This is a genomic window from Pseudomonas sp. DWP2-2 (assembly GCF_049897065.1).
Taxonomy (GTDB): Bacteria; Pseudomonadota; Gammaproteobacteria; order Pseudomonadales; family Pseudomonadaceae; genus Aquipseudomonas; species Aquipseudomonas paracarnis.
The window spans coordinates 56,075-113,745 of record NZ_JAFCVN010000008.1 but is presented as its reverse complement, the minus strand read 5'-3'; the positions used below and the strand labels follow the sequence as shown (position 1 = coordinate 113,745).

The 57,671-nt window shown below is 59.4% G+C and carries 47 protein-coding genes (2 of these 47 running past the window's edge); 24 read left to right on the top strand and 23 right to left on the bottom strand.

Annotated features, from left to right (window positions below):
- The 3 genes from ACP7CZ_RS18500 to kdgD all read right to left on the bottom strand — a co-directional run.
- Positions 1-377: the beginning of an MFS transporter gene (locus tag ACP7CZ_RS18500; RefSeq protein WP_003188541.1), read on the bottom strand. 988 nt of this gene lie to the left of the window's left edge; only the first 377 of its 1,365 coding nucleotides appear in the window; the start codon lies at positions 375-377; its stop codon lies off the left edge, out of view.
- Positions 378-560: 183 nt separating this feature from the next.
- Positions 561-2,006, bottom strand: a complete 1,446-nt coding sequence (locus ACP7CZ_RS18495) for an aldehyde dehydrogenase family protein (RefSeq protein WP_294161809.1) — start codon at positions 2,004-2,006, stop codon at positions 561-563.
- Positions 2,007-2,060: 54 nt separating this feature from the next.
- Positions 2,061-2,972, bottom strand: a complete 912-nt coding sequence (gene kdgD / locus ACP7CZ_RS18490; protein ID WP_003188537.1) for a 5-dehydro-4-deoxyglucarate dehydratase — start codon at positions 2,970-2,972, stop codon at positions 2,061-2,063.
- 233 nt (positions 2,973-3,205) lie between these two features.
- Between kdgD and ACP7CZ_RS18485 the strand changes: the two genes are divergently transcribed.
- Positions 3,206-4,363: a phospholipase gene (locus tag ACP7CZ_RS18485; protein ID WP_259038639.1), complete on the top strand. Its 1,158-nt coding sequence runs from the start codon at positions 3,206-3,208 to the stop codon at positions 4,361-4,363.
- Positions 4,364-4,504: 141 nt separating this feature from the next.
- Here ACP7CZ_RS18485 and ACP7CZ_RS18480 read toward each other — a convergent pair whose 3' ends face one another.
- From ACP7CZ_RS18480 to rplM, 8 genes are all read right to left on the bottom strand, one after another.
- Positions 4,505-5,254, bottom strand: a complete 750-nt coding sequence (locus ACP7CZ_RS18480) for a FadR/GntR family transcriptional regulator (RefSeq protein WP_054897029.1) — start codon at positions 5,252-5,254, stop codon at positions 4,505-4,507.
- 159 nt (positions 5,255-5,413) lie between these two features.
- The gene (locus ACP7CZ_RS18475) at positions 5,414-5,833 is read right to left on the bottom strand and encodes a ClpXP protease specificity-enhancing factor (protein WP_294161805.1); all 420 of its coding nucleotides are present in this window, start codon (positions 5,831-5,833) and stop codon (positions 5,414-5,416) included.
- 17 nt (positions 5,834-5,850) lie between these two features.
- Positions 5,851-6,468, bottom strand: coding sequence for a glutathione S-transferase N-terminal domain-containing protein (locus ACP7CZ_RS18470; RefSeq protein ID WP_003188529.1), 618 nt, complete (start codon positions 6,466-6,468; stop codon positions 5,851-5,853).
- Between the two features lie 148 nt (positions 6,469-6,616).
- A complete protein-coding gene (locus ACP7CZ_RS18465; RefSeq protein ID WP_014716911.1) occupies positions 6,617-7,396 on the bottom strand; it encodes a cytochrome c1 in 780 nt (259 codons plus the stop codon).
- Entirely contained in the window at positions 7,396-8,607 is a 1,212-nt protein-coding gene (locus ACP7CZ_RS18460) for a cytochrome b (RefSeq protein WP_003188526.1), read from the bottom strand. Before ACP7CZ_RS18460 ends, ACP7CZ_RS18465 begins: the two co-directional genes overlap by 1 nt.
- Positions 8,607-9,200 carry a ubiquinol-cytochrome c reductase iron-sulfur subunit gene (gene petA / locus ACP7CZ_RS18455; RefSeq protein ID WP_003188524.1) on the bottom strand — a complete coding sequence of 198 codons (594 nt, stop codon included), beginning with the start codon at positions 9,198-9,200 and terminating at the stop codon, positions 8,607-8,609. Before petA ends, ACP7CZ_RS18460 begins: the two co-directional genes overlap by 1 nt.
- A 265-nt stretch (positions 9,201-9,465) precedes the next feature.
- Positions 9,466-9,858, bottom strand: coding sequence for a 30S ribosomal protein S9 (rpsI, locus tag ACP7CZ_RS18450; RefSeq protein WP_002555064.1), 393 nt, complete (start codon positions 9,856-9,858; stop codon positions 9,466-9,468).
- Positions 9,859-9,872: 14 nt separating this feature from the next.
- Positions 9,873-10,301 (bottom strand): 50S ribosomal protein L13, encoded by a 429-nt coding sequence (gene rplM, locus ACP7CZ_RS18445; protein WP_003188508.1) that lies wholly within the window; start codon positions 10,299-10,301, stop codon positions 9,873-9,875.
- 250 nt (positions 10,302-10,551) lie between these two features.
- Between rplM and ACP7CZ_RS18440 the strand changes: the two genes are divergently transcribed.
- The gene (locus ACP7CZ_RS18440; RefSeq protein ID WP_072447065.1) at positions 10,552-11,592 is read left to right on the top strand and encodes an NADP(H)-dependent aldo-keto reductase; all 1,041 of its coding nucleotides are present in this window, start codon (positions 10,552-10,554) and stop codon (positions 11,590-11,592) included.
- A 144-nt stretch (positions 11,593-11,736) separates the two neighbouring features.
- Here ACP7CZ_RS18440 and ACP7CZ_RS18435 read toward each other — a convergent pair whose 3' ends face one another.
- Positions 11,737-12,873 carry an acyl-CoA dehydrogenase family protein gene (locus ACP7CZ_RS18435; protein ID WP_057976851.1) on the bottom strand — a complete coding sequence of 379 codons (1,137 nt, stop codon included), beginning with the start codon at positions 12,871-12,873 and terminating at the stop codon, positions 11,737-11,739.
- Between the two features lie 220 nt (positions 12,874-13,093).
- Here ACP7CZ_RS18435 and ACP7CZ_RS18430 point away from each other — a divergent pair, with 220 nt between their 5' ends.
- Complete coding sequence (locus ACP7CZ_RS18430; protein WP_169918830.1) at positions 13,094-14,014, top strand: GlxA family transcriptional regulator; 921 nt, start codon at positions 13,094-13,096, stop codon at positions 14,012-14,014.
- Positions 14,015-14,151: 137 nt separating this feature from the next.
- Here ACP7CZ_RS18430 and zapE read toward each other — a convergent pair whose 3' ends face one another.
- From zapE to ACP7CZ_RS18415, 3 genes are all read right to left on the bottom strand, one after another.
- A complete protein-coding gene (gene zapE / locus ACP7CZ_RS18425) occupies positions 14,152-15,246 on the bottom strand; it encodes a cell division protein ZapE (RefSeq protein WP_003188500.1) in 1,095 nt (364 codons plus the stop codon).
- 79 nt (positions 15,247-15,325) lie between these two features.
- Positions 15,326-16,681, bottom strand: coding sequence for a tryptophan--tRNA ligase (locus ACP7CZ_RS18420; RefSeq protein WP_294160928.1), 1,356 nt, complete (start codon positions 16,679-16,681; stop codon positions 15,326-15,328).
- A 16-nt stretch (positions 16,682-16,697) separates the two neighbouring features.
- The gene (locus ACP7CZ_RS18415) at positions 16,698-17,327 is read right to left on the bottom strand and encodes an alpha/beta hydrolase (RefSeq protein ID WP_054897033.1); all 630 of its coding nucleotides are present in this window, start codon (positions 17,325-17,327) and stop codon (positions 16,698-16,700) included.
- Positions 17,328-17,472: 145 nt separating this feature from the next.
- Here ACP7CZ_RS18415 and ACP7CZ_RS18410 point away from each other — a divergent pair, with 145 nt between their 5' ends.
- Positions 17,473-17,910, top strand: coding sequence for a YhcB family protein (locus tag ACP7CZ_RS18410; RefSeq protein WP_003171734.1), 438 nt, complete (start codon positions 17,473-17,475; stop codon positions 17,908-17,910).
- 195 nt (positions 17,911-18,105) lie between these two features.
- Here ACP7CZ_RS18410 and ACP7CZ_RS18405 read toward each other — a convergent pair whose 3' ends face one another.
- The 3 genes from ACP7CZ_RS18405 to ACP7CZ_RS18395 all read right to left on the bottom strand — a co-directional run bounded on the left by ACP7CZ_RS18405 (position 18,106) and on the right by ACP7CZ_RS18395 (position 21,745).
- Complete coding sequence (locus ACP7CZ_RS18405; RefSeq protein ID WP_054897034.1) at positions 18,106-19,830, bottom strand: ABC transporter ATP-binding protein/permease; 1,725 nt, start codon at positions 19,828-19,830, stop codon at positions 18,106-18,108.
- Positions 19,831-19,929: 99 nt separating this feature from the next.
- On the bottom strand, positions 19,930-20,490 hold the full coding sequence (locus ACP7CZ_RS18400; RefSeq protein ID WP_003171731.1) for a response regulator transcription factor: 561 nt from the start codon (positions 20,488-20,490) through the stop codon (positions 19,930-19,932).
- The gene (locus ACP7CZ_RS18395) at positions 20,483-21,745 is read right to left on the bottom strand and encodes an ATP-binding protein (RefSeq protein WP_003188495.1); all 1,263 of its coding nucleotides are present in this window, start codon (positions 21,743-21,745) and stop codon (positions 20,483-20,485) included. The genes ACP7CZ_RS18400 and ACP7CZ_RS18395 overlap by 8 nt, the downstream gene beginning before the upstream one ends.
- A gap of 214 nt (positions 21,746-21,959) precedes the next feature.
- Here ACP7CZ_RS18395 and ACP7CZ_RS18390 point away from each other — a divergent pair, with 214 nt between their 5' ends.
- The 13 genes from ACP7CZ_RS18390 to ACP7CZ_RS18330 all read left to right on the top strand — a co-directional run bounded on the left by ACP7CZ_RS18390 (position 21,960) and on the right by ACP7CZ_RS18330 (position 44,144).
- On the top strand, positions 21,960-24,407 hold the full coding sequence (locus ACP7CZ_RS18390) for a dermonecrotic toxin domain-containing protein (protein WP_294160836.1): 2,448 nt from the start codon (positions 21,960-21,962) through the stop codon (positions 24,405-24,407).
- A gap of 125 nt (positions 24,408-24,532) precedes the next feature.
- Entirely contained in the window at positions 24,533-25,246 is a 714-nt protein-coding gene (locus ACP7CZ_RS18385; RefSeq protein WP_034126285.1) for an SIMPL domain-containing protein, read from the top strand.
- 184 nt (positions 25,247-25,430) lie between these two features.
- Positions 25,431-28,775, top strand: a complete 3,345-nt coding sequence (locus tag ACP7CZ_RS18380; protein WP_294160833.1) for a dermonecrotic toxin domain-containing protein — start codon at positions 25,431-25,433, stop codon at positions 28,773-28,775.
- A 97-nt stretch (positions 28,776-28,872) separates the two neighbouring features.
- Entirely contained in the window at positions 28,873-30,474 is a 1,602-nt protein-coding gene (locus ACP7CZ_RS18375; RefSeq protein WP_054896908.1) for an ABC transporter substrate-binding protein, read from the top strand.
- Positions 30,475-30,732: 258 nt separating this feature from the next.
- A complete protein-coding gene (locus ACP7CZ_RS18370; RefSeq protein WP_034126282.1) occupies positions 30,733-32,361 on the top strand; it encodes an ABC transporter substrate-binding protein in 1,629 nt (542 codons plus the stop codon).
- Between the two features lie 356 nt (positions 32,362-32,717).
- On the top strand, positions 32,718-34,271 hold the full coding sequence (locus ACP7CZ_RS18365) for an ABC transporter substrate-binding protein (RefSeq protein ID WP_371920470.1): 1,554 nt from the start codon (positions 32,718-32,720) through the stop codon (positions 34,269-34,271).
- A 171-nt stretch (positions 34,272-34,442) separates the two neighbouring features.
- Positions 34,443-35,837 carry an OprD family outer membrane porin gene (locus ACP7CZ_RS18360; protein ID WP_089041380.1) on the top strand — a complete coding sequence of 465 codons (1,395 nt, stop codon included), beginning with the start codon at positions 34,443-34,445 and terminating at the stop codon, positions 35,835-35,837.
- 80 nt (positions 35,838-35,917) lie between these two features.
- Positions 35,918-37,516, top strand: a complete 1,599-nt coding sequence (locus ACP7CZ_RS18355) for an ABC transporter substrate-binding protein (protein WP_294160828.1) — start codon at positions 35,918-35,920, stop codon at positions 37,514-37,516.
- Between the two features lie 75 nt (positions 37,517-37,591).
- Entirely contained in the window at positions 37,592-38,602 is a 1,011-nt protein-coding gene (locus ACP7CZ_RS18350) for an ABC transporter permease subunit (RefSeq protein WP_003171721.1), read from the top strand.
- 10 nt (positions 38,603-38,612) lie between these two features.
- On the top strand, positions 38,613-39,524 hold the full coding sequence (locus ACP7CZ_RS18345) for an ABC transporter permease subunit (protein ID WP_070415410.1): 912 nt from the start codon (positions 38,613-38,615) through the stop codon (positions 39,522-39,524).
- Positions 39,525-39,534: 10 nt separating this feature from the next.
- On the top strand, positions 39,535-40,503 hold the full coding sequence (locus tag ACP7CZ_RS18340; protein ID WP_034126279.1) for an ABC transporter ATP-binding protein: 969 nt from the start codon (positions 39,535-39,537) through the stop codon (positions 40,501-40,503).
- Positions 40,503-41,474, top strand: coding sequence for a peptide ABC transporter ATP-binding protein (locus tag ACP7CZ_RS18335; RefSeq protein WP_003188483.1), 972 nt, complete (start codon positions 40,503-40,505; stop codon positions 41,472-41,474). The genes ACP7CZ_RS18340 and ACP7CZ_RS18335 overlap by 1 nt, the downstream gene beginning before the upstream one ends.
- 411 nt (positions 41,475-41,885) lie before the next feature.
- Positions 41,886-44,144, top strand: a complete 2,259-nt coding sequence (locus ACP7CZ_RS18330; RefSeq protein ID WP_294160800.1) for a TonB-dependent siderophore receptor — start codon at positions 41,886-41,888, stop codon at positions 44,142-44,144.
- A 79-nt stretch (positions 44,145-44,223) separates the two neighbouring features.
- Here the strand turns inward: ACP7CZ_RS18330 and ACP7CZ_RS18325 are convergent, their stop codons facing one another.
- The 3 genes from ACP7CZ_RS18325 to ACP7CZ_RS18315 all read right to left on the bottom strand — a co-directional run bounded on the left by ACP7CZ_RS18325 (position 44,224) and on the right by ACP7CZ_RS18315 (position 46,556).
- Positions 44,224-44,478, bottom strand: coding sequence for a hypothetical protein (locus ACP7CZ_RS18325; RefSeq protein WP_072447040.1), 255 nt, complete (start codon positions 44,476-44,478; stop codon positions 44,224-44,226).
- Positions 44,479-44,573: 95 nt separating this feature from the next.
- On the bottom strand, positions 44,574-44,819 hold the full coding sequence (locus ACP7CZ_RS18320; protein WP_034126276.1) for a hypothetical protein: 246 nt from the start codon (positions 44,817-44,819) through the stop codon (positions 44,574-44,576).
- 153 nt (positions 44,820-44,972) lie between these two features.
- Entirely contained in the window at positions 44,973-46,556 is a 1,584-nt protein-coding gene (locus ACP7CZ_RS18315; protein WP_034126275.1) for a peptide chain release factor 3, read from the bottom strand.
- 331 nt (positions 46,557-46,887) lie between these two features.
- Between ACP7CZ_RS18315 and ACP7CZ_RS18310 the strand changes: the two genes are divergently transcribed.
- From ACP7CZ_RS18310 to ACP7CZ_RS18290, 5 genes are all read left to right on the top strand, one after another.
- Positions 46,888-47,604 carry an ABC transporter permease gene (locus tag ACP7CZ_RS18310; RefSeq protein ID WP_003188475.1) on the top strand — a complete coding sequence of 239 codons (717 nt, stop codon included), beginning with the start codon at positions 46,888-46,890 and terminating at the stop codon, positions 47,602-47,604.
- 20 nt (positions 47,605-47,624) lie between these two features.
- Entirely contained in the window at positions 47,625-48,518 is an 894-nt protein-coding gene (locus ACP7CZ_RS18305) for a glycine betaine ABC transporter substrate-binding protein (RefSeq protein ID WP_034126274.1), read from the top strand.
- A 12-nt stretch (positions 48,519-48,530) separates the two neighbouring features.
- Positions 48,531-49,184, top strand: a complete 654-nt coding sequence (locus ACP7CZ_RS18300; protein WP_003188473.1) for an ABC transporter permease — start codon at positions 48,531-48,533, stop codon at positions 49,182-49,184.
- Complete coding sequence (locus ACP7CZ_RS18295; protein WP_014716891.1) at positions 49,181-50,338, top strand: betaine/proline/choline family ABC transporter ATP-binding protein; 1,158 nt, start codon at positions 49,181-49,183, stop codon at positions 50,336-50,338. The genes ACP7CZ_RS18300 and ACP7CZ_RS18295 overlap by 4 nt, the downstream gene beginning before the upstream one ends.
- A 444-nt stretch (positions 50,339-50,782) precedes the next feature.
- The gene (locus tag ACP7CZ_RS18290) at positions 50,783-51,946 is read left to right on the top strand and encodes a type III PLP-dependent enzyme (protein ID WP_014716890.1); all 1,164 of its coding nucleotides are present in this window, start codon (positions 50,783-50,785) and stop codon (positions 51,944-51,946) included.
- A gap of 121 nt (positions 51,947-52,067) precedes the next feature.
- Here ACP7CZ_RS18290 and ACP7CZ_RS18285 read toward each other — a convergent pair whose 3' ends face one another.
- Positions 52,068-52,811, bottom strand: a complete 744-nt coding sequence (locus tag ACP7CZ_RS18285) for a tetratricopeptide repeat protein (RefSeq protein WP_054919361.1) — start codon at positions 52,809-52,811, stop codon at positions 52,068-52,070.
- A 2-nt stretch (positions 52,812-52,813) separates the two neighbouring features.
- Positions 52,814-53,494: a Fe2+-dependent dioxygenase gene (locus tag ACP7CZ_RS18280; protein WP_294160782.1), complete on the bottom strand. Its 681-nt coding sequence runs from the start codon at positions 53,492-53,494 to the stop codon at positions 52,814-52,816.
- A 205-nt stretch (positions 53,495-53,699) separates the two neighbouring features.
- Between ACP7CZ_RS18280 and ACP7CZ_RS18275 the strand changes: the two genes are divergently transcribed.
- Complete coding sequence (locus ACP7CZ_RS18275; RefSeq protein ID WP_294160780.1) at positions 53,700-55,985, top strand: TonB-dependent receptor; 2,286 nt, start codon at positions 53,700-53,702, stop codon at positions 55,983-55,985.
- A 123-nt stretch (positions 55,986-56,108) separates the two neighbouring features.
- A protein-coding gene (locus ACP7CZ_RS18270; RefSeq protein WP_054919370.1) for a PepSY domain-containing protein crosses the window boundary here: on the top strand, positions 56,109-57,671 show its 5' portion. It continues 963 nt past the right edge of the window; only the first 1,563 of its 2,526 coding nucleotides appear in the window; the start codon lies at positions 56,109-56,111; the stop codon falls past the right edge of the window.

Below are 57,671 nucleotides of genomic sequence, written 5' to 3'. Positions count from 1 at the left end.
CCCGGAAACGAGGGCGCCTCGGCCAAGCCCACCATGAAGCGCAGCATGAACAGCGCGACCACCGCAGTGGAGACGCCAAACTCACCGACATAGCCTTGCAGCACGGTGAACAGCGACCAGGTGAAGATGCTCAGGGCATAGACTTTTTTCGAGCCGAAACGGTCGAGCAGCCAGCCACCGGGAATTTGCCCGGCCACGTAGGCCCAACCGAATGCAGAGAAGATATAACCGAGGGTGACCGCGTCGATACCGAGGTCTTTTTGCAGGCTGGAGCCGGCGATAGCGATGGTGGCCCGGTCGGCGTAGTTGATCGTGGTCACCAGGAACAGCATGAGCAGGATCAAATAGCGGACGTGGGTCGGCTTGGTCGCTTGCATGTAGAAGTACTCCCACTAATTATTTTTTTTGCGGGTAATGATTTTGTATTGCCTGGTTGCGCCTCCCCGTAGGAGCGAGCTTGCTCGCGAAGAACTTCAACGATCACGTGGGCATTCAGGATGCACGCGGTGAATTTGAGTTTTTCGCGAGCAAGCTCGCTCCTATAGAGAGGATGCTGCGTGTTACGAACCGATGTAGCTGGTTTTCACCACGGTGTAGAACTCTTGCGCATAGCGACCCTGCTCACGCGAACCATAGGAGGAGCCCTTACGGCCACCAAATGGAACGTGGTAATCCACCCCTGCCGTCGGCAGGTTGACCATCACCATCCCGGCCTGGGAGTGGCGCTTGAAGTGGTTGGCATATTTGAGCGAGGTGGTGGCAATACCGGCCGACAAGCCGAACTCGGTGTCATTGGCCATGGCCAGCGCCGCCTCGTAGTCCGCCACGCGCACCACGTTGGCCACCGGGCCGAAGATCTCTTCACGGCTGATGCGCATGCCCGCTTCACTGTCGGCAAACAGTGTGGGCGCCAGGTAATAGCCTTCGGTGTCGCAGGTCACCAGGCCGCCACCACTCACCAGCCGGGCACCTTCGCTCTGGCCGATGTCGATGTATTTCAGGTCCTGATCCAACTGGGCCTGGGACACCACCGGGCCAATATCGGTGCCGCTATTCAAAGCGTGGCCCACCTTGATCGACTTCATGCGCTCGGCCATGGCGGCGACAAACTGGTCGTGGATCCCCGCGGTGACAATCAAGCGGCTCGACGCGGTGCAACGCTGGCCGGTGGAGTAGAACGCACTCTGTACCGACAGCTCGACGGCCTGCTTGAGGTCGGCATCGTCGAGAATGATTTGCGGGTTCTTGCCACCCATCTCCAACTGCACCTTGGCCTGGCGCGATACACAACTGACCGCGATCTGACGCCCAACGCCCACCGACCCGGTGAAACTGATGCCATCGACTTTCGGGCTGTTGACCAACACGTCGCCGACCACACGGCCACTGCCCATCACCAGGTTGAACACACCGGCGGGGAAACCGGCGCGGGAGATGATTTCGGCCAAGGCCCAGGCGCAGCCCGGCACCAGCTCGGCAGGCTTGATCACCACGCAGTTGCCGTAGGCCAGGGCCGGGGCGATTTTCCACGCGGGGATGGCGATCGGGAAGTTCCACGGGGTGATCAGACCCACCACACCGAGGGCTTCGCGGGTCACTTCAACGTTGACGCCCGGGCGCACCGAAGGCAAGTAATCGCCCGAGAGGCGCAAGCACTCACCGGCGAAGAATTTGAAGATATTGCCGGCGCGGGTCACCTCGCCAATGGCTTCGGGCAGGGTCTTGCCCTCTTCGCGGGCCAGCAGGGTGCCGAGTTCTTCACGACGAGCGAGGATCTCGCTGCCGACTTTATCCAGCGCATCGTGACGCGCCTGGATACCGGAGGTGGACCACGCCGGGAACGCGGCGCGGGCAGCGTCGATGGCCGCGTTGACTTGGGCCACGTCGGCTTTGGCGTATTCGCCAATGGCGTCGGACACATCCGAGGGGTTGATGTTGGTGCAGTAGTCGGCGCCGGTTACCCATTCGCCATTGATGTAGTTCTCAAAACGCTTTGCCTGGGACACGAATCTTCTCCTGACGCAAAAGGCCGCTGATTGCTCAGCGGCCTTGTGGATAATTTATTGCGCGCCTTGCTTGTCGATCAGCGCGGCGAGGGCTTCGTACTCTTCCGGCAGCAGGTCGGTCAGTGGCGTGCGCACCGGGCCTGCGTCATAACCGACGATTTTCGCACCGGCCTTGACGATGCTCACCGCGTAACCGGCCTTGCGGTTACGGATATCCAGGTATGGCAGGAAGAAGTCGTCAATGATCTTGCCAACGGTGGCGTGATCTTCGCGGGCAATGGCGTGGTAGAAATCCATCGCAGTCTTGGGGATGAAGTTGAACACCGCCGAGGAGTACACCGGCACGCCTAGGGCCTTGTAGGCCGCGGCGTAAACCTCTGCGGTCGGCAAGCCACCGAGGTAGCTGAAACGGTCGCCCAGGCGACGGCGGATCGACACCATCAGCTCGATATCACCCAGGCCATCCTTGTAGCCGATCAGGTTCGGGCAACGCTCGGCCAGGCGCTCCAACAGCGGTGCGGTCAGGCGGCAGACGTTGCGGTTGTACACCACCACGCCGATCTTGACCGACTTGCACACGGCTTCAACGTGGGCGGCAACCCCGTCCTGGCTGGCTTCGGTGAGGTAGTGCGGCAGCAGCAACAGACCTTTGGCGCCGAGGCGTTCGGCCTCTTGGGCATACTCGATGGCCTGGCGGGTGGCACCGCCTACACCGGCCAGGATCGGCACGCTGGACGCACAGGTATCCACGGCGGTTTTCACCACCTGGGAATATTCGCTGGCCGCCAGGGAGAAAAACTCACCTGTGCCACCTGCGGCGAACAAGGCGCTGGCGCCATAAGGGGCCAGCCATTCCAGGCGCTTGATGTAACCCGCCTGGTGGAAATCACCCTGGGCGTTGAAATCGGTCACCGGGAAAGACAGCAGACCGTGGGAGAGGATGGACTTCAGTTCTTGTGGATTCATTATTCGAACACCCTGGGCGAAGACTTTCTAACGAAAGGTTGTTGTTGGTTTTGATGATGTCGTACGTCATCGTACAACTATAAATAGATTCGTCAACTGCAATTCATCCGGCGTAATCCCGCGAAGGCTTAAGACGCGGCTCTTGACGTAGGAAATTTCTCACCTATGATTCAGAAAGCTGTATGCATATACAGTTATCACGGAAGATTCCTACGACATAGCAAGGAGCTAACATGTCAGGTCTTGAACTCGCAGCACCCGAAAAAACACCACCTACCCTGCGCTTCGAAGGCGGTGAACACACCGCCATCGGCGATGACACCCTGCTTCGCTTCGTCAAGGACGCCCCGGCCATTCCTGCGCGCCAAGTCGAACTGCACCTGCCCAACGGGCTTGCGCTGACCTATGGCCAAGTGATCGCCCTGGGCGGCGACTTCTATGGCATCCCCGGCCAACCGATCAGCGAGGGCAATTCTCCGGCCGAGCGCGTGCAACGCTTCACCGCGGCCTTCAATTCTCTTGCCGTGTTGCCTGCTTCACGGGAAGAAGCGCAGAAGATCCTGGCGGTGATGCAAAAGGAGATCAACGCCGTCAACCAGGCGATCAAGGACGGCAAACAGCCTCATGAAGCCTATGACGCCTTGGGAGATACGTTGTCGGAGGAGTGGAACCGTATTACCGGTGGGGGCAGTGCTGTTTCGGCCCTCGTGCCGCTGGGCCGCTACCTGAAGCTGGCAGCGGACAACGCCGACCACTTCGGTGAATGGGCCCTGTCCGCCTACTTGGCCGGCCATACGGCAGCCTTGCAACAGGCAGTAGTGGCCCATCAGACCGGCACCGACCAGGCCCTGGAATTGGCCTACGCCATGAACAGCTTTGCCGATCATTTTTTGACCGACCTGTTTTCCGCCGGCCACCTGCGGGTACCGCGCAAACAACTGGCAGCGGTCGTGACGCCTGGAGAACTCGGCTCGCTGATCAGCCGCTTCATGCACGATGAAGACAGCAAATTCGGGCTCAAGGTGCGCAATGCCATGGGCGCTCAGTGGCATGCCTACGGCGACAAGCTCTACTTCGACAGCATCGACGCCGACAATCGCGTGCAGGTCAAACGGGCGGTACAGGCCTCGGCAGATGAAATCTTCGAAACCTTCATCAGCGGTATCGCGCCCTCCCCGGCTGAGTTCAAGGCACCGCTGTATGTGCCCGACCTGAACGCCGCGCAAAACCCGGCGAATAACTTCTCGCCGCTGTTCAAGATGGAGGGGGACAAGGTGCTGCGGCGCAAGGACGTCAACGATTTGAACGACAAGCACTGGACCAATGATTGGTGGGGGTGGAGTACGTACTTGCTGCTTAAAGACTACAAGCCAAACCAACCCGTCAACTAACGGCTGGCATGATCGTTCCCACGCTCTGCGTGGGAATACAGCCTATGACGCTCCGCGTCACCCTGCGAGGGCTTGAGAAATTCACGCGCATCGGGACGCGGAGCGTCCATAGAGGCGTTACCACGCAGAGCGTGGGAACGATCAGACCCGCTGCGCCTCTGCCTCTTCATGGGCATGGCGCAGTCGTTCGCGACTGTTGGTCAAATGCAAGCGCATCGCAGCCCGCGCCGCATCCGAATCCTGGCGGGCTATCGCCTCGTAGATCTCTTCGTGTTCGCGGCTCAAGCGGCTCATGTAGTGCTGTTGATCATCATGGGCCAGGCGCGCCGAATTCAGGCGGGTACGCGGAATGATGCTGGTGCCCAGGTGGGTCATGATGTCGGTGAAGTAGCGGTTGCCGGTAGACAGTGCAATTTCCAGGTGGAAGGCAAAGTCCGACGCCACCGCATCGCCGGCGTGGGCCGCACTTTCATTCAAGGCATCGAGGGCCGCACGCATGGCCGCCAGTTGCTCCTCGCTGCGACGCAGCGCCGCGAGGCCCGCAGACTCCACTTCCAGGCTGATACGCAGCTCCAGAATCGCCAGCACATCGCGCAAGGTCACCACGGTGGCCGGGTCTATGCGAAAACCGCTGGGGCTTGGCGTGTCCAGCACGAAGGTGCCGATACCGTGGCGAGTCTCGACCTGCCCCGCCGCTTGCAGGCGCGAGATGGCTTCACGGACCACCGTCCGGCTGACGCCATGGGCGTCCATGATCGCCGACTCGGTCGGCAGCTTGTCGCCGCGTTTGAGCTGGCCATCGCGGATCTGCTCGGACAACACCGTGACCAATTCCTGGGCAAGGCTGCGGCGCTTGCGGGGAAGACGTGGGGCGGCGTTGGCGTTTTCCATGATGAACCATCTTTCTCGACGAACTAAAGACCGCATCATAGCCCATGGTGGTTGTACGATCACCGTTCTGGCGCGACTTTCATCCATATCCTTCACGCAAAAAAAATGCCCCGACAGACGTCGGGGCATTTTTCAGATGGATCTGTAAGCGAAATCCGCCTACTTCACCACTTTCAAGCTTGGCCGACCGCTAGGGCGCGGCGGCTCGGTATCCGGTGGCGGTACATCATCACCGTCTTCGCCTTCGATCGTTTCGTCATCCTCTAAAGGCGACTCCAGATCGAACACCATGCCCTGGCCATTTTCCCGGGCGTAGATCCCGAGGATGGCACCGATGGGCACGAACAGCGTATGGGGCACACCGCCGAAACGCCCTTCGAAGCTCACCGCTTCGTTGTCCATGTGCAGGTGGCGCACGGCACTGGGCGATACGTTCAGCACAATTTGCCCGTCACTGGCAAAACCCTGGGGTACCTGAACCGCAGGAAATTCGGAATTGACCAGCATGTGCGGGGTGCAATCGCTGTCCACAATCCACTCATAGAGCGCGCGGACCAGGTAAGGTCGACTGGAGTTCATCAACGGCTCCTTAAGCCTTAGCGCATATCACGTTCGGCACCAGACAGACTTGCCTGGAAAGCCTCACGCGCAAACTGGCGCTCCATGTAATCAAGCAACGGCTTGGCCGGCCGTGGCAGTTCAATGCCCAGAATCGGCAAGCGCCAGAGTATGGGTAATAGGCAGCAATCCACCAAGCTTTGTTCCTCACTGAGGAAAAAAGGTTTATCGGCGAACAACGGCGAAACGCCGGTGAGACTCTCGCGCAATTCCTTGCGCGCCTGCACACGAGCGGCTTCTTTGGAACGCGAATCCAGGATCACATCCACCAACCCGCACCAGTCACGCTGGATCCGATGGATCAGCAGGCGGCTGTTGGCACGCGCCACCGGGTACACCGGCAGCAAAGGCGGATGAGGGTAACGCTCATCCAAGTATTCCATCACCACGGTCGACTCCCACAACGCCAGGTCACGATCGACCAGGGTGGGCAAGCTGCCGTAAGGGTTCACTTCGATCAGCTTCGGCGGCTGACGGCCCGCCTCCACACTGATGATCTCGGCGCTGACACCCTTCTCTGCGAGCACGATGCGTACTCGGTGGGAATAGTGGTCGGCGGGGTCGGAGTAACAGGCCAACCGGTTGGTCACGCCCATGGCGGTCCTCCTCGCTTGTTGAAATTATCGAAAGCTCAAAAACGAGCGCGCCCAGAAAGCATCCCTGTAACGTCCGGTTCAAACCGACGCTACGTGTTCAGAGATGCCGCTGGGCGCGCAAGATTAACAGCAATTGCTTACGGTTGGATCAATGCACATCCTTCCAGTATTCACGCTTGAGCAAATAAGCGAATACAAAGAAGAAAGCCAGGTACAGCAAGACGTAGGTACCGATGCGCTGATGCTGCAGTTTGACCGGGTTGGCCGAGTAGGCCAGGAAGGTCACCAGGTTCTTGACCTTCTCGTCGAACTGCTCTTCGTTCAGCGTACCGGTCTTGGGCACGATGGTCAGTTGATCGCACGCTTCATGGGTCAGCGGCGTGCCGGTCAACGGATCATATTGCTTCTTGCCGTCTTCAACGACCTGAACCTGTTTGCATCCTACCACCTGGCGCCCCTGCAGGCCGACCAGAACGTTCGGCATGCCGACGTTCGGGAAGACTTTGTTGTTCACGCCATAGGGGCGTGCAGGGTCTTCGTAGAAGGATTTGAGGTAACCGTAGAGCCAGTCGGTACCGCGTACACGAGCCACCAGGGTGAGGTCGGGGGGCGCGGCGCCGAACCAGGTCTTGGCGTCGGCCGGCTGCATGCCGATGTTCATGTGGTCGCCGATCTTGGCGCCTGTGAACACCGCATGGCTGAGCATCACCTCATGGGGAATTCCCAGGTCATCGGCAACGCGCTCGTACCGTTGGAACTTGGCGCTGTGGCACCCCATGCAGTAGTTGGTGAATGTACGCAGCCCATCCTGCATGGCGGCTTTGTCAGACACATCGATATCGACTTTTTCCAGCTGCGCACCATGTTCGGCAGCGAAGGACAGTAGCGGCAGCGCCGCAAGCACGAATGCAACGAGTAATTTTTTCATCAGCCAGTCACCCTTTCCGGAACCGGTTTGGTCTTCTCGAGCCGGGTATAGAACGGCATCAGAATAAAGTAGGCGAAGTACAGGAAGGTGCAGACCTGCGACAGCAAGGTCCGTTCAGGGGTGGGCGCCAATACACCCAACACACCCAGGATCACGAACGAAATGCAGAACACCCACAGCCAGATCTTGCTCAGCCAGCCTTTGTAGCGCATTGACTTGACCGGGCTACGGTCGAGCCACGGCAGCACGAACAGCACCGCGATGGCCGCGCCCATGGCGATCACGCCCATGAGTTTGTCGGGGATCGCACGCAAGATCGCGTAGAACGGCGTGAAGTACCAGACCGGGGCAATGTGCTCAGGTGTCTTGAAGGCGTTGGCCTGTTCGAAGTTAGGCTTCTCCAGGAAATAACCACCCATCTCCGGGAAAAAGAACACGATCGAGCAGAACACAAACAGGAACACGACCACGCCGACAATGTCTTTCACGGTGTAGTACGGGTGGAACGGAATGCCATCCAGCGGGATGCCGTTTTCGTCCTTGTGCTTCTTGATGTCCACGCCATCCGGGTTGTTGGAACCCACTTCGTGCAGCGCCAGGATATGCAATACCACCAGGCCCAGGATCACGATCGGCAAGGCCACCACGTGCAGGGCGAAGAAGCGGTTCAGGGTGATGCCGGAGATCAGGTAGTCACCACGAATCCACTGGGTCAGGTCGTTGCCGATCACCGGGATTGCGCCGAACAGCGAGATGATCACCTGGGCGCCCCAGTAAGACATCTGGCCCCAAGGTAGCAGGTAGCCCATGAAGGCTTCGGCCATCAGCGCCAGATAGATCAACATGCCGAAGACCCACACCAGCTCACGGGGCTTCTGGTACGAGCCGTAGAGCAGGCCGCGGAACATGTGCAGGTAGACGACGATAAAGAACGCCGACGCGCCGGTGGAGTGCAGCAGGCGCAGGATCGAGCCGTACTCGACATCACGCATGATGTATTCGACAGAGGCAAACGCCTCTTCCGCCGACGGCGTGTAGCTCATCGTCAACCACACGCCGGTGACGATCTGGTTGACCAGCACCAACAGGGCCAGGGAGCCGAAGAAGTAGAAGAAGTTGAAGTTTTTCGGCGCGTAATATTTGCTGAGATGGTCTTCCCACATTTTAGTGGCGGGGAAGCGCGCATCCACCCAATCCATGAACTTGCTCATCACGCGTTCTCCTTGTCGAGGCCAATGACAATGATGTCGTCAGATTCGTAATTGTGAGGAGGAACCGGCAGGTTCAGGGGGGCGGGCTGGGATTTGTAGACGCGGCCCGCAAGGTCATAGTGGGAACCGTGGCACGGGCAGAAATAACCGCCGACCCAGTCTTTGCCCAAATCGACAGGCGCCACTTCCGGGCGGAAGGTAGGTGAGCAACCCAGATGGGTACAAAGACCAACCAGCAGCAGAATCTCTGGCTTGATCGAACGTGCTTCGTTCTTGGCGTAGGCGGGCTGGTCGGACTTTTCGGATGTCGGGTCAGACAGCTGGCCTTCGATCTTCTTCAGATTCCCCAGGATTTCCTCGGTACGACGAACAATGAAAACCGGCTGGCCGCGCCACTCAGCAATCATCTGCTGGCCTGGCTCGATCTTGCTGACATTCACCTTCACCGGTGCACCTGCGGCTTTCGCCTTGGCACTGGGAAACCATGACCCCACGAACGGGACCGCAGCCCCCACCGCTCCTGCAGCACCCACCACGGATGTGGCTGCTACCAAGAAGCGACGCCGGCCTGCATTCACGCCGTCATTGCTCATTCAGTCCTCTCCCATCAGCTTTTTGGCCTGTTAAATCAGGCGTCTACTAAGTGTTGAATCTTTACTTATAAAAATTTTGACGGATGGTAATGAAAAGCCCCACGTATGACAAGGGAATTGCCCGGGGCTCCGTCTCCAGGCCTTGTAGTATAGGGGGTCTACGGATGTGGCAAGTTGTCACGGCAAAAAATGTGCATAAATCACAGGCAATAAAAAACGCCCAGCTCCGTGAGGAGCTGGGCGTTTTTGTGGAACGTAAAGCGAATTAACGCTTCGAGTACTGCGGACGCTTACGCGCTTTACGCAGACCGACTTTCTTACGTTCAACTTCACGAGCATCGCGAGTCACGAAGCCAGCTTTGCGCAGAGCGCCACGCAGGGTTTCGTCGTACTGCATCAGAGCGCGAGTGATACCGTGGCGGATTGCGCCAGCTTGACCACTTACACCGCCACCGATAACGGTGACGTAGATGTCGAACTTTTCAACGGTCTCGGTCAATTCCAGCGGCTGACGAACTACCATGCGGGCAGTTTCGCGGCCGAAGAAGTTGTCCAGGGAGCGGTTGTTGATCGAGATGTTACCAGTGCCCGGACGCAGAAAAACGCGTGCGGTTGCGGTTTTGCGACGGCCAGTGCCGTAATTTTGAGTCGCCGACATAATGAACTATTCCGTTAAAACTTCAGTTCTTGGGGCTGCTGAGCAGCATGAGGGTGTACAGCGCCCGCATAGACTTTCAGCTTGCGAAACATATCGCGACCCAGTGGGCCCTTAGGCAGCATGCCTTTGACCGCGATTTCGATCGGGGCTTCAGGCTTCTTGGCAATCAGGCCTTCGAAGTTGGAAGACTTGATACCGCCTGGGAAACCGGAGTGACGGTAGTACATTTTGTCGCTTGCTTTGTTGCCGGTTACACGAACCTGCTCAGCATTGATGATGACGATGTAGTCGCCGGTATCAACGTGCGGGGTGTATTCAGGCTTGTGCTTGCCACGCAGACGGCTGGCGACTTCAGTGGCCAGACGACCCAGGGTCTGACCAGCGGCGTCGACGACAAACCAGTCGCGCTGAACTGTTTCCGGTTTTGCAGTAAAAGTTGTCATTCTTTAATAGCCTCAGGGGCCGCCTGTAAATTTAGACGGCGGATCTTACTGAATAGTGCGTACTTTGACAAGGTCAAAGGCAGCCGGATACAGACGCTATCGGGGGCTCGGGTCGGCGCGTCCGTTCAACGGCAAGATTCTTCGGCAGGCGGCGCATCACTTCCACTGCAGAAAGAGGTGGGCAATTATGCAGATTGCGAAAAAAAATTCAACCTGCTTTTATGATTGTTTTCCCCCGAAGGAGTACCCGATGGATTACCGACAGCTGGGCCGCACCGATCTGAATGTCAGCGCGATCGCGTTGGGCACCATGACCTGGGGCGAGCAGAACAGCGAGGCAGAGGCCTTCGCGCAGATCGAACGGGCCAAGGCCGCGGGGATCAACTTCCTCGACACAGCAGAAATGTACCCGGTGCCGCCCAAGGCCGACACCTACGCCACCACCGAGCGCTACATCGGCAACTACTTCAAAAGCCGTGGTGACCGCGCCGACTGGATCCTTGCCAGCAAAATCGCCGGCCCCGGCAACACCATCGACTACATCCGCGATGGCCACCTGCGCCACAACCGCAAGCACATCGGCGCAGCCCTCGACGCCAGCCTCAAGCGCCTGCAGACCGACTGGATCGACCTCTACCAACTGCATTGGCCGGAGCGCAGCACCAACTTCTTCGGCCAGTTGAGCTACAAGCACAAGGACGAAGACGACCTCACGCCACTGGAGGAAACGCTCGAAGCCCTGGATGAACAGGTGAAGGCCGGCAAGATCCGCCACATTGGCCTGTCCAACGAAACGCCGTGGGGCACCATGAAGTTCCTCGCCCTGGCCGAAGCCCGCGGCTGGCCACGTGCAGTGTCGATCCAGAACCCCTACAACCTGCTCAACCGCAGCTTTGAAGTGGGCTTGGCAGAGGTTGCCATTCGTGAGCAGTGCGGCTTGCTGGCCTATTCGCCTTTGGCGTTCGGCATGCTCAGTGGCAAGTATGAAGACGGCGCACGTCCGGCCAAGGCGCGCCTGACCGAGTACAGCCGTTTCAGCCGCTACTTCAACCCGCAATCGGAAGCGGCGTGCAGCCGATATGTGGCGTTGGCGCGCAAGCATGGCCTGGACCCGGCGCAGATGGCGCTGGCGTTTGTGACACAGCAGCCGTTTGTGACCAGCAATATCATTGGGGCCACATCACTGGAACAACTGGACAGCAACATCGCCAGTGCCGAACTGAAATTGTCGAAAGAGGTGCTGGAAGGGATTGAGGCGATTCAGAAGGATCATCCGAATCCAGCACCTTGATTGATCCGCACTGATCGTTCCCACGCTCTGCGTGGGAATGCCGCCTTGGACGCTCTGCGTCCGCTTTCAGAGTCGTGACGCGGAGCGTCACATGAGGCGTTCCCACGCGGAGCGTGGGAACGATCAATCAAGAGCACCTAACAATCAAAGCGCCCGCGCAATGATCTCCTTCATGATCTCATTGGTCCCCGCATAAATGCGCTGCACCCGCGCATCCGCCCAGGCCCGGGCAATCGGATATTCCCACATGAAGCCGTAGCCGCCATGCAACTGCACGCACTCATCGAGCACCTTGCACTGCAGGTCGGTGGCCCAGTACTTGGCCATCGCCGCCGTGGGCACGTCCAGCTTGCCTTCCAGATGCAAGGCCATGCACTGATCGACAAACACGCGGCCAATCTGAATCTCGGTGGCCATCTCCGCCAGCTTGAACCGGGTGTTCTGGAAATCGGCAATCGCCTTGCCGAACGCCTTGCGCTCTCGCGTGTACTCAAGGGTCCATTGCAACGCCGCTTCGGCTGAAGACAGCGCGCCAATCGCCACGGTCAGGCGTTCTTGTGGCAGTTCCTGCATCAGGTAGGCAAAGCCCATGCCCGCCTGGCCCAGCAGATTTTCCTTGGGCACGCGCACATCCTGGAAGAACAGCTCCGAGGTGTCCTGCGCCTTCATGCCGACTTTCTCCAGGCGCTTGCCCTTGTCGAAGCCCGGCGTGTCGGCTTCCACCAGGAACAGACTGGTGCCCTTGGCGCCAGCCTTGGGGTCGGTCTTGGCGACGACAATCACCAGATCGGCCAGGTAGCCGTTGGTGATAAAGGTCTTGGAGCCGTTGATCACGTACTCATCACCCTCCAAAACCGCTGTGGTCTTGACGCCCTGCAGGTCGGAACCAGCGCCCGGCTCGGTCATGGCAATGGCCGTGACCATCTCCCCGGAGATCAACTTGGGCAGGTACTTGTGCTTCAGTGCTTCACTGCCGTAATGCAGGATGTAAGGCGCGACGATATCCGAGTGCAGGGAAAAGCCGATGCCGGTCAAACCCAGGCGGCTGACTTCTTCGATCACCACCGCGCTGTAGAGAAAATCCGCGCCCAGCCCGCCATATTCCTCCGGCAGGTGGGAACACAACATGCCCGCCTCCCCCGCCTGGTTCCACAGGTTACGTTCGATATAGCCCTGCTTTTCCCATTGCCCGTGGAAGGGCACGGCGTGCTTTTCGAGGAAGGTGCGCACGCTCTCACGGAAGAGTTCGTGCTCCGAGCTGAACAAGGTTCTGGGGATCATGGGTCACCTGCGTGGATTGTCGGACAAGGACGAGCCCACAGAGCCTATGCCCCGAAGGCGTCACGGGACACTGGACACATGCGACAAAAAATAAGACGATCCAGCCGTCTGGTGACCACTTTCCCCTATAAGAATAAATGAAATTATGTCTAACCAAATCTCCACGCCGTTGCGGCGCGTCAGCATTTTGGCCATTGATCGGGTATTCGCTTCAACCCTCATGCAAGCCAAGGATTTCTTCCATCTCGCCAGCCTGCGTCATGGCAAACAGCAAGGCCTGGGCCTGACCCCAGGGTTCGAAACGCGCCTGGTCAGCCCCGACGGCCAGTCCGTGCGCAGCTTCAGCGATGTGATCATGCCGGTGGACGGCGGCCTCGAAGACGCCGACATCATTGTGCTGCCAGCTTTCTGGGACGACTTCGATGCCCTGTGCTCGCGCTACCCGCAAGTGCTGCCGTGGCTGCGCGAACAGCACGCCCGCGGCGCCGTACTCTGCGGCGAGGCCACCGGGGTGTTCTGGCTGGCCGAAGCCGGGCTGCTCGATGGCAAGGAGGCGACCACCTACTGGCGCTTCTTCAATGCCTTCAGCGAGCGTTTCCCCAAGGTGCAGCTCAATCAGGACAAGCACCTCACGGATGCCGATAACCTGTATTGCGCCGGCGGCACCACGTCGGCCTGCGACCTTTATATCTACCTGATCGAACGCTTCTGCGGCGCCAACATCGCCCAGGCGGTGGCCCGCGACATTCTCTATGAGGTGCAGCGCAACTATTCACCGGGGCGGATCGGGTTTGGCGGGCAGAAGCTGCATCAGGACGTGATCATCCTGCAGATCCAGCATTGGCTTGAAGAGCACTTTGCCGACAAATTCCGCTTTGAAGACGTTGCCCGGGAACACGGCATGAGCATCCGCAACTTCATGCGCCGCTTCCAGACCGCGACCGGTGACAAGCCGCTGCACTACCTGCAGCGCCTACGCATCGAAACGGCCAAGGGCTTGCTCTCGGGCAGCCGCAAGAGCATCAAGACCATCAGCTACGAGGTGGGTTACGACGATGCGAGTTTCTTTGCGCGGCTGTTCAGGCAGCACACGGAGTTGTCGCCGAACCAGTACAGGCAGCAATTCCAGCAAGCCGCCTGACCTCAGACCAACACAAACCATTGTGGGAGCTGGCTTGCCTGCGATGACGGTGTATCAGCCAGCCTATAGTTGGCTGATACACCCCCATCGCGGGCAAGCCGGCTCCCACATTAGATCTCCATTGAGCCGGAGATTGATTAAGGCTTGTGCCCGCGCGACAGGAACTCGTGGGACTGCATCTCCAGCAAACGGCTCAGGGTGCGCTGGAATTCGAAATTCAAGCGGCCGCCGGTATAGAGGTCCTTGAGTTCGACTTCCGCCGAGATGATCAGCTTGACGTTACGGTCGTAGAACTCATCGACCATGTTGATGAACCGTCGGGCGATATCGTCGGTGGTCACGCCCATCTGTTCCACACCACTCAAGATCACGGCGTGGAAGATCTTGCCCAGCTCGATGTAATCGTTCTGGCTGCGTGGCCCATCGCACAGTTGGCGGAACTCGAACCAGGCCACGTCATCGCAGGTGCGCAGCGCGATGATTTCGCGGTTCTCGATCATCAGCTTGTCGTTTTCCACCGCTTGCGTGCATTCCGGCGTCAGCGCACGGAAGCTTTTCTTCAGGCTTTCGTGCGCCGCTTCGTTGAGCGGGAAGTGGAACAGCTCGGCTTGCTCCAGGTGACGCAAGCGGTAGTCGACGCCGCTGTCGACGTTGACGATATCGGTGTTCTGCTTGATCAGCGCAATGGCCGGCAGGAAGCGCGCACGTTGCAGGCCGTCCTTGTACAGGCCATCGGGCACGATGTTCGACGTGGCCACCAGGGTCACACCGTTCTTGAACAGTTCTTCCATCAGCGTGCCGAGGATCATGGCGTCGGTGATGTCAGAGACGAAGAATTCATCGAAGCAGATCACCCGGGCCTCTTGGGAGAAACGCTTGGCGATGATGGTCAGCGGGTTTTTCTCGCCCGGCAGGGTCTTCATCTCTTCGTGCACGCGCTTCATGAAGCGGTGGAAGTGCGTACGCACCTTTTCCTTGAACGGCAGCGCTTCAAAGAAGGTGTCTACCAGGTAAGTCTTGCCACGGCCCACGCCGCCCCAGAAATACAGGCCCTTGACCGGCGTGTGGTCTTTCTTGCCAAACAGCTTGCTGAACATCCCTGGCTTGCTTTGCGACGCGGCCACGAGGTCCTCGTACAGGCGCTGCAAATGACGCACGGCATTTTCCTGGGCCGCGTCGTGGAAGAACTCGGGGCGTTTCAGATCAGCTTGATATCGTTCTAGGGGCGTCATAATTTCGTTAGCAAGGCAACAAAAACGGGCCGACACTGTAACGACGGCCCTGGATAATGGCAATCAACCCTTGGTCGGGTTAATCCTCGATTGGGGCTAACGCAGCGCGCAAGGCTTCGATGGCCGCGTCACGCGATGCTTCATTGGCGTACTCGGCACTGTCAGCTACTGCGGCGCCGTCCAGCCATACGCTGAAGCCCAAAGCCTCGGCGCGTACGTCCAGCGCATCGCCAATTTGCAGTTGCTTGGTCACCGCGCCGGCTGCTTTGCCATCGGTAAAGTTGCGCGACAACAGCAATTGCTCGCCGTCGGCGGCCAACAGGCGGAAGCGGAAGCTGCCATCGTCTTCACGGAAGCTCACAAACCGTGCAGCCTTCGCTGCTTTTTTCTTGGTGGCGACCGGCGCCGCCGCCTGGTTGACGAACGAACGCAGGCCCACCGCTTCACGCAGCTCGGCCAGGAACGGTGCCGCCACAGCGCGGGCCTTCTTGGCGCCGACCTGCAGCAGGTCCTCCATGTCCGATGGGCGCGCCATCAGTTGATGGTAACGCTCGCGCGCTTCGCCGAGCTGGCCGTCGAGCAGTTGGAACAGACGGTTCTTGGCCTCGCCCCAGCCCAGGCCTTCTAGCAGCTCACCACGGAATTGGGCTTCCTGGGCCTTGGTCGCGAACGCCTGGTACAGGGTGAACAGGTGCGAATTGTCCGGATCCTTGGCTTCGCCTGGCGCGCGGGAGTCGGTGACGATCCGCGAGATCGCGTCCTTCATGTCCTTGGCGCTGGTGAACAACGGGATGGTGTTGTCGTAGCTCTTGGACATCTTGCGACCATCCAGGCCTGGCAAGGTGGCCACGCTTTCTTCGATCAGCGCCTCGGGCATGGTGAAGAATTCTTTACCGTTGCCGAACAGGTGGTTGAAGCGCTGGCCGATGTCGCGGGCCATTTCCACGTGCTGGATCTGGTCGCGGCCCACCGGCACCTTGTGCGCATTGAACATCAGGATGTCCGCTGCCATCAGCACCGGGTAGCTGTACAGGCCCATGCTGATGCCCGCATCCGGGTCTTCACCGTTTTCCACGTTCTTGTCCACCGAGGCCTTGTAGGCATGGGCGCGGTTGAGCAGGCCCTTGGCGGCAACGCAGGTCAACAGCCAGGTCAGCTCGGGGATTTCCGGGATGTCCGACTGGCGGTAGAAGGTCACCCGGTTCACATCCAGGCCACCGGCCAGCCAGGTCGCGGCGATTTCCATACGCGAGCGCTGGATGCGCTGCGGGTCATCGCATTTGATCAGGGCGTGGTAGTCGGCCAGGAAGTAGAAGGAATCGGCATTCGCGTCTTCGCTGGCGAGGATCGCCGGGCGAATCGCACCGGCGTAGTTGCCCAGGTGCGGCGTGCCGGTGGTGGTGATGCCGGTGAGGATACGGGTACGGGTCGTCATGGGTGATCGCTTGTCATCAATTCGAAAGGCGTGGCAGCACCAGATCCTTGAGATCGGTCAGCTTGCCGTGAAAAAAGTGTCCGCATTCTGCCACTTTCAGCAACTCATGGGGGCGTTTGAGGGCGGCGGACCAGTCGTAGACCAGCTGCGGGTCAACCACTTCGTCGCTTTCCGGTTGGATCAGGGTCAACGGGCAGCCCAGCGGTAACGCGTCGGTATCGCGCAGGCGCATCACCGCAGCGGCGATCATGAACAGGTGTGCGAGCTTTTCACCTTTGGCTTCCAGGCGGCCGCCGAGGCTGGCGGCCACATACCCACCGAAAGAAAAACCGAGCAAGGTGATTGGCAGGTCCGGGTGCTTTTCCCGCAGCCAGGCGGCGGCCGCTTCAGCATCGTCCACCTCACCGCTGGCCATATCGTGAGTACCGGCACTGGCACCCACGCCACGGTAATTGAAGCGCAAAGTAATCAAACCCGCATCGCGGGCAGTGCGTTGCAGGGTCGAGACGACCTTATTGAGCATGGTCCCCCCCTGCACCGGGTTAGGGTGGCAAACCAGCGCCAGGCCACGTGGTTCGGGGTGATCCAGGTACAAGGCTTCCAATTGGCCTACCGGGCCATCGATCAAAACGGGGGTTTCACGCATGAGCAAGGATGAACTCCGTGACCTCTCAAGGGGTCGACTCGTCTAGCTAAAGTCTGCGCATGGCATCATTGCGAGCTTAATCGCGGTATACAGCGCAGGTTTGAGCCGTTAACGTAAAGCAAAGCCGTTTATAGAGGAAGGACTCGTGGAACACTCGCTCTTAGTTTGGTTGTTGCCGACTCTTGCCCTGGTTGCCGGTGTCGCCATTGGTTTCCTGGTTGCCCGCCTGCTGCCGAATGCCGCGCCTAACCGCACGCAGCGTCAGCTGGATGACATTCAGGAACGTTTTGACAGTTATCAGAACGAGGTTGTTACCCACTTCAACAGCACCGCGACCCTGGTCAAGAAGCTCACCCAGAGCTACCAGGAAGTACAGGATCACCTCGCCGATGGCGCTAACCGCCTGGCCCTCGACGACATCACCCGCCAGCGCCTGCTGGCCGCGCTGCATTCCGATGCACCGCAAACCCCACGGGAACGCCTGACCCCGCCTCGGGAAAACCAGGAGCCACCACGGGACTACGCGCCAAAGACGCCGAACGCTCCAGGCATGTTGGATGAGCATTACGGCTTGAAGAAGTAAGTCATCTTCGAGCAACAAAAAGCCCGGCTGATCGATGATCAGCCGGGCCTTTTGTTGGGTGCCTGAACCATCAGACAACACCATGCCCCTGTGGGAGCTGGCTTGCCTGCGATAGCGGTGTGCCCGTTGACACACCTGCCTCAGGCACTCCGCCATCGCGGGCAAGCCCGGCTCCCACATTGAGCGAGCAGGCACTCAAGTGAGTTGTTGTTCCTGCAACCGCCCACCGTCGATGCGCACATGCCGCCCATGGAAACGCTTGAGGCTGCTGCGGTGGCCGACGCTGACGATGCTCAACTCCGGCAACTCATCAATCAACGCTTGGTACAGGGTTGCCTCGTCTTCTTCATCCATGGCCGAGGTTGCCTCATCCATGTACAGCCATCGCGGTGCAAACAACAACGCGCGGGCAAAGGCCAGGCGCTGTTGCTCGCCGGGCGAGAGCATGCGTTGCCAGTGGTTGGCTTCATCCAGGCGGCTGACCAAATGGGGCAGGCGACAGGTTTCCAGCACCTGTGCATAACGTTCTGGTGAATAGACGCTGTCGTCCTGTGGATAACTCAACACGGCCTTGAGCGTACCAATCGGCAGGTAAGGCTTTTGCGGCAGGAACAGGTAGCGCGTCGCCGGCAAGCGAATGCTGCCATGACCGGCGGGCCACAGATGCCCCATCGCCCGCAGCAAAGTGCTCTTGCCGCTGCCGGAACGCCCGCTGAGCATGACGCGCTGACCAGGCTCCACGGTCATGTCGGCGTCGGTGAGCAAATGGCGGCCGTCGGCCAGGTCCATGCCCAGGTCCTTGATCACCAGGCGCTCGCCTTCAGGGCGCACGTCGATCGCCGGCGTGCGTTGCTCGTTGTCGCTCATGGCCTGCTGGAAACTCAGCAGACGGTCGCTGGTGGCGCGCCATGTCGCCAGCTCCGAATAGGCGTTGATAAACCAGCTGAAGTTCTCTTGCACGTTGCCGAACGCCGAGTTGATTTGCATCAGCTCGCCCAGCTCGATCTTGCCGGTGAAGTAGCGCGGCGCGGCGACGATAAAGGGGAAGATGATCGCGATCTGGCTGTAGCCAGCGGTGAAAAAGGTCAGGCGCTTGGACACTTTCATGATGTCCCAGAAGTTCTGCCAGACCTTGCCGAAGCGCGAACTCAGGCGTTGCCTTTCATTCGGCTCGCCGTTGTACAGGGCAATACTTTCGGCATTCTCACGCACCCGCACCATGGAAAAACGCAGGTCCGCTTCGAAGCGTTGCTGTTGGTTGCTCAGGCCGATCAAGCGCCGGCCGATCAAGTGCGTCAGCCAACTGCCCACAGCGGCGTACAGCAGTGCACACCAGAACATGTAACCGGGGATGGTGACGCCGAACACTTCGATGCTACCCGAGACGCCCCACAGGATGATCGAGAATGACACCAGGCTGACCACGTTACGCAGCAACCCAAGGCCCAGGCTCAAGGTACCGGAGGTGAAGTTGTTAAGGTCTTCGGAAATCCGCTGGTCCGGGTTATCGGTGTAGCCGCCCTGCTCCAGCTGGTAATAATTCTTGTGGGCCAGCCAACGGCTGAAGTGTTTTTCGGTGAGCCAGGCGCGCCAGCGGATTGTCAGCATTTGGGTCAGGTAAAGGCGGTACACCGCGCCGAGTATCGCCACCGCCGCGATCCCGCCGAAATAGCCGATCAGTTGCCAGAAGGCCGCGGTGTCTTTCTTCTCCAGGGCGTTGTAGAAGTCTTTGTACCAGTGATTGATCCACACGGAGATCGCCACGCTGAACAGCGACAGGCCAATCACTGCGGCCAGCAGCAGCCAGGCCCTGCCCTTCTCTTCACTGCGCCAATAGGGTGTGATCATCGCCCAGGTTCGGCGGAAGAATTGCCCACGCACCGCGTCGTTGACCGCGCGATATTCAGCATTCTGATTCATCGTTCAGGCTCGGTAGGAAAAAGTCACAGGCGTTTGAACCGATCATAGGTGATCGGTTCGTGCGTCCGTGCAGCCTGAAGCGAGTTGTTCAGTCGCCGTTCAGCGTCGTACCGGGCGCTTCTGCAACTTGCGTTGCAGCGTGCGGCGGTGCATGCCCAGGGCGCGGGCGGTGGCGGAGATGTTGCCTTCGTGTTCGGTCAACACGCGCTGGATGTGTTCCCACTGCAGGCGGTCCACCGACATCGGATTTTCCGGCACCAGGGTGTCGAGGTCGGCATGCTCGGACAGCAAGGCGGCCAGCACGTCGTCGGCATCCGCGGGTTTGCACAGGTAATTGCAGGCGCCGCGCTTGATCGCCTCGACGGCGGTGGCGATGCTGGAGTAACCGGTGAGGATCACCACGCGCATTTCCGGGTCGAGTTCCAGCAGCTTTGGCAGCAGCACCAGGCCCGAGTCGCCGTCCATTTTAAGGTCGAGGGCGGCGTAGTCCGGCAGGTCGGCCTGGGCGATGGTCAGGCCCTCTTCGGCAGAACCTGCGGTGCTGACGCGAAAACCGCGCCGGCTCATGGCGCGCGCCATCACGCGGGTAAAGGTCGCGTCGTCATCTACCAGCAACAGGTGCGGCAGTTCTTCGCCTTCGACTTGGATCTCGTCACTCATCGATATCTCCTCGTGCGACACGGGGCAGGCGCAGCTCGGTGAGCGTGCCACCTTCCTCATGACTATAGAGCTTCACTGAGCCGCCCGCGCGGGTCACGCTGGCCTTGCTCAAAAACAGGCCCAGGCCGAAGCCTTTGCCCTTGGTGGTAAAGAAGGGTTTGCCGATTTGCTCGGCAATGGCCAGCGGCACGCCCGCGCCGTGGTCACGAATGCTGATGGTGACGTTTTCCGCGTCCCAGTCCAACTGCACCCCGAGGCCTTCAGGGCAGGCGTCGGCTGCATTGTTCAGCAAGTTGAGCAGCGCCTGGGTCAAGTCCGGCGGCGGCGCCATGCGCGGTACGCTGCCTTGGCCCAACAAGTTGAAACGGTAACTGGCTTCGGGGCGCATCAGGTGCCAGCGGTTGAGCGCCTCATCGAGCCACTGGGTGACATCTTGCATTTCGACCGCCAGACGGCGGTTGGCTTCGGCGGCGCGCACCAGTTGCTGGAGTGTCAACTTGCACTGTTTGACCTGCTCCTGCAGTACGCTCAAATCATCCTGCAGGGCCGGATCGTGATGGTCCTGGGTCATTTCCTTGAGCAGCACGCTCATGGTCGCCAGCGGCGTGCCCAACTCATGGGCGGCGCCAGCGGCCTGGGTGGCAACGGCCAGCAGTTGCTGGTCACGCAGGCCCTCTTCACGGCGAATGGCGCGCAGTTCTTCCTGGCGGCGCAATTCTTCGGCCATGCGCGCGGCAAAGAAGGTAATGACTGCCGCAGACAAGGCGAAGCTCAACCACATCCCGTAGATCTGCAGGTTTTCCCGGGCGATCGGGAATGTCTGCAAGGGGTAGAACTGCGCCAACAGCAGGGTGTACAGCGTCAGCGCAATGCCCGACAGCACCACCGAATAGCGCCACGGCAGGGTGACGGCAGCGATGGTCAAAGGCACCAAGTAGTAGGAGACGAAGGGGTTGGTAGAACCACCGGAGAAGTACAGCAACACGCTGTGGATAAACAGGTCGCAGGCCAGTTGCAAGGCGTATTCCAGCTCGGTCACAGGCCAAGTGGTGCGCAGTCGAATGGCGGTGAACACACACAATACGGTGGAGAACCCCAGGGTCACGGCCAATTGCAGCCAGGGCAGCGGCAGCAGGTCGAACCAATAGGCAAGCCCGACGGAACCGGCCTGTGCGGCCAATACCAGGGTGCGAATGAACGTCAGGCGCCAAAGGTTCTGGCGGGTGGCGGAAGTCAGTTTTACGGCGGCGAGCATGAGCTCTCCTGATGAGCGCTGCAGGTATATCGCACCGAGTATAACCAAGACACGAGGACGGCAGGGCTTATGCGGCAAACCGCCACAGCGCGGCCTTCTCCTGCCCACATAATTTGGCGCATTACTTACAGGAACCAAGGTGAGCATCGGACCACCCAGAGGCCTACCGCCCACCGATGGGCATCATCATGCCTCGCCACGCAGGAACGCTTTCATGCAGATGAATAACGCACTCCCCACTCAAAGGCCCTACACCGCTGAACCGCCATCAGGTGCCACTCTTAGCCGCCAGCGACGTGCGATAGACCAGAGCCCAAACAACGAGCAATACCTCGTGGAAAGCGTGCGCAGGGATTTATCCAATAACGGTGGTGACGGTTACGAACTCGTCAGCGTGAACCACGATCCCGGCAAGACGGTGGGAGCCCATGACAAAACAATTGTACCCGTGGATGTGGGGATCAATATCGACAGCGCCAGCAATGCCGAGAACCTGGCCTTGGCCTTCAAGTCGGTAACGCAAGATGCCGCGCAGACGGTCAAGCAACTGTTCAAGGACAAGTGGAACCTGGACATCGACCCGGACAGAACGTATCTGACGACGTTCAACTACAACACTACCGGCAAGCCGCCCTACCCGGCCAAGCTGGTCGAACAGATTACGCTGACGGACGCCCTGGTAAAAAACAGCCAGACTACGCCCGAAGGAAGGGGGGCGCTGGTTCCTCATTATGCCGGCGGCCCAGCAGTGAGGCTGGTCGATCACCTGCCCCATATTGCACCAGGCGTATTCGACGTCGCCGACCGATTCAACCCCAATCGCGAGTCGGCCCACATTACCCACACCTACCAAGGCATTTATACCGCCTCCACGCCCGGCACCCCGCAGGTCTATGCGCCTTCAACCCAGCTGTCAGTGTCGCCAAAGGACTTCAAGGAGCAAGTCTGGGCCACCGACTTCCAGCGCCCCTACATCGAGTTCCTTAACGACTTCTGGGACAAGCACGACCGTCAATACCCTATTGTGGCCAAGGCGGCACTCGTCAAAGCTGCACACTCGCAACATCAGGAGGGCAGCCTGACGCAGGAAGACAAACAACTGGTCCTGCGCGCAGCGGGGCTGCCTGGCAACACCCTGGCCTGGGCCGATACGCTGTTCAACGACCTCACACGCCCGACGCGGCCCGATCCTGGACTAGACGTAGGCCTGTTGAGCGTAGGGCAATACAAATCCACCGACCTGATGGTGATCACCGACAAAAACACCCGCCAGGGTGCCGATGGCAAACCGATCAACCGCACACTGCTGGTCATCCCGGGCAACTCTTCGCCAATCCACGCTTTTGACAGCGTAGAGCAAATGAAGCAGTGGTTGGCGAGCCAGGCCGCAGACCCGGAAAAACTCAAGGCACTGGAAGGACACTTCACCTTCAAGGACTTGAACAGCGGCCCGTTCAAAAGCGGCGTGCGTGAAATGCTCAAAGGGATGGCCGTGTGGCCCAAATATGCGCACCACCGTACCTGGCCTCCTGCAACGACCTTGAGCCTCCAGCGCTTCAACGCCACCGGGCGTTCAAATACCGGCCCTGATATCGACGCCACCGCCGATGTCTTTCAACAGATCGGCCAACGCCAATACGATCGGTCGTTCGACGACGCCAAGTCGCAGATCACCTCCGATGCCGACGTCACCAAAGCCAATATCCTGTCGGGCCTCAGCAAGGCAGCCATGATCGCGATGCTCTTTGCCCCGGTGGCCATCGCCGTGCCCGAAGTGGCTTTGGCGTTGGATGGGCTGTACATCGCCTCGGGTATCACCGAAGCAGGCATTGGCGCCGACGATTTGGCCAAGGGCAAACCCGGCGGCGTCGGTCATTTGATTTTTGGCGTGCTCAATGCCGCGCTGCCTGTAGCCACACGCCTGGTGTCCCAGGCCGGTACAGTGGTGGAAGAAGGGGCCTCGGCCAGTTCGCAACGCCCTGTTGGGCAGCCAGTGACTGATGCCCATCCGGGCAAGCCCTCGGTCGACCTTAACGTCGACAATAACTTTGCCTCCTTACTCCCCGAATCGGAACCTGTGGCGCCGGTCTCCGAAACACTGTCGACGGACGGTAAGTTGGTCACCCTCACGGGCACCAAGGATAACCTGGTCAAAGTCGAAGACAACCTGCACATTTTCACCGACATGAATAAAAATGGCCTGGAGCATCGCCTCAACATCATTGGCCATGGCGATGGCACCCATATTTATTACAAAGGTGGCAAACACACCCCGCAGGGGTTGTACAACACGCTCAAGCGCAATGGCATCTTCCCGGAGAGCTATGACAATATTCGCATTCTGAGCTGTTACTCCGGGGCGCAGGGCGAGAACTCCTTCGCCGCTCAATTTCAGCGGCTCACCGGACGCCCAGTGAAAGGCTATGTAGGTGAACTGACTGCCAGGTACTCGCCCGAAGAGATCCTGGGAGATAACCAGACAATCTACGAAAGTGGCAAACCCCCTGTAACCTTCGATCATCCCAGTCCCGACGATGGCGTTTCGGGTAAAGAATTCAAGCCGGTGAAGACCAACCCGTATTCGATTTTCGATCACCCGTTCAAATGGTGGAATTTCAGCTACAAGCCTGTGACGTTTACTCCAAAAGGGGCCAACCTGTAACAGGGTCCTCGCGTGGCGTGAGGGTAGCGCACGCCACGCTGAAATTTATTTGTATTGGGTAAACCCGACGAACCCCAAGGCTACGTCTACAGTCTTACCGAACACGAATATCCCCAGGAGCTTCCATGTCTCGTTTCACTCGCAGTGCAGTTGTTCTCACCCTCAGCGCCAGCGCCCTGGCCAGCCTGCCGGCCATGGCCGCCGATGCACTGAATTATAACCAGATCTCCCTGCGCGCCGAAGTCAGCCAGGAAGTGGCCCGCGACAAGATGATCGTCACCCTTTACACCGAATCGCAAAACGCCGACCCGGCCAAGCTCGCGGCCGAAATCACCACCACCCTGAACCAGGCGCTGGGCCAGGCTCGCGAAGTCAAAGGCGTGACCTTGCGCCAGGGCAGCCGCAACAGCTACCCGATCTACGACAGCAAGAACCAGAAGATCACTGGCTGGCGTGAACGTGCAGAACTGCGTATGGAAAGCGCGGACTTCCCGGCACTGTCCAAACTTACCGGCGAGCTGCTCAACACTCTGAAGATGGACAGCATGGACTTCGCCATCGCCGATGCCACGCGCAAGGCCAGCGAAGATGCGCTGCTCAAAGATGCCGTGGCTGCATTCAAGGCGCGTGCGCAACTGGCTACCGATGCACTCGGTGGCAAGGGCTACAAGATCGTCAACCTGAACTTCAACACTAATGGCTACCCGATGCCCTACGCCCGCAATGGCGGCATGATGATGAAAGCCGCCATGGCCGATTCAGCACCGACGCCTGAAGTGGAAGCCGGCACCAGCCAGGTCAACATGAGCGCCGACGGCGTGATCGAAGTTTTACAGTAACTTTTTTAGACAGGACAACGGCGCAACCCCACGGGGCTTGCGCCTTTTTTTTGCGCGTTAGCGCCACGTCATATCCAGCAGTACATCTCGCAGGAATCAAGTGCCCGGCTTCCACGACTCATTACTGCCATAGCTACCAGGGAGGGATGTGCTGGCATTTATTCATACAATGAGAGCCGAATTTATGTCCCTGTCACTCAACTCAACCCACAGGTTATCGCTGCCACTCGTAGTCGCCAAACCGACGTCGGCCATTCAAGCGCAGGCGACACCGCCCACTGCAAAAACCGCCCAACCCGACGAAACAGCACTGCTCAAGGCCTATCTCGAGGCCGCACAACGTAAGGTGTTACACGGCAATGCCGGGCTTATAACCGTGCCGCCCCAGAGCACTCTGGGCCAGTGGCTTGGGCTGTATCGCATGCATTTGGAAAACGCCGTGGTACAAGGCTGGCTGCAGGAACAACACTTCGCCCCGGACACCTTGCTTTCAATCAACCCGTCTACAGGTACCTTGTCCGCCAAGGTCGAGGGCAAAACTAAAACCTTCCATCTCTCGGATTCATCAGGCTGGGGACAAATTTCAGGACCATTGCTGGACGCCGCAAAAGTTATCGCCCCTGGAAATAACGGTGATTTACGTGTGAGGCTGCGCAAGGACTCCATCAAGGTCAGCGCAAAAGTGGTGGCCAACTTTGAAGGTGTGCCCCTTCCCCAAAAGCTGTCACAGGCTCGAACACAAATAAGGCACCTGGAACACAAAGACACCTTCGATCCTATCCCCGCCGATGACCGCCTGCGCCCTGCCAGCAGCCGCTCGCCACAGGCGCTGCAGGTGCAAAAACACAACGCCGCCAACTACTACAGCACCGCACCACAAGCCTTGGCTTACAAGCGCATGGCAGTTGACGTCGCCGACAACCTGCCCAATACGCGGGCAGAGGCCAAAAAGTGGGCGGATGACCTGCTGCTCAAACTCACGGGCAAACCTATCGACTCCGACACCGTGTACTTGAACCGTTTCAAAGGTGGCGAAAGCGCAGACACGGCGACCGGCTGGGAACACACCTTTCAAGAACCCTGGTCTTCGCTGCGCTTGCCCGACGCCTTGCTGAAGAACTTCTCCGAGCACGACTGGGTGCCCGGCAACCTGGACCTGGAAGCGGGGCTGTATACCCAGCCTGCTGGGCAAAGCGAAAAAGACGGCTACGGCAAACACAATCAAATCGACCTCAAGCCGTCCCAAGTGATGCATGAAAGCTGGAAAACCGACTTTCAGACCCAAATGACCCAGAAGATTGACCACTTCTGGAGCACGCATAACGACGAGTATGAGACGACGATCAAAGGTGAATTCATCTTCCAGGCCCGCAAGCAATTGAAAAGCGCCGAGAGCAGACCCCCTCTTGAACGTTCCTTGCAAGCGCCCGAGCACCAGTTCACCCGTGACGACTACCGTTTGGTGATGGGTGCCGTGTCCAACCTTACGCTCGATGAAAACGCCCCGATCACCGTGGAACAACTCAAGGCCAAAGCACCGGCAAACGGCAACGTTCAAGCGCATGCCCTGAGCCTCCACGGGGTTACGTCCAGCGATATAGTGAGATTCAGCGCTGCGGACGGTGGCCGGCAAGTGCTCTATATACCGGGCGCCGAACCAGCATTCTTGCGCTTTGATTCTATTGAGAGGCTGGATCAGTGGCTGCTCGAGCAAGCCAAGAACCCTGCAAAACGCGAAGCACTGGCGGCTCACTTCCCAATGATCTATCGCCAGGACCAGACCAAGAGCTTTGCTGAACGCGCGGCAAAAGTACTGATGCCCATTCTGTGGTTCACCCATGTGGGCGAGAAGAAGGATGGCCTGGACACCCTCTTGGCGAAAATGGCCAGTGGTGAGTTGAAGGGGTCAGCGATTGACCGCAGCCACGCTGCCATTAAAGACGACGTTTTTTCCACATTGGCGACGGCCGCCAAAGAACGGATGAACAGTGACGCCGATGTAGTCATCAAGTCCAACAGCGAGGTGATTCGCGATACTTGGCTGAACGACATCACCGTAGCCGCCGGCCTGCTGGTCAAACTCGCGCCCATCGCCGCGCCCGTAGCCGCCGCAGCGGTGGCGGCCGGGTTGACCGAGGTGGCGCTAGGGGCAGAAAAAACCTCGTCTGGCGACACCGTGACAGAGCGGGATGAGGGCGCCTCCAAAGCGTTCGATGGCTTACTCAATACAGTGTTTTCCTACGGTGCCAGTGCTGTGCCGGAAGACCCTTTTGCACTGCCCGCAGAAAAAGAACTGCCGCGCCTTAAGCCCCAGCCTCTCCCCAGGGCAAACGCTCGCGAACCACAACCTGGGACGTCCACAGGCACCCCTGTGGTTAGCGACTCCGTTAACGCCCCACTCCCCAGATCCCGTTCACTCATTCCAATGGCGCAATATGCCGTCCCGGAGGGTGAACAGCTGATAAAGAACGCGCCTCGCGACGCGTTGGGTGTTTATCGAGTAACCGACAGCCAGGGAGTGCTGCGCCAGTTAGTGCGCCTTACCGACGAGACGGGGGCGAGCAAGGTATTTGAGATATCGGGGCGTTACCGGACCGGTGATGCATTTGCCAGAGTCATCAACCCCGATAACGGCGCGGGGCTGATGGTCATCACACCCGGGCGTAACGGAGAGTGGGCGCGGGCACCGGGTGATGGCGGGATAAAATGGCCGTGGCCGTGGCAACGTCCTGAGTCCCCGACACCCAGTAACGATTTAAAAACGCCCGCACATGTATCGGATAATTTTATTGAGTTAGACGGCACCAAAATGAAAGGCGCTGACCTATTCGACAAGTATTTCAACGTTGAAGAGCAAGCGAACTATAAATATGGCGTCACTTTCAGGGAAAATAACGGTATTTTAGAAAATCGTCCTGTCTTTTCCTGGACAGCAGACAGCGCGGATTTCACCGTACTTGCATCGGAAACAGCCTCCCCCTCCTCGTTTGGTAGCAGCAATTACTCCGAATACTTTATCAAAGACATCGACCGAGACCCTTACACAATAAGACGCCCTGGCCTGGAGAACGTTGAGATCAACATACCCCGGCAGCTAGCAGGAATGACCATCCCAGATAACTTAGAAGGGTCAATTCGTGAGGGTCTGGTAAGGGACGGGATCGATACATTTGAGCGCACCGTGCCCAATCCTGACATGCGAGCGGCAATTTCAGAGGTTGCTCATCAAGGTTCTTCCGCTCCTGCGTGGTTTGAATTGCAACCTCCGCGAGTGAAAGACGGCTATAGCAGCAGCGTTGGCGACCGGCAGTACTTCATCGACTACAACCCTCTAAAAAATGAGACCGAGGTCACAATAGTCACCCAATGGCACCTGAAATATGATGTTAGAGGTGAGTCCACCCTCGTCGATGACGTGAACATAACAGCCACTCGGACTTTCACCCTTCGTGAAAGTAATGAAATAGACGGCCCGCCCGTTACAATCGATAAGTCGGCTCCCACCCGTATAGAGGTATCCCCCGCATAAAGGTATCCCCTACCTAAGCCAGCTGAACGGCGGTAACCTCGGTGACCGCCGTTTTTGTTTGGGCTGCTTTAAGATGCCCGCCGCCTCAGGGGTCTCCATGGAAAAAATCGCCGTCAAGCCACTGCTCCTCGCCGCAAGCCTTCTGGCCTTTATACCAATGACCCAGGCAGCCACCACCCTGGTCTACTGCTCCGAAGCCAGCCCCGCCGGCTTCGACCCCAGCCAGTACACCAGCGGCACCGATTTCGATGCGTCCGCCGAAACCGTGTTCAACCGCCTGACCCAGTTCAAGCGCGGCGGTACCGAAGTCGAACCTGGCCTGGCCACCAGTTGGGATGTTTCCAAGGATGGCCTGACCTACACCTTTCACCTGCGTGAAGGCGTCAAGTTCCATACCACCGACTTCTTCACCCCGACTCGTGACTTCAACGCCGATGACGTGCTGTTCACTTTTAATCGCCTGCTCGATGCCGACAGCCCGTTTCGCAAGGCCTACCCCTCAGAGTCGCCCTACTTCACCGACATGGGCTTGAACACCACGATCAAGAACGTCGAAAAACTCGACGAACGCAGCGTGCGGTTCAACCTGAACACGGTCGATGCTTCGTTCGTGCAAAACCTGGCCATGAGCTTCGCCTCTGTGCAATCGGCCGAATACGCCACCCAGTTGTTGAAACAAGGCAAGGCGGAGCAGATCAACCAGCAACCGGTCGGCACCGGGCCGTTTGTGTTCAAGCGCTACCAGAAAGACTCGCAGATCCGTTATGTGGCCAATAAACAGTATTGGAAGCCCGAGGATGTGAAGCTCGATAACCTGGTGTTCGCTATCACCCCGGACGCCGCCGCGCGCCTGCAGAAACTCAAGGCGGGCGAATGCCAGGTCAGCGGTTACCCACGCCCCGCCGATATCGAGGTGATGAAGCAAGACCCCAACCTGCGCGTACTGCAACAAGCGGGCTTCAACCTGGGCTTCCTGGCCTATAACGTGACTCACCCGCCGCTGGATCAACTCAAGGTTCGCCAGGCACTGGACATGGCCATCGACAAGCCCGCAATCATCAAGGCCGTGTACCAGGGCGCCGGGCAATTGGCGCAGAACGCACTACCTCCCGCGCAGTGGTCTTATGACCCGAAAATCCAGGACGCCCCCTACGACCCGACCAAGGCAAGGTTGCTACTAAAAGAAGCAGGGGTTGCACCAGGTACCACCATCAACCTGTGGGCAATGACCGTACAACGCGCCTCAAATCCGAATGCGCGGATGTCTGCACAAATGATTCAACAGGATTGGGCCAAGGTCGGCATCAAGGCCAACATCGTCAGCTATGAGTGGGGCGAATACATCAAGCGCGCCAAAAATGGCGAACACGATGCAATGATTTATGGCTGGACGGGCGACAACGGCGACCCCGATAACTGGCTGGGCGTGCTCTACAGTTGTGCTGCGGTCAAGGGCAGCAACTACGCCAAATGGTGTAACCCGGCGTATGACAAGCTGGTGCAGCAAGCCAAGGTCAGCAGCGACCGCGAGCAGCGCATCAAGTGGTATCAACAGGCACAGAAAATCCTTAAGGAACAAGTACCTATAACGCCTATTGCGAACTCGACGGTTTTCCAGCCTATGCGCAAGCAAGTGCGTGACTTCAAGATCAGCCCGTTTGGGCTAACGCCGTTCTACGGTGTGGGTCTAGATAAGTAACAGCCGCGCCCCAACCGAGTGCGCTAGACGCCTCGGCTGGGCTTTTTTGGTGCGCCATTTGCACCGAAAAAACCCTCCAAACAGGCACTTTTGTGTCGAGACTTTCATAATTGCGACATTCCTGTACGTTCGTACCACAGTTTTCCCTTTGCAACCGCTCTGCATCTTGCATTGGGTATGGCGCCTGCATAAGTATCCGCAGGCCGACTCACGAGGTCGCCCTCACCACCAAAAATGACAACAAATCATGAGGCCAACATGCTTAAACACGCAGTCCTTCCGTTATTAGTGAGCGCTGGCCTTATGGCCGCAGCCCCCGTAGCCCTTGCGGCAACTAACCTGGTGTTCTGCTCCGAAGGGAGCCCGGCCGGTTTTGATCCAGGCCAGTACACCACCGGAACAGACTTCGATGCCTCGGCCGAAACCATGTTCAACCGCCTGAGCCAGTTCGAACGTGGCGGCACCGCCGTCGTTCCTGGCCTGGCCACTAGCTGGGACGTGTCCCCGGATGGCCTGACGTACACCTTCCACCTTCGCGAAGGCGTCAAGTTCCATACCACCCCGTATTTCAAGCCAACTCGTGAATTTTCGGCTGACGACGTACTGTTTACCTTCAACCGGATGATCAATAAAGACGATCCATTCCGTAAGGCCTACCCCACCGAGTTCCCGTACTTCACGGACATGGGGATGGACACCAACATCAAGAACATCGAAAAAATCGATGACCACACCGTCAAGTTCACCCTTGGCACCGTGGACGCCGCGTTCATCCAGAACCTGGCCATGAGCTTCGCCTCGATCCAGTCCGCCGAATACGCTGCGCAGTTGTTGAAGGAAGGCAAGCCTGCCGACATCAACCAGAAGCCGGTCGGCACTGGCCCGTTCGTGTTCAAGAGCTACCAGAAAGACTCGAACATTCGCTACACCGGCAACAAGGACTACTGGAAACCTGAAGACGTGAAGATCGATAACCTGATCTTCGCTATCACCACCGACCCGTCGGTGCGTATCCAGAAGCTCAAGAAAAACGAATGCCAGATCACCCTGTTCCCACGTCCGGCCGACCTCAAGGCGCTGGGTGAGGACAAGGACCTGAAACTGCCGCACCAGGCCGGTTTCAACCTGGGCTACATCGCCTATAACGTCATGCCTGTACTCAAGGGCCAGACCGCCGCGAACCCGCTGGCTGACCTGCGCGTCCGTGAAGCCCTGGACATGTCGGTGAACAAGCAGCAGATCATCGACTCCGTGTACCAGGGTGCCGGCCAACTGGCGGTCAACGCCATGCCGCCGACCCAGTGGTCCTATGACACCACCATCAAGGATGCCAAGTACGATCCTGCCAAGGCCAAGGAATTGCTCAAGGCCGCTGGCGTCAAGGAAGGCACCGAGATCACCCTGTGGGCCATGCCGGTCCAGCGCCCCTACAACCCCAACGCCAAATTGATGGCCGAGATGCTGCAGAACGACTGGAAACAGATCGGCCTGAAGGTCAACATCGTCAGCTACGAGTGGGGCGAGTACATCAAGCGCTCCAAAGGCGGCGAGAACCAGGCCATGATCATTGGCTGGAGCGGCGACAATGGTGACCCGGACAACTGGCTGAACGTGCTGTTCGGCTGCGACTCGCTGTCGGGCAACAACTTCTCCAAATGGTGCGACAAGAAATTCGACGGCATCGTTAAAGAAGCCAAGGCCACATCGGATGTCGCCAAACGCACCGAGCTGTATAAGCAGGCGCAACATATCCTCAAAGATGCAGTCCCGATGACACCTATCGCGCACTCGACGGTGTATCAACCCATGCGTAATACCGTGCAGGACTTCAAGATCAGCCCGTTTGGCTTGAATTCCTTCTACGGCGTTAGCGTCAGCGGCAAGTAAGGTTCAATAACGGCGACGTTTCATAACGTCGCCGTTATTCCATCCGCCTGGACCTTAGGAAACAGACTACGTTTGCAAGCGTTGCCGTCTTACAGCAATGAACTGCGACCCGTGCCTCCGTTGCCTACAAGGTCAGTCAGAATTGACGCATTTACTGCAAGGTCAGCGCCCCATAAGGTCGTAGGACAGCAGAGGCATCACTCTGGGAAGGGCACTTGCTGTGTGTGGGATCAGTGATGTCTGCCTGGCTGTAAGCCAGCAGGAAGGCTCGCTGTTGATAACTACAAACAAGGACCGGGATCGTCATGCGCCATACCACCGTTGTATCCGCTCTGTTTGCCACCAGCCTGCTGGCCATGGCCACCATGGGCCAAGCCGCCGAGAAAAAGAGCCTGGTGTTCTGCTCCGAAGGCAGCCCGGCAGGGTTTGACACTGCGCAATACACCACCGCTACCGACAACGATGCGGCGGAGCCTTTGTATAACCGTTTGGTGGAGTTCGAAAAAGGCGCGACCGACGTCGTCCCTGGGCTGGCAACCAAGTGGGATATTTCCCCGGATGGCCTGACCTACACCTTCCACCTACGTGAAGGGGTGAAGTTCCACAGCAACAAGGAATTCAAGCCGACACGGGACTTCAACGCCGACGACGTGCTGTTCACCTTCAACCGCATGCTTGACCCCGAACACCCGTTCCGCAAGGCCTACCCCACCGAGTTTCCGTACTTCAACGGGATGAGCCTGAACAAGAACATCGCCAAGGTCGAGAAAACCGACCCGTACACCGTGGTGATGACGCTGAACACGGTCGACGCCGCGTTCGTGCAGAACATCGCCATGAGCTTTGCCGCGATCCTTTCGGCGGAATACGCCGAGCAGTTGCTCAAGCAAGGCCGGCCCAGCGACATCAACCAGAAGCCGATCGGCACTGGCCCGTTCGTGTTCCAGCGCTATCAGAAAGACTCGCAGATCCGCTACGTGGGCAACAAGCAGTACTGGGACCCGAGCCGCGTCAAGCTGGACCAACTGATCTTCGCCATCAACACCGACGCCTCGGTACGCGTACAGAAGCTCAAGGCCGGCGAATGCCAGGTGACCTTGCATCCACGCCCTGCCGATGTCGAGGCCCTCAAGGCCGACCCGAACCTGCAACTGCTGACCAAGCCGGGCTTTAACCTGGGCTATATCTCCTACAACGTGCGCCACAAGCCATTCGATCAGCTTGAAGTACGCCAGGCGCTGGACATGGCGGTGAACAAGCAGAGCATCCTCAATGCTGTGTACCAGGGCGCCGGGCAACTGGCGGTCAACGCCATGCCGCCGACGCAGTGGTCCTACGACGACAGCATCAAGGACGCCGCTTACGACCCGGAAAAAGCCAAGCAGTTGCTCAAGGCCGCCGGGGTCAAGGAAGGCACCGAGATCACCCTGTGGGCCATGCCAGTGCAACGCCCGTACAACCCCAACGCCAAGCTGATGGCGGAAATGCTGCAGAACGACTGGGCCAAGATCGGCCTCAAGGTCAAGATCGTCAGCTATGAATGGGGTGAGTACATCAAGCGCACCAAGAACGGTGAGCACGATGTCAGCCTGATCGGTTGGACCGGCGACAACGGTGACCCGGACAACTGGCTCGGCACCCTCTACAGCTGCGACGCCATCGGCGGGAACAACTACTCCATGTGGTGCGACCCGGCGTACGACAAGCTGATCAAGCAAGCCAAGGTCGTGACCGACCGCGAACAAAGGACTGTTCTGTACAAACAGGCGCAGCAATTGCTCAAGCAGCAGGTGCCGATCACGCCCATCGCGCACTCGACGGTCAACCAGCCGTTAAGCGCCAAAGTCGAAGGCTTCAAGGTAAGCCCCTTCGGCCGCAACGTGTTCTCGGGCGTCAGCATCAACCCATAAGAAAATAACCGGATGGCGGGGAGCGAAATACGCTCCCCGGCAAACGTGCAGGCTTTTGTTGGGAAATTTCCTACGCCAAACGTTTGCAATAGCTTGAACGAGTTCCACACCCAATAGCCGGATCACCCAAAAAGACCGGCATTAAAAAAGAGAACCAAAGGAGCTTCACCCATGAAACTGAGCAGCAAAGCGCTTCTGGCCTTGGCCATCAGCAGCATCACGGCCACCGCCTACGCTGAAACGCAAAGCCAGGACTTCGTTCCTACCACCCTGGCCGGCACCAGCGCCCAAAGCGAGGCCAAAGGCTTTATCGAAGATTTCAGCCTGGGCGGCACCACGCGTAACTGGTACTCCCATGAAAGCAAATACCGTGGGGGCACCTTCTCGTACCAGAAGCACGGCCAGACCCTGACCGATCGCAACCGTACCAACTGGGTGCAGGGCACCATCCTCAACGCCAGCTCGGGTTTCACCCAGGGCACCGTAGGGGTCAAGACTGAAGTGGCGGTGTACAACGCCCTGGTGCTGGATCGCAGCAAGCGTGATATCAAAGGCGGCTCCAACCGTACCCTGGCCGACTCCAACGGTGACGCAGTAGACCAGTGGAGCAAACTGGGCCTGGCCAACGTGCAATTCCGCGTGTCCAACACCACACTGACCGCCGGTCGCCAGAACTTCAGCAGCGGCATCGTCGACACCATCGGCAACCGTGCTCTGCCTTCGAGCTTCCAGGGTGTGAGCTTCAACAGCGAAGAATTCAGCAACCTGTCGTTCCAGGGCGGCGTGTTCGACCGCGTTTCGCCACGTAGCGAGCAGAGCCTGTCGAAATTCCGTAGCGAATACGGCAATGGCGCAGAAACCGACAAAGTGTCGACCCTGGGTGTGAACTACCAGCCGCTGAAAAGCCTGAAAACCAGCTTCTTCGCCGCCAACGTGAAGGACTTCTGGAACCAGTACTACTTCGGCGCCACCCACGAGCTGGGCGACGCGCAGCAGTTGGGCCTGACCACCGGCTTCAACTACTACAAGACTGTCGATGAAGGCAAAAAAGAGATGGGGGAAATCGACAACGATACCTTCTCCCTCTCCCTGGGCCTGACTCACCAGGCACACAGCCTGACCTTCGGCTACCAGCAAGTGAACGGTAACGAGTACTTCGACTACCTGCACGAAACCAACGGTATCTACCTGGCCAACTCCCTGACGTCTGACTTCAACGGCCCGAACGAGAAATCCTTCCAGATCGCCTATGCCATCAACATGGCTGAATACGGCGTACCCGGCCTGAAGTTCAACGCTTACTCGGCACGCGGCTGGGACATCGACGGTACCCACTACACCGGCAACAATGGCCGGGCCAAGTTTGCTTATGACGGCATCCAGTCCCAGGACGGCGAGAAGCACCAGGAATACGGTGTAGGCGCCTCTTACGCGCTGCAGAGCGGCCCGCTCAAAGCCACCACCGTGCGCGCGACCTATGTTGAGCACCGTGGCAGCGAGTTCCAGTCCGACGGCAGCATCAAAGAGTTCCGTCTGGTCACCACCATCCCGTTCAACATCCTTTAATTAGCGCCAGGCAGGCGGCGAGCTCAGGACGAGCCCGCCGCCTACGCTTTTCTGGCTCCATCGATTGCAGAGGGCTCTGAATGAAAATGCTCCCACTACAAGCCGCCATGGCCGCTGCGCTGTTGAGCGTGGCGATCGGCGTTTCGGCCAAACCGCTGGTGGTCTGCACCGAAGCCAGCCCGGAAGGTTTCGACCCGGTCCTGTACACCACTGCTGTGACTGCTGACGCCGCCGCTGAAACCATGTTCAACCGCCTGGTGGACTTCAAGCCCGGCACCACTGAAGTGGTCCCTGCCCTGGCCAAAAACCTGCCGGAAATCAGCGCCGATGGCCTGACCTACACCTTCCATCTGCGTGACGACATCAAGTTCCACACCACCGACTATTTCAAACCCACGCGCAACCTGAATGCCGATGATGTGCTTTGGAGCTTCCAGCGCCAGCTGGACCCGAATCACCCGTGGCATAACAAGTCCCTCGTGGGCTACCCGTACTTCGAAAGCATGGGGTTCAAGGAACTGCTCAAGAGCGTAGAAAAGACCGACGATCACACCGTCGTCTTTACCTTGACCCGTCCGGAAGCTCCGTTTCTGGCCGACCTGGGTATGGCATTCTCTTCAATCCACTCGAAGGAATACGCCGACCAGTTGCTCAAGTCCGGTAAAACTGAAGACCTCAACGCCAAGCCTATCGGCACTGGCCCATTCGTCTTCAATCGTTATCAGAAAGATGCCCAGGCGCGCTTCAAGGCCAACCCGGACTACTTCCGCGGCAAGCCGGCGGTCGACCCGCTGATTCTGGCGATCACCACCGATAACAACGTGCGCCTGCAAAAGCTCAAGGCCAACGAATGTCAGATCGCGTTGTTCCCCAAGCCGGATGACATTCCAAGCATCAAGAAAGACCCGAACCTGAAGGTCGATGAACTGGCGGCGATGACCACCAGCTACACCGCATTGAACACCACTCGCAAATACATGAGCGATGCCCGAGTACGTCACGCGATCAACATCGCGTTCGACAAGGCCGGTTATACCGAAGCGCTGTTCGGCAAGGGCAATGCAGTCGTGGGCACCGGCCCGTATCCGCCGACCTTGCTGGGTTTCAGTGAAAAGCTGAAAAACCCACCGCGCGACCTGGATAAGGCGCGCGCCCTGCTCAAGGAAGCCGGCGTGCCGGAAGGCACCGAGTTCACGCTGTTCACCCGTAACGGCGGCGGCCCGACAAACCCTAACCCGATGCTCGGCGCCCAGCGTATGCAGGCGGATCTGGCGCAGGTTGGCCTGAAGGTCAATATCAAAGTCATGGAATGGGGCGAAATGCTCAAACGCGCTAAAAACGGCGAGCACGACATGGTGTCGGCAGGCTGGGTCGGTGATAACGGCGACCCGGATAACTTCCTCACCCCGAACCTGAGTTGCGATGCGGCGAAAAACGGCGAAAACTACGCGCGCTGGTGTAACAAAGAGTTTCAGGACTTGATCGACAAGGCTCGTGCGGAAAAGGAACCGGCCTTACGGGCCGCGCTCTATGAACAAGCACAGGATGTCTTCGAAAAAGACCAACCATGGCTTCCCATGGCTTACCCGAAACTGTTCACCGCCATGCGCAAGAACGTAGAAGGCTTCATCCAAAGCCCTCTGGGTACGAATAACTTCGCCACCACCCAGGTGAAGTAATAAGAAAAACGCTCGGCACCGTCGACGCTGACGGTGCCGGACCTGCCTAACCGGCTGATTGAGGTACACACCAAGATGTTTAGTTTTATTGCCCGCCGACTGGGGTTATTGATCCCCACGTTCTTCGGCATCACGTTGCTGACCTTTGCGTTGATTCGCATGATTCCAGGCGACCCCGTAGAAGTCATGATGGGCGAGCGACGGGTTGACCCCGAAATGCACGCACAGGCAATGGAGCGCCTTGGCCTTAACAAGCCGCTGTATGCGCAATACCTGGACTATGTCGGCAAGCTCGCCCAGGGCGACCTTGGCGAATCGCTGCGCACCCGCACCAGCGTGTGGACCGAATTCACCGCTCTCTTCCCCGCGACCCTGGAGCTGTCCATGGCCGCGCTGTTGTTCGCCGGTATCCTGGGCCTGTTGGCCGGGGTGATCGCGGCACTCAAGCGAGGATCCCTGTTCGACCATGGGGTGATGGGCATCTCCCTGGCGGGGTATTCGATGCCGATCTTCTGGTGGGGCCTGATCCTGATCATGTTCTTCTCGGTAAGCCTGGGCTGGACCCCGGTATCCGGGCGTATCGACCTGCTCTATGACATCGAGCCGCGCACCGGCTTCATGCTGATCGACACCCTGCTGGCCGACGAGCCGGACGCGTTCTGGGATGCATTGCACCACCTGATCCTGCCGGCCATCGTGCTCGGCACCATCCCGCTGGCGGTGATCGCGCGCATGACCCGTTCGTCGATGCTCGAAGTGCTGCGTGAGGACTACATCCGTACCGCCAAGGCCAAGGGCCTGTCGCCAGCCCGCGTGGTGTTCGTGCACGGCCTGCGTAACGCACTGATCCCGGTGCTCACCGTGGTCGGCCTGCAAGTCGGCACGCTGCTGGCCGGTGCGGTACTGACCGAAACCATCTTCTCGTGGCCCGGCATCGGCAAATGGCTGATCGAAGCCATTGGCGCGCGGGACTACCCGGTGGTGCAGAACGGCATTCTGCTGATCGCCTGCCTGGTGATCCTGGTGAACTTCGTGGTGGATATCCTCTACGGCTTCGCCAACCCACGCATCCGTCACCAGCGCTGAGATCATGACCATGATTACACCTACTCAAGTGTCAGCAGTCGATCAGAGCCTGCTGTACCCGTCCCCGTACAAAGAATTCTGGCAAGCCTTCTCCAAGAACAAAGGCGCGGTCGCCGGCCTGCTGTTCATGTTGCTGATCGTGTTCTGCGCGATCTTCGCCCCGTGGGTTGCCCCGCATAACCCCAGCGAGCAATACCGCGACTTCCTGCTCACACCACCGGCGTGGCTGGAAGGTGGGCAAATGCAGTTCCTGCTGGGCACCGACGAACTAGGCCGTGACTTGCTCTCGCGCCTGATCCAGGGCTCGCGTCTATCGTTGCTGATCGGTTTGTCGTCGGTGGTGATGTCGCTGATCCCGGGTATCCTGCTGGGCCTGTTCGCCGGGTTCTTCCCGCGCTTGCTCGGCCCAACCATCATGCGTCTGATGGACATCATGCTGGCCCTGCCATCGCTGCTGCTGGCCGTGGCGATTGTCGCCATCCTCGGCCCTGGCCTGATCAACACCGTGATCGCCATCGCCATCGTGTCGTTGCCATCCTATGTGCGCCTGACCCGCGCCGCCGTGATGGGCGAACTGAACCGCGACTACGTGACTGCCGCCCGCCTCGCTGGCGCCGGCCTGCCACGCCTGATGTTCATCACCGTGCTGCCTAACTGCATGGCGCCGCTGATCGTACAAGCGACCTTGAGCTTTTCCTCGGCGATTCTCGATGCCGCGGCCCTGGGCTTCCTCGGCCTTGGCGTACAACCGCCAACCCCTGAGTGGGGCACCATGCTGGCTTCGGCCCGAGACTACATCGAACGCGCCTGGTGGGTCGTGAGCCTGCCTGGCTTGACCATTTTGCTCAGCGTGCTGGCAATCAACTTGATGGGTGACGGCCTGCGCGACGCGCTGGACCCGAAACTCAAGAACGCCGCCTGAGGAGATTCCCATGTCACTGTTAGAAATCAAGAATCTCAACGTGCGCTTCGGCGACAAGACCGCCGTGCCGGTGGTCGATGGCCTCGACATTTCGGTCGACAAAGGCGAAGTCCTGGCGATCGTTGGCGAGTCGGGCTCGGGTAAATCCGTGACCATGATGGCGCTGATGGGCCTGATCGAGCACCCTGGCATCGTCACCGCCGACGCCCTGAACTTCGACGGCAAGGACATGCTCAAGTTGAGCAACCGCCAGCGCCGCCAGATTGTCGGCAAAGACCTGGCGATGGTGTTCCAGGACCCGATGACCGCGTTGAACCCCAGTTACACCGTGGGTTTCCAGATCGAAGAAGTGCTGCGCCTGCACCTGAAAATGTCCGGCAAACAAGCGCGCAAGCGGGCTATCGAGCTGCTGGAAAAAGTTGAGATCCCAGGCGCTGCCAGCCGTATGGATGCCTACCCGCACCAATTGTCCGGCGGTATGAGCCAACGCGTGGCAATCGCCATGGCAATTGCCGGTGAGCCCAAGTTGCTGATTGCCGATGAACCGACCACTGCGTTGGACGTGACCATCCAGGCGCAGATCATGGAACTGCTGCTGGCCCTGCAAAAAGAGCAGAACATGGGCCTGGTGCTGATCACTCACGACCTCGCGGTGGTTGCCGAAACCGCCCAGCGCGTGTGCGTGATGTACGCAGGCCAGGCGGTGGAAGTCGGCCAGGTGCCGCAGCTGTTCGACATTCCGGCACACCCGTACAGCGAAGCGTTGCTCAAGGCCATTCCCGAGCACAGCCTCGGCGCAACGCGCCTGGCCACGTTGCCGGGCATCGTGCCCGGCCGCTACGACCGTCCGCAGGGTTGCCTGCTGTCGCCGCGCTGCCCGTACGTGCAGGACTCCTGCCGCGCCCAGCGGCCGGGCCTTGATCCGAAAAGCCACAGCCTTGCCCGCTGCTTCTACCCGCTGAACCAGGAGGTGGCGTAATGGCCGTCGTACTTACCGCCCGCGACCTCACCCGTCACTACGAAGTGTCCCGCGGCCTGTTCAAGGGTCATGCCACCGTGCGTGCCCTCAATGGTGTGTCTTTTGAGCTGGAAGCCGGCAAAACCCTCGCCGTGGTAGGCGAGTCGGGCTGTGGCAAATCCACCCTGGCCCGCGCCCTCACGCTGATTGAAGAGCCCTCGTCGGGCTCGTTGAAAATCGCCGGGCAAGAAGTGGCCGGCGCCGACAAGGCCCAGCGCAAGCAATTGCGCAAAGACGTGCAGATGGTGTTCCAGAGCCCCTATGCCTCGCTGAACCCACGCCAGAAAGTCGGTGATCAACTGGCCGAACCGCTGCTGATCAACACCAACCTGTCCGCCGCCGAACGCCGCGAGAAAGTGCAGGCGATGATGAAGCAAGTGGGCCTGCGCCCTGAGCATTATCAGCGCTACCCGCACATGTTCTCCGGCGGCCAGCGCCAGCGCATCGCGTTGGCCCGCGCCATGATGCTGCAACCCAAAGTGCTGGTGGCGGACGAACCGACATCGGCACTGGACGTGTCGATCCAGGCGCAGGTGCTCAACCTGTTCATGGATTTGCAGCAGGAATTCAACACCGCCTACGTGTTCATCTCCCACAACCTGGCGGTGGTGCAGCACGTGGCTGACGATGTGATGGTGATGTACCTCGGCCGCCCAGTGGAAGTGGGCCCCAAGGAAGACATCTACGCACGCCCGCTGCACCCCTACACCCAGGCGCTGCTGTCGGCCACGCCGACCATTCACCCGGACCCGAGCAAGCCGAAGATCAAGATCGTCGGCGAACTGCCCAACCCACTGAACCCGCCGCCTGGCTGCGCATTCCACAAGCGTTGCCCGTATGCGACGGCGCGTTGCAGCAGTGAAGAGCCGCTGTTGCGTCCTTTGGATAACCGGCAGGTGGCTTGCCACTACGCGGAGCAATTCGTGGCCTGAAGCAACACAACCTCCTCCTGTAGGAGCGAGCTTGCTCGCGAAAGACGTCAACGATAACGCGGGTAGTCTGGTTTAACGCGGTGTTCATACGTTCTTCGCGAGCAAGCTCGCTCCTACAGGGGCCGCGGTTTCAATGAGTTCCATCGCCCTTCCCGCCAGATTGCGCATCAGCCTGGCCGGAGGGGCTTTTTTTGCGCGTTTGTAACAAAGAACATACCGATTAAACCTCGCCCTTCACAGCCGCCAGCCTTGAAAACATTGAGCCAGAGCCTTAAGGAAAGTGTATAGATTGTAAATGCAATTTACTTCTGTTTGAGAATCAATACCATTACGGCGCATGGAGAGCGCTGGATGCACGAAAAAATTCAGACGACTCTCGTTCAATCGCCCCTCCTAAAGGACTTTGTGGACATGTCGTCTCAATTCAGGCTCAGCCATCTATCGTTGGCGTTTATCGCTACCCTTTCGTCCCCCGCGCTGCTGGCGCAGAGTGTGGAAAAAGAACGCGACAAGGTGCCGATCGAAGCGACAGACCTGCCTGTGGACGGCACGCCCCAAGCTCTGGTGCTGGGCGAGACGCACGTGCTGGGCACCGCCGCCGAAGAACTCAAGCAAGCGCCCGGCGTGTCGATCATCACTGCCGAAGACATCAAGAAGCGCCCGCCCACCAACGACCTGTCGGAGATCATCCGTCGCGAGCCGGGCGTGAACCTGACCGGCAACAGTTCCAGCGGCAGCCGTGGCAATAACCGTCAGATCGACCTGCGGGGCATGGGCCCGGAAAACACCCTGATTCTGATCGATGGCAAACCGTCGACCTCGCGCAACGCCGTGCGTTATGGCTGGAGTGGCGACCGTGATACCCGTGGCGAAACCAACTGGGTACCGGCCGAAGAAGTCGAACGCATTGAAATCCTGCGCGGCCCGGCTGCTGCCCGTTATGGCTCCGGCGCCATGGGCGGGGTGATCAACATCATCACCAAACGCCCCACCGACCAACTGCACGGCTCGCTGACCGCCTACACCGCCTTCCCCGAAAACGATGCCGAAGGCGCGAGCAAACGCACCAACTTCAACCTCAGCGGCCCGTTGACCGACACCCTGGCGTTCCGCGTCTATGGCGGCCTGAACAAGACCGATGCCGATGACGCCGACATCAACCGCGCAGCGCAGGCGACCCCGGACTCGCTGGTGGCCGGCCGCGAAGGCGTGCGCAATAAAGATGTGAATGGTTTGCTGAGCTGGCAGTTCACTCCTGAGCAAACCCTCGACCTGGAGGCCAGCTACAGCCGCCAGGGCAATATTTTCGCCGGTGACACCATGCTCAACGGCGGTGGCGCATTCGTGGAAAGCCTGGTGGGCAAGGAAACCAGTGTGATTCAGCGCAGCAGCTTTTCAGCCACGCACCGCGGCGAATTCGATTGGGGTTCGACACTGGCCTCGTTGACCCACGACCTGACTCGCAACGAACGTCTAAACGAAGGCCTGGCCGGTTCCGGCGAAGGCGCGCCCTCCGCCAGCGCTGGTCGTTTCGAATCGCGCTTGCGTAATACCCGGGCCACTGCGCAGGTCAACCTGCCCCTGAGCGTCGGTGCCGAACAGGTGCTGACCCTGGGCAGCGAATACCTCTACGAGTCGATGAACGACCCAGGCTCGTTGCGCCCGCAAAGCTATGACCCGGGCACCGGCGGCGTACCCGCCATCCCGGGCGTCAGCCGCAACAGCACCAAGACCACCGCCTCGAGCTACGCCTTGTTTGCCGAGAACAACATCGAGTTGGGCAGCAAAACCGTCATCACGCCTGGCTTGCGCTTCGACGATCATGAGGAATACGGCGGCAACTGGAGCCCCAGCTTCAATGCCTCGCACCAGTTGACCGACGAACTGAGCATCAAGGGCGGCATTGCCCGCGCCTACAAAACCCCCAACCTGTACCAGTCCAACCCGAACTATTTGCTCTACAGCCGTGGTAATGGCTGCAACGCCAGCGAAGCCAACATGGGCGGTTGCTACCTGGTGGGCAACCGGGACCTGAAGCCGGAAATCAGTGTCAACAAGGAAATCGGCCTGGCTTTCGACAAGGGCACCTGGCGCACCAGTGCGACGTATTTCCGTAATGACTACAAGAACAAGATCAACGCCAGTAACGAGGCGGCTTTCCGTCTGGACAACGGCCGACGTGTATTGGAGTGGGAAAACAGCGGCCCAGCCTTGGTACAGGGCGTTGAAGGCAACCTGTTCGTCAGCCTGCGCGATGATTTGGACTTGAACACCAACCTGACCTATATGATCGACTCCAAGGACAAAGACACCGGCGAGCCCTTGAGCATCATCCCCAAGTACACCATCAACACCACGCTGGACTGGCAAGCCACTGACAAGCTGTCATTCCAGGTCAGCGGCACCTATTACGGCAAACAAGAAGCACCGACGCTCAACTCACGCAGCGCCAGCCGTTACGATCGCAGCGCCCAGCAGGACGTCGACCCGTACGGGTTGATGGGCCTGAGCAGCGGCTATGAGTTCAGCAAAAACCTGAGCGTGCGGGTGGGCATCAACAACCTGCTGGACAAGCGCCTGTCGCGCAAAGGCAACGCCGAGGATGCGGGCGCGCAGACTTACAATGAGCCGGGCCGTGCTTACTTCGCGTCGGTGACCACTTCGTTCTGAAGAAAAGGGCGGCCAATAAAAATGCCTTGGGGGTCCCTTCCAAGGCATTGATTGTTTGAAACGCTCCCCCTTGGCGAGCCTACGTCTGGCTATCGCCTTCGTCTGCGTCGTCGCTGTCAGGCTCGTCGGTGGTCGAGTCGTCATCGTCTTCGCTGCCACCCTGGCCTTTATCGCCGGGCTCCGCTTCGGACTTGGCCAACTGCAAGTCCGAAATCTGGCTACTCGCCACCATCTCTGGGCCATGCACCGGGGCGTGCGCCCAGGCCGTCGACATCCCCAACGACAACAGCACCAGCACCTTCATCAATAGCACTACGCGTTGAACAATACCCATGGTCGATTCCGTCCAGTCAATAGATGAATTCTGCCGGCAATAACTTGCCGCCACCCGCGTTGACGCTAGTCGCGATTCTGGATTTACGCCAGGCTTCAGGTCTCGCCGTCGTCATAGGTATCGCTGGCTTCCCCTTCGTTATAGGGGTTCTCCTGATCCTCCTTGGGCGCCGGTTGGACCTGGGGCTGCCAACTGCCGGAGTTGACTTCATTGGCCTTTTTCTTGCTGACCGGACCGGTGTCTTTCCATTGGGGCGTGCCGGTATCGGCAAAAGTCGGAAAGGTCGTCGCTCCCAGGCTTGCCAGCAACACCAGATGGATGGCGAATCGAACATTTCGCACGGTGCTCTCCTTCACAGTCACTGTGTGAAAGCTAGACCCAATGCAGGGTTATCGCCAATTTCCAACCTTATAGAGACCAGACCCTGGGTAGTTGAAGCCAATAAAAAGGGGCGAAGCCATCACAGCTTCGCCCCTCTTTCACCCGCCCAGACCTTAGTGGTGTTCGCGGGTCGCGCGGAATTTCACATCCGGCCAACGCTCTTCCATCAGCGCCAGGTTGACCCGGGTCGGGGCCAGGTAGGTCAGGTGACCACCGCCGTCGATCGCCAGGTTTTCCACGGCCTTGTTGGAGAACTCTTCCAACTTCTTCTTATCGCTGCAATCAATCCAGCGCGCCGAATACACGGTGATCGGCTCGTAGGAGCACTCCACCTTGTATTCCTCTTTCAAGCGGCTGGCGACCACGTCGAACTGCAGCACACCCACGGCGCCGAGGATGATGTCGTTGCTGCGCTCGGGGAAGAACACCTGGGTGGCGCCCTCTTCGGCCAATTGCTGCAAGCCTTGGCGCAATTGCTTGGATTTGAGCGGGTCACGCAGGCGCACGCGGCGGAACAATTCCGGGGCGAAGTGCGGGATACCGGTGAAGCCCAGCGCTTCGCCTTCGGTGAAGGTGTCGCCGATCTGGATGGTGCCGTGGTTATGCAAACCGATGATGTCGCCGGCGTAGGCTTCTTCGAGCTGTTCACGCTCGGAGGAGAAGAACGTCAGTGCATCGCCAATGCGCACGTCCTTGCCGGTGCGCACATGGCGCATCTTCATGCCTTTTTCGTAGCGGCCGGAGCAGATACGCATGAAGGCGATACGGTCGCGGTGCTTGGGGTCCATGTTCGCCTGGATCTTGAACACGAAGCCGGTGAATTTCTCTTCCACCGGCTCCACGGTGCGCTCGTTGGCGACGCGGGCCAGCGGGCGCGGGGCCCAGTCCACGACGGCGTCCAGTACGTGGTCGACGCCGAAGTTGCCCAGGGCGGTACCGAAGAACACCGGGGTCAACTGGCCGTCGAGGAACTCCTGCTGGTTGAACTCATGGCAGGCGCCCTGCACCAGTTCCAGTTGGTCGACGAAACGATCGTACTCGTCACCCAAGTGGGCGCGGGCTTCGTCGGAGTCGAGCTTTTCAATGATCTTGGTTTCGGTGCGTTCATGACCGTGGCCAGCGGTGTAGACAATGATGTAGTCGTCGGCCAGGTGGTACACGCCCTTGAAGTCGCGGTAGCAACCAATCGGCCAGGTGATCGGCGCGGCCTTGATCTTCAGGACGGCTTCGATTTCATCCAGCAGCTCGATGGGGTCGCGGATATCGCGGTCGAGTTTGTTGATGAAACTGACAATCGGCGTGTCACGCAGACGGCACACGTCCATCAGCGCGATGGTACGTGGCTCGACGCCTTTACCGCCGTCGAGGACCATCAGCGCCGAGTCCACCGCGGTGAGGGTGCGGTAGGTGTCTTCGGAGAAGTCTTCGTGCCCTGGGGTGTCGAGCAGGTTGATCATGTGCTCGCGATACGGGAACTGCATGACCGACGTGGTAATGGAAATACCCCGTTGTTTTTCCATTTCCATCCAGTCGGAGGTGGCATGGCGGTCGGATTTGCGCGATTTCACCGTGCCGGCTACCGCGATCGCCTTGCCCATCAGCAACAGCTTTTCGGTGATGGTGGTTTTACCGGCATCGGGGTGGGAAATAATGGCGAAAGTGCGGCGTTTCGCGACTTCGGCGGCCTGGTGGGTCATGGGAAATCGCCTGGCAGGTGAGTCAAAAAAGGGCGGCGAGTATAGCGCAAACGCGAGGGTACGGACCACCGTTGAGCCCATTGGGGGTGGCTAAATGCGCCCAAGTGTGGAACCTTTTAAAAGGTCGAGACGTCCACTCCCCTGCTACCGCACTCGGAACAGGGGCTGAAAAATCAGCAAGTTAGCCTGACGAGGCTGCGCTTATGGCTCGATCGCATACTGCATAGCCAGTATCGGCGAGCTGCTTTTCGCGAACTCATCAGAGGCAGCCAGGAATGGCATTGCCGCTCGGAAATGTGTTCGCCGACAAAAGAAAAAAAGGAGTCCGCCTGTGGCTATTCGCTATGGCAAAGGGCTGATAGGAGCAGTGGTTGTCGTCGCTCTCCTGGCCCTGCTGGTCCACTGGATCGGCATCAACACGATCGAACTGTACCGCGACGATTTGTTGTTTTACCTGCAAGCTCATCTGATTCTGGTTTTAGTCTCCATGCTGGCGGCCCTGATTGTGGGCATCCCCGCCGGTATCCTGCTCAGCCGACCCAACATGGTCGGGCGCGCAGAACGTTTCATGCAGATCTTCAACATCGGCAACACCGTCCCTCCCCTGGCCGTACTGGCCATCGCCCTCGGCGTCCTCGGCATCGGCAGCGGCCCGGCCATCTTCGCGCTGTTCCTTGCCTCGCTCCTGCCCATCGTGCGCAACACCTACGAAGGCCTGAAAAACGTTCAGGGCTCCCTCAAGGAAGCCGCCACCGGCATCGGCATGACCCCGCGCCAGGTGCTGTTTCGCGTGGAGCTGCCCAACGCCGTGCCGATCATCATCGGCGGTGTACGCGTGGCCCTGGCGATCAACGTCGGTACCGCACCGCTGGCGTTCCTGATTGGCGCCAACAGCCTGGGCAGCCTGATTTTCCCTGGCATCGCCCTGAACAACCAGCCGCAACTGTTGCTCGGCGCCGCGTGTACCGCGCTGCTGGCATTGCTGCTTGATGGCCTGGTGACCATGGCCAGCCGCCTCTGGCTGGAACGCGGGTTGCGCCCGTCTTAAGGCCCGGTAAAGGAAATCACATGAAAAAGCTGAGCTTGATATTAGGCTGCGCCCTGCTGTTTGCAGGTATTGCGCAAGCCGCTGAAAAACCCGTGATCCGCATTGGCGCCCGGGTGTTCACCGAGCAAACCCTGCTCGCCGAAATCACCTCCCAGTACCTGCGCACCAAGGGCTACGACGCCCGTGTGACCGGCGGCCTGGGCAGCAACCTGGCGCGTAGCGCCCAGGAAAGCGGGCAACTGGATCTGATCTGGGAATACACCGGCGTGTCGCTGGTGGCCTACAACCATATCGACGAGAAACTCGACAGCGAACAGTCCTACGCTCGGGTCAAAGAACTCGATGCGAAAAAAGGCTTGGTCTGGCTGTCGCCGTCGCGTTTCAGCAACACCTACGCACTGGCGCTGCCGGAGAAAGTTGCCGAGGAACATCCCGAGATCAACAGCATCAGCGATCTCACCAAAGCCATGGCCGAAGACACCAAAGAGCACCGCCTGGTCGCCCTGGACACCGAGTTCGCCAACCGCTCCGACGGCCTGGCGGGCATGGTCAAGCTGTACGACATGAACCTGACGCGCAACAACACCCGGCAGATGGACGCGGGCCTGGTCTACACCGCCCTGCGTAATGGCCAAGTGTTTGCCGGACTGGTCTATACCACCGACGGCCGCCTGAACGCGTTCAAGTTGAAGCTGCTCGAAGACGACAAGCACTACTTCCCCGACTACACCGCAGCCCCGGTGATCCGCCAGGAATACCTCGACAAACACCCGCAGCTGGCCGCCGAACTCAAGCCTTTGGCCAACCTGTTCGACGATGAAACCATGCGCCAACTGAACGCACGGGTCGACGTCGACCATGAAAGCCCGTCCGCCGTTGCCGCCGATTTCCTGCGCCAACATCCAATCAACTAAAAAGGAGAAGACATGGAATTTTTGAACGCCTTTTCCCATCTTGATTGGGCCCAGGTCCTGCACCTGACCTGGCAGCACATTACCCTGGTCGGCATCGCCGTGATCCTCGCGATCTTCATCGGCGTGCCCTTGGGCATTCTGATGACGCGCTTCCCGACCCTGGCCGGCCCGTTGCAAGCCAGCGCCACAGTGTTGCTGACCGTGCCATCCATCGCGCTGTTCGGCCTGCTGCTGCCGTTCTACTCCAAGTTCGGCCAGGGCCTGGGGCCAATGCCGGCAATCACCGCCGTGTTCCTTTACTCCCTGCTGCCAATCATGCGTAACACCTACCTGGCCCTCACCGGCGTTGAGCCAGGCATTCGCGAAGCCGCACGCGGCATCGGCATGACCTTCGGCCAGCGCCTGCGCATGGTCGAACTGCCGATTGCGGTGCCGGTGATTCTCGCTGGCGTGCGTACCGCCGTGGTGATGAATATCGGTGTGATGACCATCGCCGCCACCATCGGTGCCGGTGGCCTGGGTGTACTTATTCTGGCTTCCATCAGCCGCAGCGATATGTCGATGCTGATCGTCGGCGCCGTGCTGGTCAGTCTCCTGGCCATCTTCGCCGACCTGCTTCTGCAATGGCTGCAACGCTCGCTGACTCCAAAAGGATTGCTCAAATGATCGAACTTCAAAACCTGTCCAAGACTTTTCAAAGCAACGGCAAGACCGTCACCGCCGTCAACGATGTGAGCCTGACCGTCAACGAAGGCGAGATTTGCGTGTTCCTGGGGCCCTCGGGCTGCGGTAAGAGCACTACGCTGAAAATGATCAACCGACTGATCAAGCCCTCCTCGGGCAAGATTTTGATCAACGGCGAAGACACCACCGACCTCGACGAGGTGACCCTGCGTCGCAACATCGGCTACGTGATCCAGCAGATCGGCCTGTTCCCCAACATGACCATCGAAGAGAACATCGTGGTGGTGCCCAAGCTGCTCGGGTGGGACAAGCAGAAATGCCACGACCGCGCCCGCGAGTTGATGAGCATGATCAAGCTGGAGCCCAAGCAGTACCTGCATCGCTATCCGCGTGAACTGTCCGGTGGCCAGCAACAGCGCATCGGTGTGATCCGCGCCCTGGCGGCGGATGCGCCGCTGCTACTGATGGACGAGCCGTTCGGCGCGGTCGACCCGATCAACCGCGAGATGATCCAGAACGAATTCTTCGAGATGCAGCGCGCGCTGAACAAGACCGTGATCATGGTCAGCCACGACATCGACGAAGCCATCAAGCTGGGTGACAAGATCGCCATCTTCCGCGCCGGCAAGCTGCTGCAGATCGACCACCCGGACACGCTGCTGGCGCACCCGGCCGACGAGTTCGTCAGCAATTTCGTGGGCCAGGACAGCACCCTCAAGCGCCTGCTGCTGGTAAAAGCCGAAGACGCGGCGGACAACGCCCCGTCGGTGAGCCCGGAAACACCCGTGGCCGATGCGCTGGAATTGATGGACGAGCACGACCGCCGCTATGTGGTGGTCACCTGTTCGGAGAACAAGGCGCTGGGCTACGTACGCCGTCGCGACCTGCACCGCCAGGCCGGCACCTGCGGCCAGTACCTGCGCGAGTTCAATGCCACGGCGGCGTACGACGAGCATTTACGCATCCTGCTGTCGCGCATGTACGAGTTCAACCGTTCGTGGTTGCCGGTGATGGATGCCGAGCGCGTGTTCCTGGGTGAAGTGACCCAGGAGTCGATTGCCGAGTACCTGAGTTCCGGTAAATCCCGTGGCGGCAAGACCAGCATTGTCTCGCCTGCCGAAACTGCTTTGGCTTGATAGATCGCTATCGCAGGCAAGCCAGCTCCCACAGGGGAATGCATTCCAGCATAAGAATGCAGTTCAAATGTGGGAGCTGGCTTGCCTGCGATGAATACACCGCAAATCCATCTGATTGGCCCCATCCGGGGAACATCAATCCGTCACACCGGTCGGTTACATAAGTAGCTTCACGCGGCCGCGCGACGAACGCGTGCAAAAACGCGACATTTTTAGTTGATCCCACGCCCGCCAAGCCCTAAAGTTCGCGCCGAACGTCCATGCTGGAAACGATCCATCCGGCTCAAGTACTGACGACGAGACAGCAAGGCCAAGGGCAGCTTACCCCATGGCCTTTTTGCTTTCGGCGACATGCCTTGGGAAGTAGGCGAACCAAAGTGGGGATACGGAGGACGTTCATTTGCACCCATTGATCAAATTAGTTTGCCCTTAGGAGTTCCCAGCATGTCGATCAACGTCGAAGATTATTTCGCGCGCGCCACTTTTGACAAAATGAAGGCGTTCGCCGACAAGCAAGAAACCCCGTTCGTGGTGATCGACACCGCGATGATCAGCCAGGCCTACGATGACCTGCGCGCCGGTTTCGAATTCGCCAAGGTGTATTACGCGGTCAAGGCCAACCCCGCCGTTGAGATCATCGACCTTTTGAAAGACAAGGGTTCGAGCTTCGACATCGCCTCGATCTATGAGCTGGACAAGGTCATGGACCGCGGCGTCAGCGCCGACCGTATCAGCTACGGCAACACCATCAAGAAATCCAAGGACATCCGCTACTTCTATGAGAAGGGCGTGCGTCTGTTCTCTACCGACTCCGAAGCCGACCTGCGCAACATCGCCAAGGCCGCGCCGGGTTCGAAAGTGTATGTGCGTATCCTCACCGAAGGCTCGACCACTGCTGACTGGCCGTTGTCGCGCAAATTCGGCTGCCAGACCGACATGGCCATGGACCTGCTGATCCTCGCCCGCGACCTGGGCCTGGTGCCTTACGGCATCTCGTTCCACGTCGGCTCGCAACAGCGCGACATCAGCGTGTGGGACGCAGCCATCGCCAAGGTCAAGGTGATCTTCGAACGCCTCAAAGAAGAAGACGGCATCCACCTGAAGCTGATCAACATGGGCGGCGGCTTCCCGGCCAACTACATCACCCGCACCAACAGCCTGGAAACCTACGCCGAAGAAATCATCCGTTTCCTTAAAGAAGACTTCGGTGACGACCTGCCGGAAATCATCCTGGAACCTGGCCGTTCGTTGATCGCCAACGCCGGTATCCTGGTCAGCGAAGTGGTGCTGGTGGCGCGCAAGTCCCGTACCGCCGTCGAGCGCTGGGTGTACACGGATGTGGGCAAGTTCTCCGGCCTGATCGAAACCATGGACGAAGCCATCAAGTTCCCGATCTGGACCGAGAAGAAAGGCGAGATGGAAGAAGTGGTCATCGCCGGCCCGACCTGCGACAGCGCCGACATCATGTACGAAAACTACAAGTACGGCCTGCCGTTGAACCTGGCCATTGGTGATCGTCTGTACTGGTTGTCGACCGGTGCCTACACCACCAGCTACAGCGCGGTTGAGTTCAATGGGTTTCCGCCGCTGAAATCCTTCTACGTTTAACCCCACCCCCGATCGTTCCCACGCTCTGCGTGGGAACGCCTCCTGTGACGCTCTGCGTTACGCGCTCAAGTGCGGACGCGGAGCGTCCAGGGCGGCATTCCCACGCGGAGCGTGGGAACGATCAGCTCGTAGCTCGTTGCCGGTACAACTCGGCCATGGCGCGAATTCGCGGGTCATCCGCCCGTGCCAGCGCCTTGTGTGCCGTTTGCAGAAACTTGAGATTCCCGCCTGCCAGCGCCTTGTGCAACCATTCCAGCGCCGCGTCGATCTGGCCGCTGTCGGCCAGCACCGCCGCATGGCTGAACTGCCCACGAAAATCACCTGCCTCGGCTGAGCGGCGGTACCACTCAACGGCCGCCTCAACATCCTTGGGGCAATGCTGCCCGTCTTCCAGGTAACGCCCGAGCAGGTTCATCGACTTGGCATGGCCCTGTTCGGCAGCCTGGCGATACAGCGCCAGTGCTTGTGCCTGGTCTTCAACAACGCCACGGCCGGTAGCCAAGAGGTTGGCGTAGTTGTACTGCCCCCAATCCAACCCGGCGTGTGCCGCCAGGCGATATTCCCGTGCTGCGGCGGCTTCATCGACAGCGCAGCCCCAGCCATGCTCCCGGCAACGCCCGATCATATTGCGCGCCATCAGGTGCCCGCCCTGCGCGGCAATCTGGAACCAGCGCAGCGCCAGGGCCTCATCGCGGGCAATGCCGCGCCCTTCCAGCAGGATTTGCCCGAGCAGGGCCTGGGCCTCGACCACACCTGCCTTGGCGGCGATCAGGATGGCCTGGGCGGCGCGCACCGGGGAGTCATCGAGCATGCTCTGCAATTGTTCGACATTGAGCACTTCTTCGCGGCGCAATAAAAAACCCATGCTCAGACCTCGACCCAGCGGCGCAACAGGTTGTGGTAGGTGCCGGTGAGCTGGATCAGCGCAGGGTGGTCGGGGACGTCGCGGGTCAGTTGCTGGATCGCGCCGTCCATCTCGAACAGCAGGGTGCGCTGGCTGTCTTCGCGCACCAGGCTTTGGGTCCAGAAGAACGAGGCATAGCGCGAGCCACGGGTCACCGCGTTGACTTTGTGCAGGCTAGAGCCGGGGTACAGCACCATGTCGCCGGCGGGTAGCTTGACCCTCTGCAGGCCGAAGGTGTCCTGGATCTCCAGTTCGCCGCCGTCGTACTCGTCGGGATCGCTGAAGAACAGCGTGGACGACAGGTCGGTGCGCACGCGCTCGTGGCTGCCTTTGGGCTGGCGCACCGCATTGTCGATATGAAAGTCAAAACTGCCGCCAGCGGTGTAGCAGTTGAGCAGTGGCGGGAAGACTTTATGCGGCAGCGCGGCCGACATGAACAGCGGGTTGCTCCACAACCGCTCCAGCATGGCTGCGCCAATTTCCTTGGCCAACGGGTGACCTTCAGGCAATTGCAGGTTGTGCTTGGCCTTGACCGACTGGTGACCGGCGGTGATTTTGCCGTCAGCCCATTCGGTCTCTTCCAGGGCCTGGCGAATGCGCAGCACCTCCTCGCGAGAGAACAGGCCGGGAATGTGCAGCAACATGGGGCAATACCTGGGATCAGAGAGGCGTCAATGGTATTGATTCTTATCCTCTCTGTAAAACACGGGGACGAACGAGAGCGCAAAATCCGTAACAAAAAAGTGTAAAGAATGTAAATTTGATGCGAATAGCAATATCTCGCAATTGATACAAAGTCTTGTTGGCCCTATATTCCGCGGCCTCACATCCTTGGGGAAGGGACACGTCATGTCGCGCACTACTCTAAAAATACCGGCCCGTTCGCCACGCATGCTGGCCTCCGCCATTGGCGTTGCCCTGAGTGCCGGCTCCGCCGCCCACCTGGCACAGGCCGCTGAAAATACCGAGCCAACAGGCGAGCGCAACCCTATCTCCCTCGGCGCCACCAACATCACCGGCCAGGAGCAGGACAACACCTCCTACCAGGTGGAGAAAGCCTCGTCGCAGAAGTACACCGCGCCGCTGGTGGACACGCCGCGCTCGGTCACTGTGGTGCCGCAACAAGTACTCAAGGACACCGCCGCCACCTCGCTGCAGGACGCGTTGCGCACCGTACCGGGTATCACCTTCGGCGCCGGTGAAGGTGGCAATCCTCAGGGCGACCGCCCGTTCATCCGTGGTTTCGACGCCCAGGGCGATACCTACCTCGATGGCGTACGCGATACCGGTGGCCAGAGCCGCGAGATCTTCGACATCGAGTCCATCGAAGTCAGCAAAGGCCCGAACTCTTCGTTCGGCGGCCGTGGCTCAGCCGGTGGCAGCCTCAACCTGGTGAGCAAGACCCCACAAGCGCGGGACTTCACCAACGGCGGCTTTACCTACGGCTCCGACCAGACCCGCCGCTACGTGCTCGACGTGAACCGCCAGTTCCTGGACGACAGCGCGGCATTCCGCCTGAACCTGATGAGCCATGAACAAAACGTGGCCGGCCGCGACGCGGTGAATTACGACCGTTGGGGCGTTGCGCCGTCGCTGACTTTTGGCTTGGGCACACCGACCCGTGTCAACCTCAGCTACTACCATATGGAAAGTGATGACCTGCCGGATTCGGGGATTCCCTACGGCTACGGTTCGTCGACCGCTACAGCCCACGTGCATGACAAACCCAACGACGGCGGCGACAGCAACAACTTCTACGGTTTGAAAAGCCGTGACTTCCGCAAGACCCGTGCGGACATCAGCACGTTCTCCATCGAACACGACTTGAACGACAACATGACGCTCAAGAACACCCTGCGCCACGGCAGCACCGGCCAGGACTATGTGCTTACTCAGCCGGATGACAGCAAGTTCAACGTCAACCGCTACGGCACTGTCTGGCGTCGCGCCAACAGCCGTGTCTCCACCACGACCACAACCACCAACCAGACCGATCTGTTTGGCAGCTTTCAGGCCTTGGGCTTCAAGCACACTTACTCCACCGGCCTGGAATTTACCGGCGAAGAAACCCGTGTCAGCGGCTACACCGTCAGCCCTAACGCCAACCCGGTGTGCACAACGCCCAAGGGCAGCCTGGGCGGCCAGTGCACCTCACTGAGCAACCCGAACCCCGACGACGCCTGGAACGGCAGCATCGCGCGCAACTACAACGGTACCAACACCAAGGCCACCAGCCGCGCCGCCTACGTGTTCGATACCATCGAACTCGATCCAAAATGGCTACTGAACGTGGGGTTGCGCTACGACACCTTTGACACCGAAGCCAACACCAACGCCGTCGCCGGGCGCACCAAGATCAAGGACGACAGCCAGTTCTTCAACTGGCAGGCCGGCCTGGTGTGGAAGCCGGTGGAGAACGCCAGCATCTACGCCTCTTACGCCACATCGGCCACGCCAGCCGGTGGCCTGGTAGGCGAAGGATCCGACGGCAACCCGCTGTCTGCCGGTGCCGCCACCAGCGACTTGCAGCCAGAAGAAACCGTCAACTACGAACTGGGCACCAAGTGGGACCTGTTCCACGACCGCCTGTCCCTGACCGCAGCCGTGTTCCGCACCGAGAAGAAAAACACCCGCATCCTGGTGGATGCGCTCACCTACCAGAACGCCGGGGAATCTCAGGTCGACGGCATCGAGTTGTCCGCCAGCGGCAAAATCACCGATCAATGGCAGGTGTTTGCGGGATACAGCTATCTGGACAGCGAACTGGTCAAATCCGGCCTCAACGGGCGTAATGGCGTAGTCAGTGCAGGCTCCAACAAAGGCAACCAAATGCCCAACACGCCGAAGAACTCCTTCAGCCTGTGGACCACCTACGACATCACGCCCAAGCTGACCGTCGGCGGCGGCGCCTTCTACGTCGATGAGGTTTACGGTGATGTCGGCAACACGGTGTATGTACCCTCCTACACCCGCTACGACGCCATGGCCAGCTACAAGCTGACCAAGAACGTCGACCTGCAACTGAACGTGCAGAACCTGACCGACAAGACCTACTACGACAAGGCCTTCTCCACGCATTTCGCCAACCAGGCGGCCGGTCGTACGGCATTGTTGACCACCAGCTTCCACTTCTAAAAGCGGTCAAGGTTCAGCCAGGAGCCCCACACATCGGATGCGTGGGGCTTTTGCGTGTTTCCCGGCAACTCACGGCATAATGCGCGCCGTGATCAGATATCCAGCTAAGCGAGGCGCTCCGACGTGTTGAAGAAAACCCTGTTCCAGTTGCATTGGTTCTTCGGCATCACGGCCGGGCTGGTGCTGGCCTTGATGGGGGTCACCGGGGCCGCGTACTCGTTCCAGGACGAGATCCTGCGGGCGCTCAACCCCACCGTGTTGAGCGTGCAGAAACGCGAGGCCGGTGTACTGCCGCCCGCCGAGCTGGTACGCAAATTGGAAGCGGCCGAAGGCAAGACCGTGGCCATGCTGTGGGTAGAAAGCGAGAGCGGCAACGCCGGCCGCGTGTCCTTCACCCCGCCGCCTGGCGAGCGCCGTGGCCAGATGCGCTACTTTGACCCGTACACCGGCGACTACCTGGGCGACGCGGTCGGCCAGGACCTGTTCGGTTTTATCCTGCAACTGCACCGCTTCCTCGCCATCGGCGACACCGGGCGCAACATCACCGGCGCCTGCACCCTGATCCTGCTGTTCTTTTGCCTCTCCGGCCTGTACCTGCGCTGGCCGCGCCAGGTGAAAAGCTGGCGTGTCTGGCTGACCCTGGACTGGCGCAAAAAGGGCCGCAGCTTCAATTGGGACCTGCACTCGGTATTCGGCACCTGGTGCCTGCTGTTTTATCTGTTGGCAGCGCTGACCGGGCTGTATTGGTCGTACGACTGGTACAACCGTGGCGTGACCAAACTGCTGTCCGACGCGCCGCAGAACGAGCGCATGCGCAAGCGCGGCCCAGCCCCCGCAGGCCCGGCTCCGGTGGCCAACTACGACGCGATCTGGAGCAGCATCTACAGCAACGCCGGCCCCGACTTGAGCGCCTATAACATTCGGATGCCCGCGGTCGCCGGGCAACCGGCCACCGTGTATTACCTGCTCACTTCATCGCCCCATGACCGTGCGCTGAACCAGATCAACCTGGACCCGGCCACAGGCGAGGTCAAATCTCACGAGCGCTACGCCAGCAAAAGCCTCAAGGCGCAGTTGCTGACGAGCGTGTATGCGCTGCACACCGGCAGCTATTTCGGCCTGGTCGGGCGCATCGTCCTCACCGTCAGCTCACTGCTTATGCCGCTGTTTTTCATCACGGGTTGGCTGCTGTACCTGGACCGACGCCGCAAAAAGCGCCAGGTCCGCGATGCCCGCAAAGGCCTGACAGATAACCACAGCGATGCCCCGGCCTGGCTGATCGGCTTCGCCAGCCAGAGCGGCTTTGCCGAACAACTGGCCTGGCAAACGGCCGGGCAACTGCAGGCTGCGGGCCTGGCGGTGAAGGTGCAGCCCCTGGGCAGTGTCAGCCGCGACGACCTCAGCCAATCGCAGAACGCGCTGTTCGTGGTCAGTACTTTTGGCGACGGCGAAGCGCCCGACAGCGCCCGAGGTTTCGAGCGTAGCGTGCTCGGCCAGGCGCTATCCCTCAAAGACTTGAACTACTCGGTGCTGGCCCTGGGTGACCGGCAGTACGAACATTTTTGCGGCTTTGCCCGGCGCCTGCATTTCTGGCTGACCAACCAGGGCGGCACCCCGCTGTTTGCCCCGGTGGAAGTCGACAGCGGCGATACACTGGCGCTGCAGACCTGGCAACAGCAACTGGGC

Excerpts from the sequence above, each read along its gene's own strand:
- kdgD (WP_003188537.1), bottom strand. The coding sequence starts at position 2,972 with ATGAATCCACAAGAACTGAAGTCCATCCTCTCCCACGGTCTGCTGTCT.
- ACP7CZ_RS18330 (WP_294160800.1), top strand. The coding sequence starts at position 41,886 with ATGTCGTCTCAATTCAGGCTCAGCCATCTATCGTTGGCGTTTATCGCT.
- ACP7CZ_RS18375 (WP_054896908.1), top strand. The coding sequence starts at position 28,873 with ATGGAAAAAATCGCCGTCAAGCCACTGCTCCTCGCCGCAAGCCTTCTG.
- ACP7CZ_RS18300 (WP_003188473.1), top strand. The coding sequence starts at position 48,531 with ATGGAATTTTTGAACGCCTTTTCCCATCTTGATTGGGCCCAGGTCCTG.
- ACP7CZ_RS18430 (WP_169918830.1), top strand. The coding sequence starts at position 13,094 with ATGCAAGCCAAGGATTTCTTCCATCTCGCCAGCCTGCGTCATGGCAAA.
- ACP7CZ_RS18435 (WP_057976851.1), bottom strand. The coding sequence starts at position 12,873 with ATGATCCCCAGAACCTTGTTCAGCTCGGAGCACGAACTCTTCCGTGAG.
- ACP7CZ_RS18295 (WP_014716891.1), top strand. The coding sequence starts at position 49,181 with ATGATCGAACTTCAAAACCTGTCCAAGACTTTTCAAAGCAACGGCAAG.
- ACP7CZ_RS18325 (WP_072447040.1), bottom strand. The coding sequence starts at position 44,478 with ATGGGTATTGTTCAACGCGTAGTGCTATTGATGAAGGTGCTGGTGCTG.
- ACP7CZ_RS18465 (WP_014716911.1), bottom strand. The coding sequence starts at position 7,396 with ATGAAAAAATTACTCGTTGCATTCGTGCTTGCGGCGCTGCCGCTACTG.
- ACP7CZ_RS18275 (WP_294160780.1), top strand. The coding sequence starts at position 53,700 with ATGTCGCGCACTACTCTAAAAATACCGGCCCGTTCGCCACGCATGCTG.
- ACP7CZ_RS18480 (WP_054897029.1), bottom strand. The coding sequence starts at position 5,254 with ATGGAAAACGCCAACGCCGCCCCACGTCTTCCCCGCAAGCGCCGCAGC.
- ACP7CZ_RS18385 (WP_034126285.1), top strand. The coding sequence starts at position 24,533 with ATGTCTCGTTTCACTCGCAGTGCAGTTGTTCTCACCCTCAGCGCCAGC.
- ACP7CZ_RS18335 (WP_003188483.1), top strand. The coding sequence starts at position 40,503 with ATGGCCGTCGTACTTACCGCCCGCGACCTCACCCGTCACTACGAAGTG.
- rpsI (WP_002555064.1), bottom strand. The coding sequence starts at position 9,858 with ATGTCGGCGACTCAAAATTACGGCACTGGCCGTCGCAAAACCGCAACC.
- ACP7CZ_RS18390 (WP_294160836.1), top strand. The coding sequence starts at position 21,960 with ATGCAGATGAATAACGCACTCCCCACTCAAAGGCCCTACACCGCTGAA.
- ACP7CZ_RS18345 (WP_070415410.1), top strand. The coding sequence starts at position 38,613 with ATGATTACACCTACTCAAGTGTCAGCAGTCGATCAGAGCCTGCTGTAC.
- ACP7CZ_RS18365 (WP_371920470.1), top strand. The coding sequence starts at position 32,718 with ATGGCCACCATGGGCCAAGCCGCCGAGAAAAAGAGCCTGGTGTTCTGC.
- ACP7CZ_RS18475 (WP_294161805.1), bottom strand. The coding sequence starts at position 5,833 with ATGAACTCCAGTCGACCTTACCTGGTCCGCGCGCTCTATGAGTGGATT.
- ACP7CZ_RS18485 (WP_259038639.1), top strand. The coding sequence starts at position 3,206 with ATGTCAGGTCTTGAACTCGCAGCACCCGAAAAAACACCACCTACCCTG.
- ACP7CZ_RS18290 (WP_014716890.1), top strand. The coding sequence starts at position 50,783 with ATGTCGATCAACGTCGAAGATTATTTCGCGCGCGCCACTTTTGACAAA.
- ACP7CZ_RS18370 (WP_034126282.1), top strand. The coding sequence starts at position 30,733 with ATGCTTAAACACGCAGTCCTTCCGTTATTAGTGAGCGCTGGCCTTATG.
- ACP7CZ_RS18280 (WP_294160782.1), bottom strand. The coding sequence starts at position 53,494 with ATGTTGCTGCACATTCCCGGCCTGTTCTCTCGCGAGGAGGTGCTGCGC.
- ACP7CZ_RS18415 (WP_054897033.1), bottom strand. The coding sequence starts at position 17,327 with ATGCGTGAAACCCCCGTTTTGATCGATGGCCCGGTAGGCCAATTGGAA.
- ACP7CZ_RS18315 (WP_034126275.1), bottom strand. The coding sequence starts at position 46,556 with ATGACCCACCAGGCCGCCGAAGTCGCGAAACGCCGCACTTTCGCCATT.
- petA (WP_003188524.1), bottom strand. The coding sequence starts at position 9,200 with ATGAGCAATGACGGCGTGAATGCAGGCCGGCGTCGCTTCTTGGTAGCA.
- ACP7CZ_RS18360 (WP_089041380.1), top strand. The coding sequence starts at position 34,443 with ATGAAACTGAGCAGCAAAGCGCTTCTGGCCTTGGCCATCAGCAGCATC.
- ACP7CZ_RS18405 (WP_054897034.1), bottom strand. The coding sequence starts at position 19,830 with ATGAATCAGAATGCTGAATATCGCGCGGTCAACGACGCGGTGCGTGGG.
- ACP7CZ_RS18420 (WP_294160928.1), bottom strand. The coding sequence starts at position 16,681 with ATGACGACCCGTACCCGTATCCTCACCGGCATCACCACCACCGGCACG.
- ACP7CZ_RS18395 (WP_003188495.1), bottom strand. The coding sequence starts at position 21,745 with ATGCTCGCCGCCGTAAAACTGACTTCCGCCACCCGCCAGAACCTTTGG.
- ACP7CZ_RS18380 (WP_294160833.1), top strand. The coding sequence starts at position 25,431 with ATGTCCCTGTCACTCAACTCAACCCACAGGTTATCGCTGCCACTCGTA.
- ACP7CZ_RS18350 (WP_003171721.1), top strand. The coding sequence starts at position 37,592 with ATGTTTAGTTTTATTGCCCGCCGACTGGGGTTATTGATCCCCACGTTC.
- ACP7CZ_RS18460 (WP_003188526.1), bottom strand. The coding sequence starts at position 8,607 with ATGAGCAAGTTCATGGATTGGGTGGATGCGCGCTTCCCCGCCACTAAA.
- ACP7CZ_RS18400 (WP_003171731.1), bottom strand. The coding sequence starts at position 20,490 with ATGAGTGACGAGATCCAAGTCGAAGGCGAAGAACTGCCGCACCTGTTG.
- ACP7CZ_RS18355 (WP_294160828.1), top strand. The coding sequence starts at position 35,918 with ATGAAAATGCTCCCACTACAAGCCGCCATGGCCGCTGCGCTGTTGAGC.
- ACP7CZ_RS18340 (WP_034126279.1), top strand. The coding sequence starts at position 39,535 with ATGTCACTGTTAGAAATCAAGAATCTCAACGTGCGCTTCGGCGACAAG.
- zapE (WP_003188500.1), bottom strand. The coding sequence starts at position 15,246 with ATGACGCCCCTAGAACGATATCAAGCTGATCTGAAACGCCCCGAGTTC.
- ACP7CZ_RS18440 (WP_072447065.1), top strand. The coding sequence starts at position 10,552 with ATGGATTACCGACAGCTGGGCCGCACCGATCTGAATGTCAGCGCGATC.
- ACP7CZ_RS18470 (WP_003188529.1), bottom strand. The coding sequence starts at position 6,468 with ATGGGCGTGACCAACCGGTTGGCCTGTTACTCCGACCCCGCCGACCAC.
- ACP7CZ_RS18285 (WP_054919361.1), bottom strand. The coding sequence starts at position 52,811 with ATGGGTTTTTTATTGCGCCGCGAAGAAGTGCTCAATGTCGAACAATTG.
- rplM (WP_003188508.1), bottom strand. The coding sequence starts at position 10,301 with ATGACAACTTTTACTGCAAAACCGGAAACAGTTCAGCGCGACTGGTTT.
- ACP7CZ_RS18305 (WP_034126274.1), top strand. The coding sequence starts at position 47,625 with ATGAAAAAGCTGAGCTTGATATTAGGCTGCGCCCTGCTGTTTGCAGGT.